The organism is Cupriavidus sp. USMAHM13 (assembly GCF_001854285.1).
In the GTDB taxonomy this organism is placed as follows: domain Bacteria; phylum Pseudomonadota; class Gammaproteobacteria; order Burkholderiales; family Burkholderiaceae; genus Cupriavidus; species Cupriavidus malaysiensis.
The window spans coordinates 1,752,038-1,809,708 of sequence record NZ_CP017752.1 but is presented as its reverse complement, the minus strand read 5'-3'; the positions used below and the strand labels follow the sequence as shown (position 1 = coordinate 1,809,708).

The 57,671-nt window shown below is 69.3% G+C and carries 43 protein-coding genes (2 of these 43 running past the window's edge); 16 read left to right on the top strand and 27 right to left on the bottom strand.

The window, feature by feature from the left end; genetic code table 11:
* The 12 genes from BKK81_RS26250 to BKK81_RS26195 all read right to left on the bottom strand — a co-directional run.
* Window positions 1-90, bottom strand: the 5' end (the start) of a protein-coding gene (locus tag BKK81_RS26250; protein WP_071022372.1) for a DUF2300 domain-containing protein. 1,632 nt of this gene lie to the left of the window's left edge; only the first 90 of its 1,722 coding nucleotides appear in the window; the start codon lies at window positions 88-90; its stop codon lies off the left edge, out of view.
* Window positions 91-124: 34 nt separating this feature from the next.
* Entirely contained in the window at window positions 125-4,840 is a 4,716-nt protein-coding gene (locus BKK81_RS26245) for an alpha-2-macroglobulin family protein (protein WP_071022369.1), read from the bottom strand.
* Window positions 4,841-4,960: 120 nt separating this feature from the next.
* Window positions 4,961-5,650: a DUF1175 domain-containing protein gene (locus BKK81_RS26240; RefSeq protein ID WP_071018990.1), complete on the bottom strand. Its 690-nt coding sequence runs from the start codon at window positions 5,648-5,650 to the stop codon at window positions 4,961-4,963.
* Window positions 5,647-7,455: a DUF2138 domain-containing protein gene (locus BKK81_RS26235; protein ID WP_071018988.1), complete on the bottom strand. Its 1,809-nt coding sequence runs from the start codon at window positions 7,453-7,455 to the stop codon at window positions 5,647-5,649. The genes BKK81_RS26240 and BKK81_RS26235 overlap by 4 nt, the downstream gene beginning before the upstream one ends.
* A gap of 320 nt (window positions 7,456-7,775) precedes the next feature.
* Entirely contained in the window at window positions 7,776-8,546 is a 771-nt protein-coding gene (locus BKK81_RS26230; RefSeq protein WP_071018986.1) for a class I SAM-dependent methyltransferase, read from the bottom strand.
* A gap of 182 nt (window positions 8,547-8,728) precedes the next feature.
* On the bottom strand, window positions 8,729-9,619 hold the full coding sequence (locus BKK81_RS26225) for an ABC transporter permease (RefSeq protein WP_071018984.1): 891 nt from the start codon (window positions 9,617-9,619) through the stop codon (window positions 8,729-8,731).
* A 78-nt stretch (window positions 9,620-9,697) separates the two neighbouring features.
* On the bottom strand, window positions 9,698-10,543 hold the full coding sequence (locus BKK81_RS26220; RefSeq protein ID WP_071018983.1) for an ABC transporter ATP-binding protein: 846 nt from the start codon (window positions 10,541-10,543) through the stop codon (window positions 9,698-9,700).
* 1 nt (window position 10,544) lies between these two features.
* Window positions 10,545-11,570 (bottom strand): ABC transporter substrate-binding protein, encoded by a 1,026-nt coding sequence (locus BKK81_RS26215; RefSeq protein ID WP_071018981.1) that lies wholly within the window; start codon window positions 11,568-11,570, stop codon window positions 10,545-10,547.
* A gap of 173 nt (window positions 11,571-11,743) precedes the next feature.
* Entirely contained in the window at window positions 11,744-12,688 is a 945-nt protein-coding gene (locus tag BKK81_RS26210) for a TauD/TfdA dioxygenase family protein (protein WP_071018979.1), read from the bottom strand.
* A gap of 127 nt (window positions 12,689-12,815) precedes the next feature.
* Window positions 12,816-14,045, bottom strand: a complete 1,230-nt coding sequence (locus BKK81_RS26205) for an aminotransferase-like domain-containing protein (protein ID WP_071018977.1) — start codon at window positions 14,043-14,045, stop codon at window positions 12,816-12,818.
* 50 nt (window positions 14,046-14,095) lie between these two features.
* Window positions 14,096-15,118: a DUF1338 domain-containing protein gene (locus BKK81_RS26200; RefSeq protein WP_071018976.1), complete on the bottom strand. Its 1,023-nt coding sequence runs from the start codon at window positions 15,116-15,118 to the stop codon at window positions 14,096-14,098.
* A gap of 1,030 nt (window positions 15,119-16,148) precedes the next feature.
* On the bottom strand, window positions 16,149-17,141 hold the full coding sequence (locus tag BKK81_RS26195) for a Bug family tripartite tricarboxylate transporter substrate binding protein (protein WP_071018974.1): 993 nt from the start codon (window positions 17,139-17,141) through the stop codon (window positions 16,149-16,151).
* 178 nt (window positions 17,142-17,319) lie between these two features.
* On the opposite strand from BKK81_RS26195, the gene BKK81_RS26190 reads away from it, so the two are divergent.
* Both BKK81_RS26190 and BKK81_RS26185 read left to right on the top strand, forming a co-directional pair.
* On the top strand, window positions 17,320-18,225 hold the full coding sequence (locus tag BKK81_RS26190) for a LysR substrate-binding domain-containing protein (RefSeq protein WP_071018972.1): 906 nt from the start codon (window positions 17,320-17,322) through the stop codon (window positions 18,223-18,225).
* A gap of 118 nt (window positions 18,226-18,343) precedes the next feature.
* Window positions 18,344-18,955, top strand: a complete 612-nt coding sequence (locus BKK81_RS26185; protein WP_071018970.1) for a DUF2239 family protein — start codon at window positions 18,344-18,346, stop codon at window positions 18,953-18,955.
* Between the two features lie 59 nt (window positions 18,956-19,014).
* Here the strand turns inward: BKK81_RS26185 and BKK81_RS26180 are convergent, their stop codons facing one another.
* Together BKK81_RS26180 and BKK81_RS26175 are read right to left on the bottom strand one after the other, a co-directional pair.
* Window positions 19,015-19,878 (bottom strand): N-acetylmuramoyl-L-alanine amidase family protein, encoded by an 864-nt coding sequence (locus BKK81_RS26180; RefSeq protein ID WP_071018969.1) that lies wholly within the window; start codon window positions 19,876-19,878, stop codon window positions 19,015-19,017.
* A gap of 20 nt (window positions 19,879-19,898) precedes the next feature.
* Window positions 19,899-20,288, bottom strand: coding sequence for a lysozyme inhibitor LprI family protein (locus BKK81_RS26175; RefSeq protein WP_071018967.1), 390 nt, complete (start codon window positions 20,286-20,288; stop codon window positions 19,899-19,901).
* Between the two features lie 268 nt (window positions 20,289-20,556).
* Here BKK81_RS26175 and BKK81_RS26170 point away from each other — a divergent pair, with 268 nt between their 5' ends.
* Window positions 20,557-21,795 carry a TetR/AcrR family transcriptional regulator gene (locus BKK81_RS26170; RefSeq protein ID WP_071018965.1) on the top strand — a complete coding sequence of 413 codons (1,239 nt, stop codon included), beginning with the start codon at window positions 20,557-20,559 and terminating at the stop codon, window positions 21,793-21,795.
* A gap of 37 nt (window positions 21,796-21,832) precedes the next feature.
* Here BKK81_RS26170 and BKK81_RS26165 read toward each other — a convergent pair whose 3' ends face one another.
* The 7 genes from BKK81_RS26165 to BKK81_RS26135 all read right to left on the bottom strand — a co-directional run bounded on the left by BKK81_RS26165 (window position 21,833) and on the right by BKK81_RS26135 (window position 30,520).
* Window positions 21,833-22,885, bottom strand: coding sequence for an ABC transporter ATP-binding protein (locus tag BKK81_RS26165; RefSeq protein WP_442873403.1), 1,053 nt, complete (start codon window positions 22,883-22,885; stop codon window positions 21,833-21,835).
* A complete protein-coding gene (locus BKK81_RS26160; protein WP_071018961.1) occupies window positions 22,872-23,849 on the bottom strand; it encodes an ABC transporter ATP-binding protein in 978 nt (325 codons plus the stop codon). Before BKK81_RS26160 ends, BKK81_RS26165 begins: the two co-directional genes overlap by 14 nt.
* 106 nt (window positions 23,850-23,955) lie before the next feature.
* Window positions 23,956-25,659, bottom strand: a complete 1,704-nt coding sequence (locus BKK81_RS26155; RefSeq protein WP_231908092.1) for an ABC transporter substrate-binding protein — start codon at window positions 25,657-25,659, stop codon at window positions 23,956-23,958.
* A 60-nt stretch (window positions 25,660-25,719) separates the two neighbouring features.
* Window positions 25,720-26,673, bottom strand: a complete 954-nt coding sequence (locus BKK81_RS26150) for an ABC transporter permease (RefSeq protein ID WP_231908091.1) — start codon at window positions 26,671-26,673, stop codon at window positions 25,720-25,722.
* A complete protein-coding gene (locus tag BKK81_RS26145; protein ID WP_231908090.1) occupies window positions 26,673-27,563 on the bottom strand; it encodes an ABC transporter permease in 891 nt (296 codons plus the stop codon). Before BKK81_RS26145 ends, BKK81_RS26150 begins: the two co-directional genes overlap by 1 nt.
* A gap of 580 nt (window positions 27,564-28,143) precedes the next feature.
* Window positions 28,144-29,283, bottom strand: a complete 1,140-nt coding sequence (locus BKK81_RS26140; RefSeq protein WP_071018959.1) for an acyl-CoA dehydrogenase family protein — start codon at window positions 29,281-29,283, stop codon at window positions 28,144-28,146.
* A gap of 52 nt (window positions 29,284-29,335) precedes the next feature.
* The gene (locus BKK81_RS26135) at window positions 29,336-30,520 is read right to left on the bottom strand and encodes an acyl-CoA dehydrogenase family protein (RefSeq protein WP_071018957.1); all 1,185 of its coding nucleotides are present in this window, start codon (window positions 30,518-30,520) and stop codon (window positions 29,336-29,338) included.
* 520 nt (window positions 30,521-31,040) lie between these two features.
* Between BKK81_RS26135 and BKK81_RS26130 the strand changes: the two genes are divergently transcribed.
* From BKK81_RS26130 to BKK81_RS37115, 7 genes are all read left to right on the top strand, one after another.
* Complete coding sequence (locus BKK81_RS26130) at window positions 31,041-32,027, top strand: alpha/beta fold hydrolase (RefSeq protein ID WP_083384453.1); 987 nt, start codon at window positions 31,041-31,043, stop codon at window positions 32,025-32,027.
* A 14-nt stretch (window positions 32,028-32,041) separates the two neighbouring features.
* Entirely contained in the window at window positions 32,042-32,830 is a 789-nt protein-coding gene (locus BKK81_RS26125) for an alpha/beta fold hydrolase (protein WP_071018955.1), read from the top strand.
* A complete protein-coding gene (locus BKK81_RS26120; RefSeq protein ID WP_071018954.1) occupies window positions 32,827-34,167 on the top strand; it encodes an MFS transporter in 1,341 nt (446 codons plus the stop codon). Before BKK81_RS26125 ends, BKK81_RS26120 begins: the two co-directional genes overlap by 4 nt.
* A gap of 72 nt (window positions 34,168-34,239) precedes the next feature.
* On the top strand, window positions 34,240-35,442 hold the full coding sequence (locus tag BKK81_RS26115; protein ID WP_071018952.1) for an acetyl-CoA C-acyltransferase: 1,203 nt from the start codon (window positions 34,240-34,242) through the stop codon (window positions 35,440-35,442).
* A gap of 55 nt (window positions 35,443-35,497) precedes the next feature.
* Entirely contained in the window at window positions 35,498-37,579 is a 2,082-nt protein-coding gene (locus BKK81_RS26110) for a 3-hydroxyacyl-CoA dehydrogenase NAD-binding domain-containing protein (RefSeq protein WP_071018950.1), read from the top strand.
* 435 nt (window positions 37,580-38,014) lie between these two features.
* Window positions 38,015-40,045 carry an alkaline phosphatase D family protein gene (locus tag BKK81_RS26105; RefSeq protein ID WP_071018948.1) on the top strand — a complete coding sequence of 677 codons (2,031 nt, stop codon included), beginning with the start codon at window positions 38,015-38,017 and terminating at the stop codon, window positions 40,043-40,045.
* 178 nt (window positions 40,046-40,223) lie between these two features.
* Window positions 40,224-40,427 carry a DUF2188 domain-containing protein gene (locus BKK81_RS37115; protein ID WP_083384452.1) on the top strand — a complete coding sequence of 68 codons (204 nt, stop codon included), beginning with the start codon at window positions 40,224-40,226 and terminating at the stop codon, window positions 40,425-40,427.
* A 167-nt stretch (window positions 40,428-40,594) separates the two neighbouring features.
* Here the strand turns inward: BKK81_RS37115 and BKK81_RS26100 are convergent, their stop codons facing one another.
* The 6 genes from BKK81_RS26100 to BKK81_RS26075 all read right to left on the bottom strand — a co-directional run bounded on the left by BKK81_RS26100 (window position 40,595) and on the right by BKK81_RS26075 (window position 44,121).
* On the bottom strand, window positions 40,595-40,909 hold the full coding sequence (locus tag BKK81_RS26100; RefSeq protein WP_156811449.1) for a hypothetical protein: 315 nt from the start codon (window positions 40,907-40,909) through the stop codon (window positions 40,595-40,597).
* A gap of 129 nt (window positions 40,910-41,038) precedes the next feature.
* Window positions 41,039-41,344 (bottom strand): hypothetical protein, encoded by a 306-nt coding sequence (locus BKK81_RS26095; RefSeq protein WP_231908088.1) that lies wholly within the window; start codon window positions 41,342-41,344, stop codon window positions 41,039-41,041.
* Window positions 41,345-41,555: 211 nt separating this feature from the next.
* Window positions 41,556-41,777, bottom strand: coding sequence for a DUF2188 domain-containing protein (locus BKK81_RS26090; protein ID WP_071018944.1), 222 nt, complete (start codon window positions 41,775-41,777; stop codon window positions 41,556-41,558).
* 437 nt (window positions 41,778-42,214) lie between these two features.
* Window positions 42,215-42,514 carry a hypothetical protein gene (locus BKK81_RS26085; RefSeq protein ID WP_231908086.1) on the bottom strand — a complete coding sequence of 100 codons (300 nt, stop codon included), beginning with the start codon at window positions 42,512-42,514 and terminating at the stop codon, window positions 42,215-42,217.
* Window positions 42,515-42,626: 112 nt separating this feature from the next.
* Window positions 42,627-43,370 (bottom strand): acetoacetyl-CoA reductase, encoded by a 744-nt coding sequence (gene phbB, locus BKK81_RS26080; RefSeq protein WP_071022357.1) that lies wholly within the window; start codon window positions 43,368-43,370, stop codon window positions 42,627-42,629.
* Window positions 43,371-43,548: 178 nt separating this feature from the next.
* Window positions 43,549-44,121 (bottom strand): phasin family protein, encoded by a 573-nt coding sequence (locus BKK81_RS26075; protein WP_197523984.1) that lies wholly within the window; start codon window positions 44,119-44,121, stop codon window positions 43,549-43,551.
* Between the two features lie 211 nt (window positions 44,122-44,332).
* On the opposite strand from BKK81_RS26075, the gene BKK81_RS35670 reads away from it, so the two are divergent.
* The 6 genes from BKK81_RS35670 to glgB form a co-directional block, all read left to right on the top strand.
* Window positions 44,333-44,623, top strand: coding sequence for a hypothetical protein (locus BKK81_RS35670; protein ID WP_156811448.1), 291 nt, complete (start codon window positions 44,333-44,335; stop codon window positions 44,621-44,623).
* Between the two features lie 326 nt (window positions 44,624-44,949).
* Complete coding sequence (locus tag BKK81_RS26065; protein ID WP_083384765.1) at window positions 44,950-45,630, top strand: recombinase family protein; 681 nt, start codon at window positions 44,950-44,952, stop codon at window positions 45,628-45,630.
* A 29-nt stretch (window positions 45,631-45,659) separates the two neighbouring features.
* The gene (locus BKK81_RS26060) at window positions 45,660-49,706 is read left to right on the top strand and encodes a CheR family methyltransferase (protein WP_071018938.1); all 4,047 of its coding nucleotides are present in this window, start codon (window positions 45,660-45,662) and stop codon (window positions 49,704-49,706) included.
* A 392-nt stretch (window positions 49,707-50,098) separates the two neighbouring features.
* Complete coding sequence (locus BKK81_RS26055; protein ID WP_442873402.1) at window positions 50,099-53,566, top strand: alpha-1,4-glucan--maltose-1-phosphate maltosyltransferase; 3,468 nt, start codon at window positions 50,099-50,101, stop codon at window positions 53,564-53,566.
* 117 nt (window positions 53,567-53,683) lie between these two features.
* The gene (gene treS / locus BKK81_RS26050) at window positions 53,684-57,055 is read left to right on the top strand and encodes a maltose alpha-D-glucosyltransferase (protein ID WP_071018935.1); all 3,372 of its coding nucleotides are present in this window, start codon (window positions 53,684-53,686) and stop codon (window positions 57,053-57,055) included.
* Window positions 57,052-57,671, top strand: the start of a protein-coding gene (gene glgB, locus BKK81_RS26045) for a 1,4-alpha-glucan branching protein GlgB (protein WP_071018933.1). The gene runs 1,645 nt beyond the window's last position; the window shows 620 of its 2,265 coding nt (coding positions 1-620); the start codon lies at window positions 57,052-57,054; its stop codon lies off the right edge, out of view. The genes treS and glgB overlap by 4 nt, the downstream gene beginning before the upstream one ends.

The following is a 57,671-nucleotide window of genomic DNA, read 5'->3' as shown; positions in this document are numbered from 1 at the left end:
CGCTGCCGCCGCCGTGCCGGCGCCGCCGGGTGCCAGCGCCGACACCATGACTGACGCCAGCACCAGCAGGACGCCGCCTGCGCGCCGCATCGCGCCGAGGGTGGCAGGCACACCCATCGCCGCCTCACTCCACCGTCAGCGGGTAGGCCGCGGTCTTGCCGTCGCCCTGGAGCGCCTTGGCCTCGGGCTGGTACATGCGGAAGAAACGCGCCGGCGGCAAGCGGAATCGGCCGGGCAACGAGAAGCGCACCAGTTGCCGCAGCACCGCCGGATGCTCAAGCGCAATCACGGGCTGGTGGTAGGAAAGCATGCCCATCTCATAGGTGGTCGCGCGCTGGAAGGCCTGCAGTCCGCTCGCCTTGTTTTCCGGATCGGGAAGCCCGTCGATACGCAGGCCCCAGGTGGTGCCTTCCACCTCGCCACCCGGCGGCAGCGGCACCTCGAGCAGGCCATAGCGGTACGCACCCTGGCGCGGCGTCAGCACGATCTCGTCGACGTAGAGCGTATTGCTGTCCAGCTTGTCACCGGCCTTGACCGGCCTGGCCACGAAATCCAGGCCGGCCGTGCCGGGTGCGCTCCCGCCCGCTTCCTTGTCGTCCTTGGTACCCGCCACCGGCACCAGGCGGTAGAGCCTGCGCTCGATGCCGATGGGCAGGCTCGCCGCCTCGGCCATACGGCTGCGATAAGAGACCACTGCATTGATGTCGGAGGACCGCGAGGCCGCCTCGGCACGCTGCGGCACGCCCAGGGACAGGGTCGCCGGAAGTTGGGCGCCGGTCCAGCGCCACTCCGGCAGGCCCAGCGCGCCGCGCCCGGCCCGCCAGCCGCCTTGCGGCGGCCGCGGCACCGCCTGGGCCTGCGCGGCCAGGCCGCGGCTCAGCCCGCCACCCAGCGCCTTGTCGAGCCAGATCAGGGCCACGGCACGGTCGATGGTGGGGCTCGCAGCACTGGCGCGCGCCAGCAGTGCCTGCACATCCGCCGCGGCGGCACCCTTGCCGTCCATCCGCAGCAGGCTCTGCACCAGCGGCGCCGGGTCGGCCGCCAACGCCTCGCGCGCGGCGTCGGCCGCGCTGGACAGGCCTTCGGGCAAGGGCTGGCCGATCTGCCGGTAGAGCTGGGCGGCCAGCACCGTCGCCACGCGCCGGCCCTGCGGCGAATCGGGGGCGGCGAACACCAGGCTCTCGCCCGCTGCCGCGACTGCGGCAGCGGCCCCGCCGGCGGGACGGCTTAGCTCGGCGGCCACGCCACCGAGCTGGGTCGCCACCGGCAGTTCCATCTCGTGAATGAACCACAGCGCCAGCATGCGATGCAGCAGCGGCTCATTGTGCGCCTGCCGATAGGCGTCCAAGGTACGCTTCCAGTGCTCGGGAGGCAGGCTGATGCCGACGGCGCGGCTGGCCAGCCAATCGGCATAGTAGGCATAGGCGGTCAGCAGCGCGCTGTCGCCCACCTGGTCGCCCCACCAGCCGAACTGCCCGTTGACACCGGCCAGCAAAGCCAGGCGCTGGCGCTGCGTGCGCAGCAGCGCGTCGAGCCCCTGCGTCGTGTTGCCGGTGTCGGCACCGGCGGCGGCCAGGCTGCGCCGGGCCAGGGCCAGCGGGATCAGCCGGCTCGCGGTCTGCTCGGCGCAGCCGTAGGGGTAGTCCAGCAGGTCGTCGGCGACACGGGCGAACTGGCTGGCGGCACTGTCGACCAGGCGCAGCCGCACGTCCTGGGCGTCGGCCGGCAGGTTCAGTGCCGCCTCCGCACCCGTCAGCGGCAGCACCAGTTCGCGCGGCGACAGCCAGCCGCTCGGCTCGACCCGCAGCGTGGTCTGCAGGCGGTCCACTGTACGGCCCTGCTGCTTCAGCTCGGCGCTGATCACGCCGCCCCGCAGGGCGCCGCCGGCCACCGGCAGGCGCAGGTAATTGGCACCGCGCTTGAGCGTGACACCCTGGCTGAGGTTGAGGCCCGCGCCCGTCACCACGAGATCGGCGACGGCGTCCCGGGCGCCCTGGTTGAACACGACCATGTCGATGCGGGGCGCATCCTCGCCGCGGTAGTGCCGCGGGCCGGTCCACTTGAGGTAGAGATCCTTGTCCGAGCGGATGCTCGCCGTGCGCTGGCCGACCATGCCATCGCCCGCCATCGCGCGCACGGTGATGCGCCAGCGCGTCAGCGAGTCCGGCATGGTGAAGGTCACGCGCGCGCGGCCGCTGGCATCGGTGCGCAGATCGGCCACCCAGGCCGCGGTGTCCTGTTCATCGCGGCGCGGGCGTTCCAGCACCTTGACGCCGCGTTCGTTGTAGCGGCCGCGCTCGGGACCTCCTGCCCCGGACAGGCCTGACGCGGCCAGATCGTAGCCGATGAAATTGAGGCTCGAGGTGGTGCGCACATTGTTGCGGCGCGGATGGTAGAAGAAGTCCACGATGCTGGGCGCGATCTCGGGCTGCAGCACATAGACCATCTCATCGACCACGCTGACGGTCAGGTTGGCCGGCACCGGCTTGCCGTCGAAGGCGCTGCCGAGGTCCAGCGTGACGGTCTCGCCCGGGGCGTAGACCGCCTTGTCGCTCTTGACGGTCAGCGCGATGGCGGGCTGAGCCACCGCGATGCCCGCATTCTGGAACACGTAGTCGCCGTCCTTCACGTACAGCACCGAGAAGGTCATGTTCGGGCTGAAGTCCCTGCCCACCTGGATGCGGGCGCGCCACTGCCGGTCCGTGACCTTCTGCAGCGAGAGCCAGTCGCCGCCCTTGGACAGCAGGCCGCGGCGCTCGACGCGGTCGCGCTCCAGCGTCAGCAGCGCATCCTCCACCGGCAACGGGAAGGTCACCAGCGCCTCGGCGGTATCGCCGACGTTGTAGCGGTCGCGGTCGAACACGATCTCGATATTCCCGGGCACGGTCTGCAGGCCGTCGCCGGCCACCCAGTGGCTGGCCGCGGCCAGCAGGTTGCCCGCGGCATCCTTGACGGAGAGCGTGTAGGAGCCCGGCTGTTCGAAGCGCACGGGGAAGGACAGCACGCCATTGGCAGCGGCCCCCAGCTTGCCCTCGGTGCGGCTGCGCGACTCCAGCCGCAGCAGTTCCCATTTGGCCGGCACCTGGGCCGGCACCTGGGCCGGCGCCTGGGCCGGTCCCTGCGCCGCCCCGGTCGAGGCTGCCAGGGCCGCCAGTTCGAAGGTCACGCTCTGTCCGGCATTGGTGAAGTTGGCCGGCGCAGTGAGCTTGTAAGGCGTGGCGCCGCGTGCGATCAGCAGTTCGCGCGTGACCTTGACGCGATAAGCCGCGCCGTCGTTGGCGAACACCGTCAAGACATAGCGGCTCGGGTCCTTGGCCGGCGGCAGGGTCAGCGCGGCGTTGCCGCTGCCGTCGGTGACCAGTTCCTGCTGTTCCAGCTTGAGCGGGAACATGCCGGCATAGCGCAGTTCGCCCTCGACCATGGTCACCTGCTGCGCGCGCAGCGTGACAGACAAGCGCGCCGCCTTGACGGGCTTGCCATCGGGATAGCGCAGCTGGATCTTGCCCCTGACCGTCTCGCCGGTGGCGTAGTCAGCCTTGTCCAGTGCCAGGTTGATGTCGAAATGCGGCTTGATGTACTCGGCCACGCGGAAGGCGCCGCCATAGGTATTGCCGCCGTAGTCGAAGCGCAGCGTATAGCCGCCGGCCAGCGCATTGTCGGGCAGGGCGAAGCGCACATCGGCACCGCCGTCGCCGGTCAGGCGGGCGCCGAGCGTGGCGATCGGGGCGCCGTTGGGATCTAGCACCGCCAGCTTGATGTCGCCGGCCGCGGCCGGCGCCGACTCGTTCGCGCTGCGGAAATCGCGCCCCATGAACTTGACACGCACCTCGTCGCCCGGGCGATACAGCGGCCGGTCGGTGAAGGCGTACAGCTTGGTGTTGTAGATCTCGCTGTCGTAGTAAAAACTCTCCGAGATGAAAACGCCGCCATCGGCGTCCTGGCCCAGCAGGTAGCTGCGTTCGGGACTGGCGTGCTTGAGCTCGGCGATGCCGTCGGCCCCCGTGCCGGCGCTCTGCAGTACGCCCAGGCCATCGGACCAGGCCACGCTGGCACCGGCCACCGGGCGTCCGCTGCGGCGATCGGCGGCCCACACCAGCATGCCGCCGGCCGTGCTCTTGATGACGGCCACGGTGTCGGAAATGAACAGCAGGGTATGCGCGCGGTAGCTGCCGATGATGCCCTCGACGATGTACAGTCCGGGCTTGAGCCTGCCCAGCGGCACCATCACATTGCCGGCGTCGCGCGGCAGGAACTCGCTGCTGCTGCCCTCCAGCCTGGCACCCTTGGGCGGCTCGATCTCCTTGGCATCCCAGATCGGATAGCGGAAGCGCGACACCAGCGGGTATCCCTTGAGCGGCGCGAACTGCGGGTTGCTCTCGAAGCGGGTCGGCTGGGCGATCTGGTCGCCCATGCTGAACTGCGGCGCGTCTTCCACCGCCTGGCTGCGCGTGGCGAAGGACAGCACGCGCTGCCAGGCGCGCCGCGCCTTCTTGTACCAGTTGTCCCACAGGTAGGACAGCGTGTTGGCCATGCCTTCGCCGCGGTAATCGGCCTTGACGTCGAGGCGGTGCAGGTTCTTCTGCGCCTTCAGGAAGGCGAGCGGATTCTCCACGCGGTAGACCAGGATGTCCGCGCCACCGTATTGCTGCAGCTCAGCCTTGTACTCGCGGCCCGGCGCCTCCAGGCGCACCTGCGCCACCTGGTCGCTGCCGAAGCTGGCATCGGACAACAGGAAGAAGGACTGACCGCGCAGCGCCGTGTAGTTGCTCGACGGCACGGTCTCCAGCGTGGCGCCGCCGGCGGCAAAGGCTGACGGGCCGCCCGCCGCCACCGACAGCATCAGCAGCAGGCAGGCGAATCGGGCCCAGGCACGGGCAGCCGTGGCAAAGGCACCCGTGCGGGCGGAATCGGTGCGCTCTAGCGGTGCACGCGTGCGGAGCTTCACGACTGGCATCGTCGCTTACCTCGACAAGAAGGCGAATCGGAATACGCCGATGAAGTTGGGATTGGCATCCTGGGGCTGCCAGCGCGAATCGCTCCACTCCATCAGGCGTGCAAGGGTGACGGCGCGCAGGCCATTGTCCGACGGCGTCACCGTGCCGGTGTGATAGGCCACGTACCGGCCCATCCAGATCATCAGGTGCTGCTCGTCGCCCTGGTCGAAGAAGAGCAGGTCGCCCGGCTGCGCCTGGTTGACGCTACGCGCCACGAAGCGGCTGTTGCCCTGCACCAGCGCGAGCGCCGAGGCATAGGCGCCGGTACTGCCGTCGGCGCGCGTCCAGCGCTGGCCGAGCGCGCGCTGCGCCGGGCTCAGGCTCAGTTCCGGCGGCAGGCGACGCGCCGCGGCACCATCCTGCATGCCGTTGGCGCGCAGCCAGCGCGCATCGTGCACCTTGAGCGCCTCGCCTACGGCGAAGCGCACCAGGCCCGCGCAATCGCGCTGGTACCAGCGCGGCGTCGGGCCCTGGCGCAATTGCTCATCGACGATGCGCACGAACCAGGCACGGAAGGCGGCCGACTGCGCCGGGTCCAGGTCGTCCACGCTGGCGGCATCCGCCACCGGCGCCGACAAGGCCAGGGCCGGTGCGGTGCCGGCCAGCGGGAGGCCCGCGGCCAGTGCCGCCAGCACGATGCGGCGCCGGCCGATCACTGCTCGCCTTCCTGACCCGGCGGCCCGCCCGGCGCGGCGGCCCCGGCCGGCGACGGGCCGGCCTGCCGCCACGCCACCGGCACCCAGCCGCGCTGCGCGGGCAGGCCGTCCGGCAGCACCAGCGATACGGCCGGATAGGCCGAAAGCATCTTGAGCTTGGGAAACAGGTGCGCGCGCGCCGCGTTCAGGAACACGGCCTCCTGCTCGGCGGGCAGCGCGTCGGTCGCCTCGCGGCGCGCCAGCGACGCCAGCGTCGATGGCGTGAATCCCAGCACGGTACGTGCCAGCAGTTCGCGCGGCATGCTGTCGGCGGCCGCCGGGAAGCGCTTGGCCGCCACCGCCAGCGCATCCTCGACCAGGGTTGCATCGGGAGAGAACAGCACGGTATCGCCGGCCAGTGCGAGCGTCACGGGAAAGTAGGCGCCGGCCGCGAGCTGGGTGGCAAAGGGGGATCCCTTGGTGCGTTGTGTGCCGTAGGGTGAGCTGACCGGGCGGGTCCACACGCTGGCGCCGGCCTCTTCGCGATGCTGCACCGGCAGCCGCCGGTAAGTGCCGTCGCCGCCGTCGGCCTTGGGTTCGTGGGCACCGATGACTTGCGCGAACAGCGCACCCAGCAACGGGCGCAGCGCGGCGGCCGCCTGCGGCGACTTCAGGCGTGCCGCGAACAGCGGCGCCGCAAGGCCCGACTTGCCGTACCAGCAGACCGCCGCCGGCCCCGAGAATGCCTCGCCTATCCGCGTAGCCAGCCCTTTTTCCTGGTTCTCCTCGCCGCGCTGCGCAGCCAGCCCCGCCTCACCGCCGATGGCCTGCAGCATCTTGCCTGCCGCCGGCCAATCGACCGGCAAGGTCGCACAGGCAGCGGGGTCGGCCGGCAGCGCCTGCCACAGCGCCGCCGTGTTCCAGCGCTCCGGCAGCCTGGCGCCATCGACCAGCGCCGCGCTATGCCAGTCGGCCCTGCCGCCCGGCTTGTTGTCCGCGCCGCCCGGGAAATCGAAGCGCAGGGCCTCGATGGCCGGAAAGAAGGTCTGGTAGCCGAAGGACAGGTAGTTCGTGCCGACCACCAGCCGGTGCCCGGAGAAGCGCGCCCCGGCTGGCTCCAGCGCGAAGGTGCGCGCGGGCGTCTCGCGCGCCCCGGCATCGTCGCCCAGCCAGGCTGCCACGGCGCCCGCGCGGGCGCCGATCGGCTGGCTTTCCGCGTCCAGCAGCATGCCGGCCTCGGACAGCACTACCAGGCGCTCGCCCTTGCCCGCCACCAGCAGGCTGCGCGCGGCATTCAGGCGCAGCGCATACAGCGGCGCGCCGCCCACCTCGCCGACGCGGCTGAGCTGGCTGTCGCCCGGCGCCACCGTCGCCAGCGCCTGCAGCACCTTGGCCAGGCCGTTGCGCTGCATGGCCAGCGCCCAGTAGCGCAGCGTGCCATCCGGCCCGCGCCACAGCATCACCCGCGCGGGTTCGTCGAACACGCGCTGGAGCAGCGCCTCGGTCCAGTCGAGATCATGTTCGAAGGCAATGCGCCGCAGCGCCCCGGCTACCGACAGCCGCCCCTCGTTGTCTTCGTAGTAGTTGACGAAGTCCTCGCTCAGCACGTCGCGCAGCAAGGGCACGCGCAACATGTCGCGCGGCAGGCGGGACAGGCTTTCGCTGTCGATCAGCGCGTCCGGCGCAGCGAAATCCAACGCCACCTGATGGGCCTGCCCCCTCCAGGGCCGCCCGCCGAATGGATGCCAGACCCATTGCACCACCGCCCCGGTGGCCACTACGAGGGCGGCCGCGCCAAGCACGACCTTCCTGCGCGTCAGTTTCATCGTTCCCGCCATCGAACATCTTCACAACGAAGCGACTGCCTCTCACCGGGACTTCATTCCTCCCTGTGGCGGCATGCCGGCCGCATGCATTTTGCGCATGCATCTTGCAAGAGGCGAGATGATCCACCGTTGCAGGCCCTCCGTTGCTCGGCCCCCACGCAATCCGCATGACGAATTGTCCGCAATTCTAGCCCAGGAAGAGAAGCGGACGACACACGACCACGCCCGGATCGTATCCCCGGCCATCCGCTGATCCGGCTGAATCTTGGGAACCCCCGCACAGGAACGGGCGGACGGGAATGCTGTCCGCCACGCCGGCCTCAGTCCAGCCGCGTGCAGCAGTAGGCCTCGGTCCGGTAGGGGAAGGCGACGGTCTCGCGCCCGGCCAGTTCGGGCGAGGTGGCGATCACCGCCTCGAGCTGCGCGCGCACCGCGTCCTGCCCGGCCGGCGGCAGCGAGGCGATGAAGCTCACCGACATCACGCGGTCGACGATGACCTGCTGCGGCGGCCCGACGTGCTCGTAGGGCAGGCTGGACAGTTCCAGCGGCCCGAAGCCCTCGGCCGGGAAGACGCGCTTCCAGTCGCCCTTGTAGAAGCGCGGCGCGTCCCCCTCGTGCGGGGTCATGATGGCGGTCAGGCGCGCCACCCAGTCGACCGCTTCGTCGCGCACGTTCCACACCAGGCCCAGCTTGCCGCCGGGGCGCAGCACGCGGCGGAACTCGGCCACCGCGGCCGGGTTGGCGAACCAGTGGAAGGCCTGGGCGCATACCACCGCGTCGACGCTGGCGTCGGCCAGCGGCAGCGCCTCGGCGGTGCCCTCGCGCGCCTCGGCCGACGGTACCGCCGCCACCAGCTGGGCGCGCATGGCGGCCACCGGCTCGACGGCGATCACATGGGCGCCGGTACGCGCCAGCAGGCGGCTGAACTTGCCGGTGCCCGCGCCGACGTCGGCGACGGTCTTGCCCGGCCCGAGGCCGAGCTGCGTGCGCAGCCAGCCGTCGAGCGCGGCGGGATAGTCGGGACGGCCCCGTGCATAGGTATCGGCCTGGCTGGCGAAGCCCTGGGCGGCGGCGTGGTGGATGCTGGACATGGCGGCAGGAGGAGAGGAAGTTGGCGGGTGGTTGGCTGGCAACGGCGCCGCGCGGCCAGCGGCCGGGACCGGCGCCGCGCTACCTTAGCCTGCCCGGCGGCGTCCCGCAAGCTGCCGCACGGCGGGTGCAGGCCAGCCCGGCTCTGCCCGCGGGACCGGCGCGCCGTCCCGCCGGCGGGTCCTCAGTGCTGCATGCCCCAGCGCCCGACCGTCAGGCGCTCCAGCGTGCGGAACACCAGGTTCTCGACCAGCAGGCCGATCAGGATCACCAGCGCAAGACCGGCGAACACGCGGTCCGTGTAAAGCTCGTTGCGGTTCTGGAAGATGAACCAGCCCAGCCCGCCCTGCCCCGACGAGGCGCCGAACACCAGTTCGGCGGCGATCAGCGTGCGCCAGGCGAAGGCCCAGCCGATCTTCAGCCCCGACAGGATGGCGGGCAGCGCCGCCGGCACCAGGATGTGCAGCACGTAGCGCAGGCCGCGCAGGCCATAGTTGCGGCCCGCCATGCGCAGGGTCTCCGGCACGCCGCGGAAGCCGGCGTAGGTATTGAGCGACAGCGGCCACAGCACCGAGTGGATCAGCACGAAGACCAGGCTCCTGGAGCCCAGCCCGAACCACAGCAGCGCCAGCGGCAGCAGCGCGATGGCCGGCAGCGGGTTGAACATCGCCGTCAGCGTTTCCAGCAGGTCGCGCCCGATCTCGGTGGACACCGCCAGCGTGGTCAGCGCGAAGGCCAGCAGGATGCCGGCCAGGTAGCCCTGCAGCAGCACCGCCAGCGATACCGCGGCCTTGGCCGGCAGCTCACCGCTGGCCATGCCGTCGAGGAAGGCGCGCGCGGTGGCGCTGAAGGTCGGCAACAGCAGCTCGTTGTCCTGCACGCGCGCCAGCACTTCCCACAGGCAGGCCAGCACCACCAGGATCAGCGTCTTGCGCAGCCAGCCCTGTTGCCACAGGCGGCGGTGCCAGGCGAGCGGGCGTGCCAGCGGCGCCGCGGTGAAAGGTGCGAGGGTCCGCTCGTACTCGGGGCGGACCGGGGGCGCGGCGGACACCGCGCCGGGGGATGGGAAAGACATGATGAGATCCTGTTGCGGCCGGTACCATCCCGGCCCTGCGCGGCGGTGCGCGACCCGCCGTGATGCCGCGCGCGGCGCTCAGCGCGCCTGCGCGGTCCTGGCGCTGGCGGTGGTGCCCTCGGCCCCGCCCGCCGTCCCGGTTTCGAACAGCAGCCGGTGGATGCGCTGCGCGGTCGCCTGGAACTCGGCGCCGCCCTGGCTGGCCAGGTCGAACTGGTGGCTGTTGAGCTCGGCGCGCACGCGCCCCGGATGCGGCGACAGCAGCAGGATGCGGTTACCCACCACCAGCGCCTCCTCGATGGAATGCGTGACGAACAGCAGCGTGAAGGCGGCATCCTCCCACAGCGCCAGCAACTCCTCCTGCATGCGGCGCCGGGTCAGTGCGTCGAGGGCGGCGAAGGGTTCGTCCATCAGCAGCACCTTGGGCCGCATCGCCAGCGCCCGCGCGATCGCCACGCGCTGCTTCATGCCGCCCGACAGGGTGTGCGGATAGGCATCGGCGAAGCCGGCCAGGCCGACCTTGTCGAGATAGTGCAGCGCGCATTCCGAGGCTTGCGCGCGCGACATGCCACGTGCCTGGCGCAGCGGGAACATGATGTTCTGCCGCACGGTCTTCCACGGCGGCAACTGGTCGAACTCCTGGAACACCACCACGCGGTCGGGGCCCGGCGCGGCCACGCGCCGGCCTTCGAGGCGGATCTCGCCCTCGCTGGGCGCGACGAAGCCGGCCACCGCCTTCAGCAGCGTCGACTTGCCGCAGCCCGAAGGGCCCAGCAGCACGAAGCGATCGGCCGCGTGCACGTCGAAGCTGACCTGGTGGGTGGCGCGCACCACGCGCTGCCGCGTGCGGTACTCCAGCGAGACGCCGTCGACCTGCAGCAGCGGCGCCGGCGCGACCACGCGCAACGATTGCGGCGCGCCCATCTCAGCTCCCCTGCGCGGTGGCGGGATCCGCGAAGAAGTAGTCCTGCCACGACTGCGGCCGGTTGCGGATGGCCCCCACGCGATGCATGAAGTCGGCCAGCACGAAGGTGTTCTGCGGCGCCACCTTGAACTGCACCTGCGGGTTCTTCAGCAGCTTGACCAGCAGCGCGCGGTCGGTCTTCGACTTGCTGGCGCGCAGGTAGATGTCGGCCGCGCCCTCCGGATTGGCGGTGGCGAACTTCGCCGCCTCGGCCAGCGCGTCGACGAAGGCCCGGTAGGTCTTGGGGTTGTCCTGGCGGAACTTCTCGGTGGCGTAGAGCACGGTGGCCGAGCTAGGGCCGCCGAGCACATCATAGGAATTCAGCACGATGCGCGCGTTCGGATTGCCGGCCAGCTCCTGCTCCTGGAACGGCGGGTTGCCGAAGTGCCCGGTGATCTCGGTACCGCCGGCAATGATGGCGGCGGCGGCGTCCGGGTGCGGCACCGCCACGGTCCACTTGTCGAGGCGGTTGTATTCCTTGTCGCCCCACTGCTTGGCTGCGGCCAGCTGCAGCACGCGCGACTGCACCGACACGGTCACCGCCGGCAGGGCGATGCGGTCCTTGTCGGTGAAGTCGGCGATGCTCTTGACCTTGGCATTGTTGCTGACCAGGTAATAGGGGAAGTTGCCCAGCGAAGCCACGCCCTTGACGTTCTGCCTGCCGTGGGTGCGGTCCCACAGTGTCAGCAGCGGCCCCACGCCCGCGCCGGCGATGTCGATGGCGCCCGACAGCAGCGCGTCGTTGACGGCGGCGCCACCCGACAGCTGGGTCCACTCGACCTTGATGTCGACGCCCTGCTGCTTGCCGTGCTTTTCGATCAATTGCTGGTCGCGCGCCACGTTGAGCAGCAGGTAGACCACGCCGAACTGCTCGGCGATGCGCAGGCGGCCCTCGGCCATGGCGGCACCGGGCAAGGCCAGCGCCGCGGCCAGGGTCATGGCGACGGCGCGGCGGCGGGACAGGAAACGGAAGGAAAAGGCAGGCATGGCGGCTCCGGAAGTCTCTGGGCGGAATCAGTCGGGGCGGCACCGGGCCGCGCCGCGCGGCAGGCGGCGTGGCAGGTGGCGCGACAGGCAGCGTGCGGCGACGCGCAGGCAGCAGTACATGGGGCCGGGGCACCCGGACCCCGGGCGCATCCCGTGCGGCGGACAGGCAGGCGTCAGGCCGGCAGGTCGCCTTCGATGGTGGTGCGGTACATCACCCGGCGCTGCGCGTCCGGACAGCCGGCGGCGAGGTGCAGCAGCGAACGGTTGTCCCAGAACAGCAGGTCGTGCGGCTGCCAGCGGTGGCGGTAGATATGCTCGGGCCGGGTGCTGTGCGCGAACAGCTGCTCCAGCAGGTCGCGGCTCTCGTCCTCGGGCAGGCCCTCGATGCGGGTGGTGAAGTGCTCGCTGACGAAGAGCGCCTTGCGGCCGGTCTCCGGATGGGTGCGCACCACCGGCTGCAGCACCGGGCGCACCTGCGCGATCTGTTCGGGGCTCAGATTGGGGCGCCACGGGCTGCGCCGCTGCAGCTCGGCGTACTTGGCCAGGTAGGTGTGCTCGGCCTTGCGGCCTTCCACCGCCTGGCGCAGGTGGGCGGGCAGCGTGTCCCAGGCCAGGTGCATGTTGGCGAACAGGGTGTCGCCGCCTTCGGCGGGCAGCTCCTGCGCGTGCAGCAGCGAACCCAGGCTGGGCTTTTCCTTGTACGAGAGGTCGGAGTGCCAGAAGTGTCCGGCGTCGCCCAGGCCGATCGGCCGGCCGTTCTCGATCACGTTCGAGACGACCAGGATCTCCTCGTGTCCCGGCAACTGGAACTGGTGCAGCACGTGGATCTGCAGCGGACCGAAGCGGCGGCTGAAGGCCACCTGCTGCGCGGGCGTGATGCGCTGGTCACGAAACACCACCACATGATGGTCGAGGTGGGCACGGTGGATGCGCGCGAACTCCGCGTCGCCGAGCGGCGCGGACAGGTCCAGGCCGATCACCTCGGCGCCCAGCGGCGCGTCGAAGGGACGGATCTCGACGGGGACGGCAGCCCCGGTGGTGGCGGTGGCGGTGGCAGTCGCGGCGGGGGCCGGCTCAGGCCGGGCGGCGCGCGGCGCGGTCTGGAATGCAGTCGTCATGGCAGGCTCGGAAACGGGGGGAGGCGTGCGCGCCGGGACATGTCCCACGCGCACGACCGTTCAAGCCTTGCACTCTAAAGACGGGGCGATGCTCCGACAACGAATGAAATCGCTCGCCCTTATCCGTTCAGCGCATATGGGGTGGCGCAGCCTGCGCCACCGCGCGCGCCAGCCGCGCCACGCCCTCGCCGATCTGCGCCGGGTCGGCACCGGCGAACGACAAGCGGAAGGCCGCGCGCGGGCGCCGCTCGGCATAGAAGCCCGCGCCGGGCACGAACAGCACCTTCTCGGCGATGGCGTGCGGCAGCAGCGCCGCCGCGTCCTCGATGCCGTCGACCGCCGCCCACAGGAACATGCCGCCGGCCGGCAGCGCGAAGCGGATGCGCGCGCCGAAGGCCTGGCGCAGCGCGTCCGCCAGGCGGTCGCGCTTGTCGCGGTAGGCCGCCACCTCGCGCGCCACCTGCGCCGGCAGGCGGCCGTCGTCCAGGTACTGCGCCGCCGTCAGCTGCAGCCAGGGCGGCGTGCACAGGTCCGACACCTGCTTGGCTATCACGGCGCGCCGCACGATCTCCGCCGGCCCCGCCAGCCAGCCCAGCCGCAGCCCGGGCGCCAGCGTCTTCGACAGGCTGGCCAGGTGCACCACCCACGGCCGCGCGGCCGGCACCTGCGCGCACAGCGACAGCAGCGACGGCGGCGGCGCGCCGTCGAAACTCAGCGCGCCGTAGGGATCGTCCTCGACCAGCACCACCTGGTGGCGCGCCACCAGCTCCAGCAGGCGCAGGCGGCGCGGCAGCGACAGCGTGGCGCCGGTCGGGTTGGCGAAGGTCGGCACCACATACAGCAGGCGCGGCCGCTCGCCGGCTGCCGCGGCGGCCTCCAGCACCGCCTCCAGCGCCTCCACGTCGATGCCCTCGTGGTCGGCCGGGATGCCGCGCAGCGCGGCGCCGGCCAGCCGCAGCGCCTGCAGCGTCGCCGAGTAGGTCGGCTCCTCCACCAGCACTAGGCTGCCCGGCTCGACCAGGGCCTTGACCAGGAAGTCGAAGCCCTGCTGCGAGCCGGTCGTCACCAGCAGTTCCTCCGGCGCCACCGTGGCGCCACGCTCGGCCATCAAGGCCGTCAGCGCGCGCCGCAGCGCCGGCGCGCCTTCGGTGGCGCCGTACTGCAGGCACTCGGCCGGCCGCTGCGCCAGCACCTGCGCCGACGCCGCGCCGATGCCCGGCGCATCGAACAACGCCGCCGACGGGTAGCCGCCGGCGAAGGAGATCATCTGCGGATCCGACAGGTACTTGAACAGCTCGCGGATCGGCGAACCCTCCGGTTCACGCAGCGCGGGGACGAAGGGATAGGCAGTGTTCATGGCGCTTTCTCGCAGTTTCGGGGCGATCGGGGGCAATCGGGAAGGCGCGCTCAGCAGGCCGCGGCGGTCATCTTGAAGATGCCTTGCGCATTGCCGGCATCGAAGCCGAGGTCGGTACGGGTCACCGCCTGCGCCTCGTCGACGAAGGTGTCGCGCGTGATGAACTCGTAGAACGAGCCCGGCACCTCGCGCCGCACCTCGGCGCCATCGGCGCCGACGAAGGCACGCTGCACCGGATCGGCGCGGAAGGCGGTCTGCTTGACACGGCCGCTGCGCGACACCTCGACCTTCTCCTTCATCGGGCGGCCGATCGCCTTCTGCTGCTCCGACAGCGCGAACACGTCCTCGACGCGGTCGGTGGCATGGTTGAAGGCATTGCCTTCGGTGGCGATCCACGCCATCTCGGCCGACTCCTGCAACAGGCGCTCGTAGTCCTCCAGGCGCGGGGCGCCATGCTGGCGCTCGAAGCAGCGCGCCAGCACGCCGATCAGGTCGGCCGCCTCCGCCTGCGGCAGCGCGCCGTCGCGCTCCAGCTCCCACAACAGCGACTGCGCGCGCGGCGTCAGCGGATCGGCCGAAGCACCGACGACGCGGCTCACCGCCTGCTGGAAGCCCTCGCTGAAGCGCTCCGGATGGAACTCGCTGACGAAGAACTGTGCGATCTCCTCGGGCGCATCCTCATGCGCGTACGAACGGCCGGTCATGCCGATGCGGTCGAGCGGATAGGTGCCGTTCAGGCGGTAGCCGAGCGGACGCAGGATGCGCGTGAAGGCTGCCTCGCCGCCGGGCAGCGCGCCGTTGTCGGCCCAGCGCACGGTGCGGATCGCGCCATGGTCGAACACCACCTTGCCGCCGGCGGCGGCGACGTCCTCGGTGTAGGCCTTGCCGGTCGGCACGCGCTCCAGGATGCCGGAGAACAGCACCAGGTTCAGCGCGTGGGCGATCTCGGCGCGGGCCGGGCGGCCGGGTTCGCCTGCCGGCAGGCCGGCGGGGGTGGCGACCAGCGCGGCCAGGCGTTCGGCGGTGGCGGGGCCGAGGTTGAGGGAGACTAGGGAGAGGATGTTGGTGTTCATGGCGATTTATTGGGTGTTGCTGGGAAAGATCTGGGGGTGCTTGCCGGGGGGCGGTGGCTGGCAGGCGGTATTGGGGGATCGAGGTGAATTGGTGTTTGGTGTTTGGTGTTTGGTGCTTGGTGTTTGGTGCTTGTCTTCGGGCGGTGTCGGTGTGCGAGACAACGGCCTGTTTCGACTCCCCCTGCGGGGAGCCGGCCAACCGTCGTAACTTGACGCTTGTCGTGTGGGTTCTGGCGTTGTCGGTTTGCGAGGCAACAGCCTGTTTCGACTCCCCTGCGGGGAGCCGACCTACTTTCTTGTCTTGCCAAGAAAGTAGGCAAAGAAGGCGCGCCGGGTGCGGCTCAAAGACTCCTCGCGTGCTGAGGCAAAGAGCGGCCGGGCCCCAACTCGGATCGCCTTAAGGCGATCCTCAGACAGGGGGCCCTCTTTTCCGCTCTTTGCCTCAGCACGCGAGGCGCCGCACACGGCAGGGAACAGACGCCACGCCTCGCTTCGCTTCGGGTGACAGGTGTTCGGCCAGCTTGCTGGCCGAACACAAAGGCTCAGCCAAGCAGGCCGGCACGCAAGAGCAAGCCCGCTCGTAGACCAACGGTTTGGCCTTTCCCTCCCGTGTGCGGCGCCTCGCGAATCGGCCCCGGCCGCCGATGAAGCCCGTCCGCTGTCTGAGCGGCCGCAGGCCGCGAGTTCGGACGGGCGCGGCGGCCGGGGCCGATTCGCGAGGGGGGGTCGCCGCACCCGGGTCGCCTTTCTTTGCCTACTTTCTTTGGCGAGACAAAGAAAGTAGGTCGGCTCCCCGCAGGGGAGTCGAAACAGGCCGTTGTCTCGCACACCAACACCGCCCGAAGACAAGCACCAAGACACGAGAGCCGAAACAGGCTGTTGCCTCACAGACCAACACCCCCCGAATCCAAGCATCAGAGCATCGCGTCTCCGGCGCCAAAACAAACCGCAGCCACGACCTGCCGACATCGTCCGAAATACCGCTGGAACCCCGAACACTCCGACACTCGAATCCACCATCCAACCATCGTCAATCGACGGACGCCCCCGACATCTTCACAATCTCCCCCCACTTCACCCGATCCTGCTTCAACACCTCGGCAAACGCCTCCGGCGTGGTCGGCGCAGGCTCTGCCCCCAGTTCGCGCATCTTGGCCTGCACGCCCGGCTCCCCGAGCACCTTCGCCAGGTCCTGGCTGATCTTCTGCGCCACCGCCGACGGCGTGCCGCGCGGTGCCAGCAGGCCGAACCAGGGGCTGGCGTCGAAACCGGGCACCGGGCCGCCGGCGGCTACCGTCGGCACATTGGGCAGCGCGGACGAGCGTGCCGGCGTGGTCACCGCCAGGGCCTTGAGCTTGCCCGAGCGGATGAAAGGCAGCGAGGCCGGCAGGTTGTCGAACATCACGTCGACGCTGCCGCCCATCAGGTCGGAGATGGCCGGGCTGCTGCCCTTGTAGGCCACGTGGCTCATCTCCGTGCCGGTCATGCGCTGGAACAGCTCACCGGCCAGGTGGGTCGAGGTGCCGTTGCCGGCCGAGGCCATGTTGACCTGCTTCGGATGCGACTTGGCGTAGGCGATGAACTCGGCCAGCGTCTGCACGCGGGCGCGCTCGGCGAAGGCCGGCGACAGCACCACCACGTTGGGCACGCGCGCCACCAGGGAGACCGGCGCGAAGTCGGCCGCCGCATCGTACGGCAGCTTCTTGTACAGCGTCGGATTGATGCCGAACTCGCCGACCGAGCCCATCAGCAGCGTGTAGCCGTCCGCCGGCGACTTGGCCGCGGCGCCGGTGCCGACGATGCCGCCCGCGCCGGGGCGGTTGTCGACCAGCACCGGCTGCTTCCACAGCGCGGTGAGCTGGTCGCCTACCAGGCGCGCCACCATGTCGGTGGTGCCGCCCGGCGGGTACGGCACGATGATGCGGACCGGCTTGCCGGGAAAGTCGGCGGCGATGGCCAGGCCGGATACGGCCATGCCGACCGCCAGGCCGGTGCTGGCGAGGACGCTGGTGAAACCCTTCATCTTGTCTCCCTGTCTTTGTGTCTGAGTATCGTGGATGTGACGAGAAATCTGTTTCTTGCGGCGGGGCAGCCGCGTGAGACCGAATGATTTCTCATCAAGTCCAGGGTTTCAAGCGAGATTTCGGTATAGGATGATGATCTTTAGTCATCAAGTCGCCCACCGGTGACATCCTCCCCCGATGCGGCAACGCCTCCCCAGCCTGAGCAGCCTGCGCGCCTTCGAGGCCGCCGCGCTGCACCTGAACCTGCGCCGCGCCGCGGCCGACCTGTTCATCACCGAAAGCGCCGTCTCGCGGCAGATCGCCGCACTCGAAAGCCTGCTCGGCGTGCAGCTGTTCCACCGCGCCAACCAGCGCATCACGCTGACCGCGGCCGGCGCGCTGTACAGCCGCCAGGTACGCGAGCTGCTGCGCCAGCTCCAGCGCGACACGCTCGACATCATGGCGCACGAGGGTGCCGGCGGCAGCGTGGAACTGGCCTGCGTGCCCACGCTGGCGGTCGAGTGGCTGATCCCGCGGCTGCCGGCGTTCTACGCGCGCCATCCGCAGGTGGTGGTCAATATCAGCGCGCAATCCGATGTGTTCCTGTTCGACGGCACGCCCTACGACGCCGCCATCCACTTCGGGGAGGCCGCCTACCCCGGCGCGCGCGCCGAGCGCATGTTCGGCGAGGAATCGGTCGCGGTCTGCCACCCCGGCTTCTTCGGCGGCAAGCGGCGCATCACCGCGCTGGACGTGGCCCAGGCCCCGCGCCTGCACCTGGCCACGCGCCGCTTCGACTGGCAGCACTGGCTCGAATCGGCCGGCCTCGACGAGGTCAACGCCATGCGCGGGGCGCGCTTCGAGCATCACAGCATGGTGATCAGCGCGGCGCGCGCGGGACTGGGGGTGGGACTGGTGCCGCGCTTCCTGGTCGAGGAATACCTGGCGCGCGACCTGCTGGTGATCCCGGTCGCCCATTCGCTGCGCTCGACCAGCGCCTACTACCTGGTTTCGCCGGATTCGCGGCCGATGAGCGACGCCATGCTGCGGCTGCGGGAGTGGCTGCTGGAGGCGGCGGGGGCATTCGCGGACGGCCAGGGGTGAGGTGCGCGCCGGCAGGGCCGTCATCGCCCTGTGCCAGCGCCTGCCCTCCCCCCGGCAACCTTGAAAATCAATTTTTACCCGGGTATTATCCAGCACCCCGAATCGCACCGACACCACCGTGGCATACCCCCCCTCCTACACCGCCTTCGCCGGCCACCGCCTGCTCGCCTCGGGCTCGCTGGCCAGCGTCGCCCTGGCAGTCAGGCAAGCCCCTGAAGGCGACCCCGTCCTGATCTTCGATGACGGCACCGGCCGCCCGATCGACATCGACATCCGCGGCAGCGAGGCCGAGGTACGCGCGCGCTTCGCGCCGGCAACGGATGCCGAAGCGCCAGCCGACGCCGGCGACGACAGCGCCTCGTCCCGGCCCAAGGGCCGCGGCCGCCCCAAGCTGGGCGTGGTGGCCCGCGAGGTGACGCTGTTGCCGCGGCACTGGGAATGGCTGGCGTCGCAGCCCGGCGGCGCCTCGGTCGCGCTGCGCAAGCTGGTCGACGAAGCGCGCCGCGCCCACGGCGAGCGCGACCGCCTGCGGCGCGCGCAGGAGCGCGCCTACCACTTCATGTCGGCACTCGCCGGCGACCTGCCCGGCTTCGAAGAAGCCGCGCGCGCCCTGTTCGCCCACGACGCGGCGCGCTTCGCCGCGCAGATCGCCGGCTGGCCGGCCGACGTGCGCGACCATGCCGCGCGCCTCGCCAGCGGCGAGCTGCCGGCCGCCGGGCCGGAGGACTGAACGCTGCACGCTGCGCGCTGCCTGGCGGCAGCGAGTCCGCCGCTATGCCGTGCCCCGGACTAGGGTCGGGAAGCCGGCACGGCGGCGGACGCCGCCGAGGCCGCTGAGGCGGCGGACGCCGATGATGCGCAAGCCCGGGCCGGGCGCGCAGGTCCGGCCGCTGGCAGCGCGACCGCATCCGCGGCATACGCCCGCACCGCCGCCACGATGGCGGCCACCATGCGCCGCTGGTTGGCCTCGTCGCTGACATAGGCTTCGTCGCCGGCATCGACGATCACGCCGGCCTCCAGCAATACCGCCGGCATCTCCGTCTTGCGCAACACCACCAGGTCGTCGAAGCGATAGATGCCGCGCGCGCGGTCCAGCAGTTCGCGGTTCTCGCCCGGGATCGGCTCGGCATGATGCAGGGCCGGAGGGCGGCCGAGCCGGCCCAAGGCGTCGCCCAGGCGCTCGGCAAGGGCGTAACTGCGCGCGAAACGCGCATTGCGCCCGGAGACGAAGAGCGAATAGCCGGCGATCGGCTGGCGCGTACGATAGGCTTCCAGCGTGCCGGCCTGGATCCTCTCCAGGTACTGCGGCTGGGCGGAATCGTGATGGATGGCGAGGAACAGGTCGGCATGCCAGGCGTTGGCCAGCGCGGCGCGTTCGTCCAGGCCGATTTCCTGGTCCGGCGCGCGCGTCAGCCGCGCGCGGAAGCCGGCGGCCTCCAGCGCCGCGCAGAGCCTGGCGGCGAGCGCATCGTTGTAGCGCACCTCGCGCAGTCCGCGGATGCCCAGCGCGCCGCCCTGCGCGGGCGTGTGGCCGGGATCGATGACGATGCGCAGCGGCGGCATAGCGCCGGCCTCGCCGGCCTCGCCGGCGTGGGCCGCCACCAGTCCGCCCAGGGCCCCAAGGCTGCCCAGGCCCGCCAGGCAGCGCAGCATGCGCCGCCGGCCATGTCCGCTCAGTTCCACGACTTGCCGGCGATCATGTCGTCGCGGCAGGTACCGGCCTTGCATTCGCGCAGGCGGTCGCGCAGGTACTCGGTGCGCGCGCGGTTGACGCGGTAGTTGCAATCCACGTTGATCGAGCCGGACGACTCGCAGGAGGCATCGCGGTACTTGATCCAATCGAGCTGCGTGTCCTTCAGCTTCTGCTTCGGCCCCTCCTTGATGACGCCGCGCAGTTCGCCGTAGACCGCGTTCAGCTCCTTGTCGGACTCCACGAACAGCTTGGCGAAGCAATAGGTCTTGTCGTAGCTGGTGCGGTACTTGTCGCACTCCCCTTCGGCATGCGCCGCGGCGGAGGCCAGTCCGAGCAATGCCAGGGTCAGGGCGGGGAGGATGGCTTTCATGGGATTCCTGTCTGCGATGAATGTCGGGAAAGATAGCGCCGGCACGCGAGGGCGCGGCGGCGCCGCTATTCTAGTCGGCGCAATGACGAATTCGTCGACGGACTCCGCTGATGCGCCAAGCGACGCGCCGACCCAGGGCACCGGACCTGCGGCGCCGCGCCAGGCAGCCAGCATGGCGCATGGGCCGAAGCACCCCGCTATAATCGCGCCCAGCGCCATCCTGCCCGCGCCCCGCCCGATACCACCTATCTTCATCCGCGCCCAACGCATGCTCAAGGACCAGACGGAAATCCGGCCGACGCGCCGCTACGTCGAGAAGCAGGAAGCGGTGCTGGCCGCCGCATCCCGGCTCTTCAACCACAAGGGCGTGCGCGGCACCACGCTGTCCGACGTGGCACAGGAAGTGGGGCTCAGCACCAACAGCATCACCTACTACTACCGCAAGAAGGAAGACCTGGTCGTCGCCTGCCTGCTGCGCGCGATCGGCGAGATGGTGGAGATGGCCGGGCTCGCCGCGCGCGAAGCCACGCCACCCGAGCGGGTGCGCGCCTTCGTCGCCCGCTACTTCGAGCGCCTGGCCCGCACGGCCAGCGGCGAGCGCCCCGAGATGATGAGTTTCCGCGAGATCCGCGCGCTGCCCGACAGCCATGCGGCGACCGCGTTCGATGCCTACAACGACATGTTCCGCGGCATCCGCCGCCTGCTGCGCGACGGCGAGGCGGCCCCGCGCGGTGCCGCGGAGCGTGCCGCCCTCGGCGCCGCCGCCCACTTGCTGCTGTCGCTGACCACCGGCGCCGCGGCCTGGGTGGACCGCTATGAGCCGCAGGACTACCCCAGGGCGGCCGACACCATGGTCGACCTGCTGCTCAACGGCTTCGCCGCCCCCGGCACGCGCTGGCATGCGCCCGGCGCGCTGGCGCTGCCCGCGCTCGACATGCCGGACGGGACCCAGGAAGCCTTCCTGCGCGCCGCCACCGAGCTGCTCAATGAACAGGGCTACCGCGGCGCCTCGGCCGACCGCATCTCGGCGCGGCTGAACCTGACCAAGGGCGCCTTCTACCACCACCACGAGAACAAGGACGACCTGATCTCCGCCTGCTTCGAGCGCATGTTCACGGTGATCCGCACCACGCAGTCGCGCGTGGAGGCCGGCCCGGGCAGCGGCTGGGACAAGCTGTGCGCGGTCTCGCGCGCCCTGGTGGACTACCAGTTCTCCAGCCGGGGGCCGCTGCTGCGCCTGTCCATCTACGGCGCGCTGCCGGAGGACATGCGCCAGTCCCGCATGCAGACCATGGCGCGGCTGTCGGCGCGCTTCGCGCGCTTCCTGGTGCAGGGCATGCAGGACGGCTCGATCCGCCCGCTCGACCAGTCCGTCGGCGCCTCGCTGGTCAACGGCATGATCAATGCCGCGGTGGAACTGCGGCGCTGGGTCGAGGATGCCTCGGCCGACAACGCGCCCGAGCTGTTCATCCGTCCCTTGCTGCTCGGCCTGTTCGCGCACGACTGAGCGCCCCCGAGCGCCGCAGCGCAGCGGCACCTGCCGCCTAGGCGGACACCGTCTCCTGCAAGTGGCAGGCCACCATGCGTCCGCTGCCACCGCGCGGCAGCAGGGCCGGGTCCTCGCTGCGGCAGCGCGCCATGGCCGCCGGACAGCGCGGATGGAAGCGGCAGCCCGTGGGCGGGTTGAGCGGACTCGGCACCTCGCCCTGCAACACGATGCGCGTGCGCTGGCGCTCGGCCTCGACGCTGGCCACCGGCACCGCCGACAGCAGCGCCCGCGTGTAGGGGTGCTGCGGATCGTCGTACAGCTCGTCGCGGCCGGCGATCTCGACGATGCGGCCGAGGTACATCACGGCGATGCGGTCGCTGATATGGCGCACCACCGCCAGGTCGTGCGCGATGAAGACATAGGTCAGGCCGAGGCGGCGCTGCAGCGCCATGAAGATGTTCACCACCTGGGCCTGGATCGACACGTCCAGCGCCGACACGGGTTCGTCGCAGACGATCAGGCTGGGCCCCGCCGCCAGCGCCCGCGCGATGCCGACGCGCTGCCGCTGGCCGCCGGAGAACTCGTGCGGGTAGCGCTCCGCCATATAGGGCAGCAGCCCCACCATCTCCAGCAATTCCGCCACGCGCGCACGGTAGGCCGCCTTGTCGCGCGCCTGCCCGTGCACCTCGAGCGGCTCGCCGACGATGTCGCGCACCCGCATGCGCGGGTTCAGCGAGCCGAAGGGGTCCTGGTAGACCATCTGCACGCTGCGCCGGAAGCGGCGCTCGTCGGCCTTGCCGAAGCTGGCGAAGTCGGTGCCGTCGAAGACGATGCGCCCGGAAGTGGCGGCCAGCATCTTGATCAGGGCCAGCCCGGTGGTCGACTTGCCGCAGCCGCTCTCGCCGACCAGCCCGAGCGTCTCGCCGCGGCGCAGCGAGAAGGACACGCCATCGACCGCCTTGACCGAGCCGGCCTGGCGCCGCCACAGCGCGCCGCGGCTGACGGGAAAATGCACCTTGAGGTCTTCGACGCGCAGGATCTCGTCGCCACCGGAAGCCATGGCAGCGGGCGCCTGCCGCTGGGAGGAAGCACTGTCAACGTAGGTCATCGCGGATGCATGCCTTGAAATGTTGCTCGCCGACGGCGCGCAGCATCGGCCGCGCCGCCCCGCAGTCTGCCACCGCGCTGCGGCAGCGCGGCTGGAACGCGCAACCCGGCGGCAGCGCGGTCAGGTCCGGCGGCTGGCCGTCGATCGGTACCAGCGGCTGGCCGGCATCGCCGTCCAGCCGCGGCACCGAGGCCATCAGCCCGCGCGTGTACGGATGGGCGGGCCGGCCATAGAGCGCCGACGCGCTCGCCGTCTCGACCATGCGCCCGCCGTACATCACGCCCACCCGGTCGGCGTAGCGCGCCACCACGCCGAGATCGTGCGTGATCAGGATCAGCGCCGTGCCGGCGGTCTCGGCCAGCGACTTGAGCAGGTCGAGGATCTGCGCCTGCACGGTCACGTCCAGCGCCGTGGTCGGCTCGTCGGCGATGATCAAGCGCGGCTGGCAGGCCAGCGCCATGGCGATCATGGCGCGCTGGCGCATGCCGCCCGAGAACTGGTGCGGATAGGAGCCGAGGCGGCTGGCCGGCTCGGGGATCTGCACCTTGCCCAGCAGTTCCCCGGCGATGCCCAGCGCCTGCTTCCACGGCAGCCCCTGGTGCAGGTGGATCGGCTCGGCGATCTGCTTGCCCACCGTCAGCGCCGGATTCAGCGAGGACATCGGCTCCTGGAAGATCATGGCGATGCGGTTGCCGCGGATGGCCCGCATCTGTGCCGGCTTGAGGCGCAGCAGGTCCTGTCCCTCGAACAGGATCTCGCCCCCCTCGATGCGGCCGGCCGGCGCCGGGATCAGCCCGAGCACGGAAAGCGCGGTGACGCTCTTGCCCGAGCCCGACTCGCCGACGATGGCCAGCGTCTCGCCGGGCTCGACCGCGAACGACACGCCGTCCACCGCCGTCACCACGCCACGGTCGGTGCGGAAGCGCGTGGTCAGATTGTTCACCTGCAGGATGGGCTGCGCCATGCGGAGCTCCTCTCGCCACCATCACCATCATCATCGCCATCGGCAGGCGGGCCGCCGCGGCGGCCCGCCCTCGCTTGCTCCGCCCCTGCGGAGCGGTCATCCCGGCTCAGAATCCCATCTTCTTCTTCATCTCCTGGTCGATCCACAGCCGCGCGTAGATCGGTCCGGGCCGCACCGCGCCGGCGCGCAGCTCGCCCTCGTAGTTCTTCACCCAGGGCCACCAGGCGGTGTACTGGTACGGCGTCGGCAGCCAGATGTACGGCGCGTCCTCCAGCACCTCGCGCGTCAGCGCGCGCAGCGCTTCCTGGCGGCGTCCGACGTCGCGCAGGCGGAAGGCATCGTTGACACGCTGCTCGAACTTCGGGTTGCCCCACTGCGAGGCGTTCCACACCTGGCCGACCACGAAGCTCTTGCGGATCGTGGTGGTCGGATTGGTGTGGCCGTTGCTCATCAGGTAGCCCGGGGCATTGGTGCGCGTGGTCATCGCCGACAGGAAGGCACCGTACTCCATGGGCTGGATCTCGATGCGCACGCCCACCTGCTCCAGGTAGGCGCCGATCAGCGGCAGCAGCTCCATGTGGTTCGGATCGCAGGCGCAGACCTGCACCTTGAACGAGAAGCCCTTCGGGTAGCCGGCCTCGGCCAGCAGCTTGCGCGCCTTGTCGGGGTTGTAGGTGAACAGCTCCTTGACAGGCTCCGGCATGGCGCTGAGCGGCTCGAAGTAGCCGACGTAGTCCGGGTGCTGCGGGTAGGCGAACAGCTCCGCGTTGCCGCCGTAGAACTGCTTGACGATCTCCTGCTTGTTGACCGCCATATTGAGCGCGCGGCGCACGCGCAGGTCATTGAAGGGCTTGGCGTCGACGCGCATCGCCAGGTACTGGCCGTTGGTCGACAGCCAGCGCGACCACTTCAGCGCCGGCGCGCTCTTCTTCAGTTCCTCCACCGCGGTCCAGCGCACGTTCTCGGCGATGTCCAGCTTGCCGGTGCGCAGCATGGTGTTGCGCGTGGCCTCGTCCTTCACCGTGCGGATCACCAGCTTGTCGACAAAGGGCAGCTTGTAGTCCTTGCCGCCGATGCGCTCGCTGTCCCAGTACAGCGTGTTCTTCGTGTAGGTGCCGGCATTGCCCTGCACGAAGTTGCTCAGCACGAAGGGGCCGCTGCCGTTGACGTTCTTCCAGTTGCCGGCGCCGGCGGTCGCCACCTCCTTGGGCATGATGCCGGAGTAGTAGCCCCAGCCGAAGCGGTAGTCCCACTCGGCATTGAACTCCTTGAAGCGGAACAGCACCGTGTGCTTGTCGAGCGCCTCGACCTTGGCCACGTGGTCGAAGTAGGTGGGGATGCGCTTGGCGCTGCCGTTCTGGCGCTCGTAGCTGAACACCACATCCTCGGCCACCAGCTCACGCTCCGGCATCACCCCGGGCTTGGCGGGGAAGCGCACGCCCTTGCGCAGCTTGACTTCCAGCGTGAGCGGATCCAGCCATTTCCAGCTCTCGGCCAGTTCGCCGCGGATGGCGTCCTCGGGCAGCCAGGCGTCGGCCACGAAGGGGTACTTGCCGCCGTTGCGCCGGGCCTTGGACAGGTCGGCGACGAACAGCTGCTCGTAGACCTGGCCGGTATCGTAGTTCTGCTTCCAGTTCCAGTCCGCCAGGTCCCAGGAGAGCGCGGACACGGTCGGGTACATCGACCCCACCTCCACGCTGCCGCCGTACTTCGGCGCCTCGGCCTGCGCGCAGGCCGGGCCCGCCGCCCCTGCCAGCGCCAGCCCCGCCAGCGCCACCGATGCGATCCTCGCTGATGTGATCCAGTTCAAGCCGCGTCCCTCCTTCGTTGTCATGACTTCAAGGCGCCCGGCGCCGCGCATGCCGCGGGACTAGCGCGAACCGCGCATGCGCGGATCGATCAGGTCGCGCAGGGCATCGCCGAACACATTGATGGCGTACACGACCACGGTCAGGCAGATGCCCGGCGCCAGCGCCAGCCACGGCCCCTCGAACATGAAGGTGCGGCCGTTGCCGGACAGCATGCCGCCCCAGGTCGGTGCCGGCGGCGGCACGCCCAGGCCGAGGAAGGACAGCCCGGACTCGGCCAGGATGGCAGTGCCGACGCGCGTGGTGAACAGCACGATGACCGGCGGCATCACGTTGGGCAGCACGTGGCGCCACAGGATGCGGGGGGTCGACGCGCCCATCGACTGCGCCGCGTGCACGTACATGTTCTCGCGCACCGACACCACCGCGCTGCGGATGATGCGCGAGCCGCCGATGCCCAGCAGCAGCCCCATGGTCAGGATGATCTGCCAGCTCCCCGGCCCCAGCACCGAGACCACCACGATCAGGATCACCAGGTCCGGGAAACTCATCCACGCATCGACCATGCGCTGCACCACCAGGTCGAAGCGGCCGCCCAGGTAGCCGCTCAGGATGCCCAGCAGCACCGACACGGCGGTGGCCAGCGTGGCGGCCGACAGGCCGATCACCACCGACAGCCGCGCGCCGTACAGGCAGCGCGACAGCATGTCGCGGCCGAGGTTGTCGGTGCCGAAGGGATGGGCCCAGGAGGGTGGCTGCAGGCGCTGCATCATGTTGATCTGGTTGACGCCGTAGGGCGCCAGCCAGTCGGCGAAGACGCCGCAGAACAGGAACACGGCGCAGATCAGCGCGCCGGCGGCGCCCAGCGGCTTCTCGCGGCAGAGCCGGTGCAGCGGCGCGAAGGCCGCCACGGCTCGGTCGAAGGCGGCGGGCGCGTGGCGCGCGGCCGCCGGCATGGTGGCGTGGTTGGCTGCATGGGTGGCGGCCTGGGGAGCGGTATTGGCGGAACGGTCCATCAGCGGTGCCTCACTTTCGGATCGAACAGCCCGTAGCTCAGGTCCACGAGCAGGTTGATGAGCATCACGGCCGCGCCGACCACCAGGAACACGCCGGTGATGACGGGATAGTCGCGCTGGTTGACCGCCTCCAGCAGCAGCAGGCCCATGCCCGGCAGCGCGAAGATCTGCTCGATCACCACCGCGCCGCCGATCAGCAGCGGCGCCTGCAGGCCGACCAGCGTCACCACGGGAATCAAGGCATTGCGCAGCGCGTGGCGCAGGATCACCAGGCGCTCGTCCAGGCCCTTGGCCCAGGCGGTGCGGATATAGTCCTGGCGCAGCACCTCCAGCATCATGGTGCGTGTCATGCGCATGGTGATGGCCGACAGCGCCATGCCCAGGATGACGGCCGGCACCAGCATGTTCAGCACGTGGCGCAGCGGATCCTCCGAGAACGGCACGTAGCGGACCTCGGGCGACCAGCCCCACCACACCGACGGGAACACCATCACCATGGTGCCCATCCAGAAGCTGGGCACGGCCAGCATCAGCAGCGAGAAGGAACGCGCCGCATAGTCGGCCGCGGTGTCCTGCCGGATCGCCGACAGCACGCCGATCGGCAGCGCCACGCTGAGCGCGACCACCAGCGCCATCAGTCCCAGCGAGAAGGTGGCCGGCATGCGCGCCAGCACCATGCGCGCTACCGGCTCGCCTTGCCACAGCGAGTCGCCGAGGTCCCCGTGCAGCACGATATTGCCGATCCAGTGCAGGTACTGCCGCCACATCGGCTGGTCCAGGCCCAGCGCGCGGACCAGGTCGTCGCGGCTCTTGCTGTCGGCGCTGATGTCGTTCTGGCTCAGCATCAGGTCGACCACATCGCCCGGCACCATGCGCACGATGGCGAACACGATGACGCTGGCGAACAGCAGCGTCGGAACCAGCGCCAGCAGGCGGCGCAGCGCCTAGGCACCCATCGCGCTCACCCTGCCGACGCCCGGCGCGGCGCCCGGTCGTTCGATACCGAAAACACGATTACGGAAAATCCCCGACTCATGCTGCGCCTCCTGTCCCGTGCATCCACGCCAGGCCATGTTCTCCCTGCTTGCGCACAGGAGCATGAAATCAAGGCGAAATTCTCTGGAATCGAGCCGGCATGCAGGCGCATCGCGAGCGGCGCCAGCTGCCTCGAACAGCTTGCCGGGCCAGCATACCAACCTCACGAATTCAAGACAATCAGGAGGCGCCCCGAATGTCCTAGTGGTTTACCTTGGAAGCAGCGCGGCAACGCAGCGCATGCATGCGCTGCGCGTCGTCGGCATGGCGGGCGCACCGCACGCACCGATGCGGTGGTGCGCCAAGGACGAAGGATGCGGGCAGGAAAGGCATGCCGGGACACGGCGGCCCCGGCACGATGCAGCGCGGCAACGCGCCGCGCTGCAGCCGATCGGCTGCCGATCGATTGCCGATCGGTTGCCGATCGGAAGGAGCTCAGTAGCCGCGCAACGCCGCCCAGCGATCGGCATGGTAGTTGGCGTCGCCCAGCAGCACCTGCAGCGTGCGTGCGCGTTTCATGAAGAAGCCGATCTCGAAGGCGTCGGTCATGCCGATGCCGCCATGCATCTGCACGCCCTCCTGCACCGCCAGCGTGGCCGTGGTGCCGGCGCGCGCCTTGGCCGCGGCCACCAGCGCGCGCGGCGGCTCGGCATCCTCGTCCAGGCGCTGCTGGGTACGCAGCACCAGCGCGCGCGTGATCTCCAGGTCGGTGAACAGCTGCGCGGCGCGGTGCTGCAGCGCCTGGAACTCGCCGATCAGCTTGCCGAACTGGGGGCGCTCCTTCAGGTACTGCAAGGTCCGCGCGAAGGCCTCGTCGCCGACACCGAGCAGCTCCGAGGCCAGCGCCGCGCGCGCCAGGTCGAGCACCTCGCCGAGCGGCGCCGCGCCCTGGTCCACGCCGCCCAGCACGGCCTCCGCCGGCACCCGCACCCCGGCGAAGCGGATGCGCGCCGCATTGGTGGCGTCGGCCATCACGGTGCGCTCGACCTCCACGCCGGCGGCATCGCGCGGCACCAGGAACAGCGTGATGCCCTGCGCGTCGTCATCCGCGCCGGCCGTGCGCGCCACCACGATCAGGGTGTCGGCCACATGCCCGTCGACCACGAAGACCTTGCAGCCGTCGAGCACATAGCCGCCTTCGCCGGCGCTGGCGCGCAGCGACTGGCGCTCCGGCCGGTGGCTGCCGTGCTCGTCGATGGCGAGCGCGGTCAGGTGCCGCCCCTGCGCGATCGCCGGCAGCAGCCGCTCTTTCTGTGCCGCGCTGCCGAGGCGCGCCAGCAAGGCGGCGCCGACCAGCGCGGTGGAAAAGAAAGGCGATGGCGCCAGCGTGCGCCCGATCGCTTCCATGATGACGCCGGCCTCGACCGCGCCGAGGCCGCTGCCGCCGTACTGCTCGGGGACCAGCACGCCGGCGAAGCCGAGCTCGGCGAAGCCCGCCCACAGCTCGCGCGAGAAGCCCGTGGCGTCGCGCGCGTCGCGCAGCTTGCGCAGCGCGGCGATCGGCGCGCGCTCCTTCAGGAAGGCCAGCGCGCTGTCGCGCAGCATCTCCTGCGTTTCATTCAAGACGATTGCCATATGCGTTCCGATGTGCGTTCCGATGTGCGTTCCGATGCGGAGAGCCGGCGCTTCAGGCGCCGGGCAGGCCGAGCAGCCGCTTGGCGACGATATTGAGCTGGACCTCGCTGGTACCGCCCTCGATGGAGTTGGCCTTGCTGCGCAGCCAGGCCCGCGCGGCGGCACCCTCCTGGCTGCGCTCGCTTTCCCATTCCAGCGCGTCGCTGCCGCCGACGGCCATCAGCAGCTCGTGGCGGCGCTTGTTGAGTTCCGCGCCGTAGTACTTGAGCACCGACGAGAAGGCGGCGATGCCCTCGCCCTGGCGGGCCAGGTCCACCGCCCGCTCGCCGGCGCAGGCGAAGGCCGCCTCGTCGATCTCGAAGGCAGCGAGCTGGGCGCGCAGCACCGGCGCATCGAGCGCGCCGCGCGCGTCCACGCCGAGCGTCTCGGCGGCCAGCTGACCGAGCGGCTTGCGCGCGCCACGCCCGCCGATCGCGCTGATCATCTCGCGCTCGTGGGTCAGCAGGTACTTGGCGATCTCCCAGCCGCCGTTGGCTTCGCCGAGCAGATTGGCGCGCGGCACCTTGACGTCGTCGAAGAAGGTCTCGCAGAACGGCGACTTGCCCGAGATCAGCACGATCGGGCGGGTCGAGACCCCGGGCGTCTCCATGTCGAACAGCAGGAAGCTGATGCCGGTGTGCTTCTGCGCGGCGGCATCGGTACGCACCAGGCAGAAGATCCAGTCGGCCTTGTCGGCGTACGAGGTCCAGACCTTCTGGCCGTTGACCACGAAGTGGTCGTCGCGCTCCTCGGCGCGCGTCTGCAGCGCGGCCAGGTCGGAACCGGCATTGGGCTCCGAGTAGCCCTGGCACCAGCGGATCTCGCCGCGCGCGATGCGCGGCAGGTGCTCGCGCTTCTGCGCCTCGGTGCCGTACTTGAGCAGCGCCGGGCCCAGCATCGAGATGCCGAAGCTCTGCAGCGGCACGCGGCAGCCCAGCTCGGCCATCTGCTGGCGCAGCACCTTGGCCTGGGCGCGCGACAGGCCGCCGCCGCCGTAGGCCTGCGGCCACTCCGGCACGGTCCAGCCGCGCTCGGCCATGCGCGCCAGCCACTGGCGCTGTGCCTCGGACTGGAAGCGGAAGCGGCGCCCGCCCCAGCAGATGTCCTCTTCGCTGCGCATCGGTTGCCGCATCTCGGGCGGGCAATTGGCTTCCAGCCAGGCGCGCGTCGCCTGGCGGAAGGAATCGAGGTCTTCCACGCTTGTCTCCTGTCTTGTCCTGCGCTGCCTTGGCCGGCAGCCGGCGGCCACGCTCCGGCCCCGGATCCTTCTTTTTCGAAAACTCGGTATCGAGGGCACCGGCCTGTCGCGTTATACAAGCCGGCACTCGGCAGCGTCAATACCGCGCCGGCGCCCGGCTTGACGGCCCCAAAGCCCTTGGCGGCAGCCGGCGGCGCCCAGCCGATGCCAAGCAGGGAAAGGCGCATGACGAGAATTCATGAAGGCCAGAGGCAGGCGGCATGGCCGGCCGCCGGCCGCGCCATGCGCCGCCGGCGCGGAGCCGCGCCGCCTGCGCAGGACGAGCCGGCAAGCGGCCCTGCAGGCACCGCAGGTGCACAGCGGCCGCGCCGCCCGGCCCGCGCGATGCAGTGCAATGTGATAGCATCGCCCGACAACATACCCGGTTTCCTAAGATGGCAGCCCAGGGCCGCCCGCGCGGCGGTTTTGCACTGCAGTACGACAGAGAAGACAGGGAAGCCGGACAAGAGGAGGAGAGACAGTGAAGGCCGAAGCCACCAGCACGGCTTGCAGCGCCGGGAACGCCGGCGGCGCGGAGCACGCGACCGCGCCGGCGCGCCCGGCCGACCGCCCCACCTATCCCGGCGCGCGGGCGCCGGACCGCCGCCGCAGCGTGGATGCCGGTGGCATCGGCCTCGCCGTCTACGAATGGGGCGCGCCTGACGCCACGCCCATCCTGCTGGTCCATGGCGCCCTCGACTTCGCCCGCACCTTCGACGGCTTCGCGCCGCTGCTGGCCGATGCCGGCTACCGCGTGGTCTCCTACGACCACCGCGGCCACGGCGATTCCGAGCATGCCGACCTGTACAGCTGGCTGGCCGACGAGCGCGACATGCTGGCGGTGGCCGATTCGATCACGCCCGAGCCCTGCATCGCCATCGGCCACAGCAAGGGCGGCTCGCTGCTGGTGCATGCCATCCAGGCCCTGCCGCACCGCTTCAGCCGTTTCGTCGCCATCGACGGCCTGCCCTTCCGCCGCCCCCAGACGGACAGCAGCACGCGCGAGAAGAAGACCATGAACGCCGAGTTCATCGTGCGCTGGCTGGATGCGCGCCGCACCTGCGGCGAGCGCGAGCGCAAGCCCGGCACGCTGGACGACCTGGCACGGCGGCGCGCGCGCATGAATCCGCGCCTGTCGCACGACTGGCTGCGCTACATCGCCTCGCACGGCGCGCGCCAGGATGCCGACGGCTGGCGCTGGAAGCTGGACCCCGCCATCGGCATGTCGGGCTTCGGCCCGATGCGCGCGCGCTGGGTGCTGGAGCGCCTGCCCGGCTTCCCGGTGCCGATGCTCGCCATCTTCGGCACGGAAAAGGAGCCGATGGGATGGGACGCCGGCGCGGACGACCTCGCGCCCTATTTCCCGCCATCGGCGCAGGTCCACGTGCTGCCCGACACCGGCCACTTCATCCACGTCGAGCGGCCGCGCGAAACCGCCGAGCGGATCCTGCCGTTCCTGCAACCGTGACGTCCAGCCCAGCGATGACCGCCCTGCCCCCACGCGCCGCCACGCCTCCCCTGCTGCTGCGCCACCACCGCCTGCACCTCGCCCTGCATACGCTCAAGCCCGGCCCCGGTCCGGCCCTGCTGCTGCTGCACGGCCTCGGCGAGGCCTCGCCCGGCGCGCTGCCGCCCGGGTACGCCGCCTGGCCCGGCGCCGTCCACGCACTGGACTTCACCGGACACGGAAAGTCCGACCTGCCGCGCGGCGGCGGCTACAGCTGCGAACACCTGATGGCCGACGCCGACATCGCACTGGCCCACCTGGGCAGCGCCACCCTGGCCGGGCGCGGCCTCGGCGGCTACGTCGGCCTGATGCTGGCCGGCGCGCGGCCGGCCCTGGTGCGCGGCGTCCTGGTACTCGACGGTCCCGGCCTGGCCGGCGGCGTGGCCGTCGACAGCAACCCGCACATCCCCGTGGTCGACACGGCGCGGCGCGGCGCCCCCGACCCCTACGCCATCGCCGACCTCGCCACCGAGATGCGCCCGCCGCGCTATGCCGTCAACTACGCCCGGCTGGCGGCACAACATGCGGCCCAGCAATCCGCACAGCAAGCCGCACCGGTACCGCCGCTGGCGGTCTGCTGCCGCGAGCATCCCGAATGGCTGCTTGCCGTGATGGCCGAACTCGGGCTGGCACCGACACCGCTGACCGAGGCGCTCGCCACCTATGCCGCCCACGCTGCGCAGGCCGTGCCGCCGACAGCGCCGGGTAGCGCTGGCGGCGCTGGCGGCGCTGGCGGCGCGGGCGGTGCGGGAGCGCGCGCATGAGCGCCAAGCTGGATGCCAGCGCCCTGCCCGGCACCGCCGCCCACGCGGAACAGGCCGAGCACGGCTTCCTGGCCCATGTGCAGCAGCACCTGCCGCGCAACGCACGCGCCTTCCTGGTCCACGGCATGCTGGGCATGACCGGCTTCCGCCTGGTCACCGCCCCCACCTTCGTGCCGGCCTACATCTACCTGCTGTCCGGCTCCAAGCTGGTGGTCGGCTGCGTGCTGTCGGCCCAGTATGCCGGCATGGCGCTGTCCTCGATCTGGGGCGCGACGCAGATCGAGCACCGGCAGCGCGTGATGCCGCTGATCTACCTGGTCGGCTGGATGGTACGCCTGCAGATCCTCGGGCTGGCGCTGTCGGCCTTCCTGCTGTCGGGCTTCCCGGCGCTGGCGGCGGCGGCCGCCTTCCTGCTGCTGTTCGGCCTGTTCAACGGCGTGCAGAACGTCACCTTCAACTACCTGACCTCGAAGATCATCCCGCTGGCCCGGCGTGGCGCGCTGACCGCGCGCCGCAACTTCCTCGGCGGCCTGACCGCCGCCGCGGTGGCCTGGCTCGGCGGCGAACTGCTGGTCGGCCGCAATGTGTTCGGCAACGGCTACGCCACCACCTTCCTGTGCGCGTTCATCCTGACCAGCCTGGGCATTTCGGCGCTGACGCGCATGCGCGAACCCGCGCTGCATGACGTGCATGCTCCCTCCGGCTTCGGCAAGCGGCTGCGCGAGCTGCCCGCCCTGCTGCGCCAGGACCCGGACTACGTGCGCTTCTTCCTGGCGCGCGCGCTGGTGGCCCTCAGCATGATGGCGGTGCCCTTCTACGCCATCTACGTCGGCACCCATATCCCGCTTTCGGGCGCCACCCTGGGCTACCTCAGCCTGGCCTACCTGATGGCCCAGACCACCAGCAACCTGGCCTGGGGCTGGCTGGCCGACCGGCGCGGCTACCGCGTGGTGTTCCTCGCCAGCATCGGCCTGTGGGCCGCCGCCACCGCCGCGCTGCTGCTGTGCGAGGCGCGCTGGGCCTTCCTGCTGGTGTTCTGCGGGCTGGGCGCCGGCTTCGGCGGCTACTTCCTCGCCTCGGACAATTTCGCGCTGGAATTCGGCCGGCGCAAGGACCGCCCGATGCTGCTCGCGGTGTCGGATACCGCGACCTACTCGATGATGGCGCTCGGCCCTGTGCTGGGCGGCCTGCTGGCGCAGCGCGCCGGGCTGCCGGCGGTGTTCCTGCTCGCCATCACCGTGCTGGGCGCGGCCTTCATGCTGGCGCGCCGGGTACGCGATCCGCGCCGGCGCGGGCAACCGCCCGGCGGCGACGGCGGCCTGCCGCGCGCGGCCTGACCTTCCCTCAGCTTCCCCCCAGAATCCCTGCACGCAGGCGCGGCAGGGCCGACCTCAGCAAGGAGACCACCCATGCGTGAAGCCGTCATCGTTTCGACCGCGCGCACCCCGATCGGCAAGGCGCACCGCGGCGCCTTCAACAACACGCAGGCGCAGGAGCTGGGCGCGCACGCCATCGCCCATGCGGTGCAGCGCGCCGGCATCGACCCTGCCCTGATCGAGGATGTGATCCTCGGCTGTGCCGTGCAGCAAGGCACCACCGGCGGCAACGTGGCGCGCCAGGCGCTGCTGCGCGCCGGCCTGCCGCAGACCATCGCCGGCATGTCGCTCGACCGCCAGTGCGCCTCCGGCCTGATGGCCATCGCCACCGCCGCCAAGCAGATCATCGTCGACGGCATGCAGGTGGCCGTGGGCGGCGGCCTCGAATCGATCTCCCTGGTGCAGAACGACAAGATCAACCGCTACCGCAGCCAGGATCCGCGGCTGGTGGAACAATTGCCCCAGATCTACATGACCATGCTGGAGACCGCCGAGATCGTGGCGCAACGCTACGGCGTCAGCCGCGAGGCGCAGGACGCCTACGCGCTGCAGTCGCAGCAGCGCACCGCCGCGGCCCAGCAAGCCGGGCGCCTCGACGCGGAGATCGTGCCGATCAGCACCACCATGCTGGTCACCGACAAGGCCACCGGCGCCGTCAGCGAGCAGCCGGTCACGCTGTCGCGCGACGAAGGCAACCGCCCGTCCACCACGCTGGCCGACCTGCAGGGCCTGAAGCCGGTCTTCAAGAACGGCCAGCGCGTGGCCGAGGGTGCCTACATCACCGCCGGCAATGCCTCGCAGCTCTCCGACGGCGCCTCGGCCATGGTGCTGATGGAGGCCAAGGAGGCCGAGCGCCGCGGCCTGCAGCCGCTCGGCGCCTACCGCGGCATGGCGGTGGCCGGCTGCGATCCGGACGAGATGGGCATCGGCCCGGTGTTCGCCATTCCCAAGCTGCTCAAGCAGCACGGCCTGAGCATCGGCGACATCGGCCTGTGGGAGCTGAACGAAGCCTTCGCCAGCCAGGTACTGCATTGCCGCGATACGCTCGGCATTCCCGACGAGCGCCTCAACGTCTCGGGCGGCGCGATCTCCATCGGCCATCCCTACGGCATGTCGGGCGCCCGCATGGCGGGCCACGTGCTGCTCGAAGGCAAGCGCCGCGGCGCCAGGTTCGGCGTGGTGACGATGTGCGTCGGCGGCGGCATGGGTGCCGCCGGCCTGTTCGAGATCTTCTGATCCCCGCCACATCCGTCCGCCAAGGCATCCGGCCACGACATCCAGGAGACAACGCATGACCGCCATCAACCCCGTCACCACCCTCGAGATCGAAGACGGCATCGCCGTGCTCACGCTCGATTCCCCGCCCGTCAACGCCCTCTCGGCCACGGTCCGCGCCGGCATCCGCGACGGCGTCGCGCAAGCCAGCGCCGACCCCGCCGTGCAGGGCATCGTGCTGATCTGCGCCGGCAAGACCTTCATCGCCGGCGCCGACATCACCGAGTTCGGCAAGCCCCCGGTCGGCCCGGCCCTGCAGGAAGTGCAGGCGCTGATCGAAGACGCGCCCAAGCCCGTGGTCGCCGCCATCCACGGCACCGCGCTGGGCGGCGGCCTGGAAGTGGCGCTGGTGTGCCACTACCGCGTGGCCACGCGCTCGGCCAAGTGCGGCCTGCCCGAGGTCAAGCTCGGCCTGCTGCCGGGCGCGGGCGGCACGCAGCGCCTGCCCCGCATCGTCGGTGCGGCGCGCGCGCAGGAGATGGTCACCTCGGGTGAGCACGTGCCGGCAGCGGCCGCCGCCGAAATGGGCCTGGTCGACGCCCTCACCGACGACGCCTCGCTGCGCGCCGACGCCATCGCCTTCACGCGCAAGGTGATCGCCGAAGGCCGCCCGCTGCGCAAGGTGCGCGACCTCAACGAGAAGGTGGAAGCCGCGCGCGGCCAGCCCGAACTGTTCGCCGAGTTCCGCCGCGCCAACGCGCGCCGCTTCCGCGGCTTCGACGCGCCCGAGTACAACATCCGCTGCATCGAGGCAGCGGTCAACCTGCCCTTCGACCAGGGCCTGGCCACCGAGCGCAAGCTGTTCCTGGAACTGATGCAGGGCACCCAGTCGGCCGCCCAGCGCTACTACTTCTTCGCCTCGCGCCAGGTGTGGAACCTGCCCGACGTGCCGGCCGACACGCCGCTGATCCCGGTCAAGCGCGTCGGCATCATCGGCGCCGGCACCATGGGCGGCGGCATCGCCATGAACTTCCTCAACGCGGGCATCCCGGTCACCATCGTCGAGACCGCGCAGCCCGCGCTCGAACGCGGCGTGCGCACCATCCGCGCCAACTACGACAACACCGCCAGGAAGGGCCGCCTGAGCGCCGCCGCCGTCGAGCAGCGCATGGCCCTGCTCACGCCCACGCTGGACCTGGCGCAGCTCGCCGACGCCGACCTGGTGATCGAGGCTGTGTTCGAAGACATGGCGGTCAAGAAGGAAGTGTTCGGCAAGCTCGACAAGATCGCCAAGCCGGGCGCCATCCTCGCCACCAACACCTCCGCGCTCGACGTCAATGAGATCGCCGCCTCCACCTCGCGCCCGGAGTCGGTGATCGGCCTGCACTTCTTCTCGCCGGCCAACGTGATGAAGCTGCTGGAAGTGGTGCGCGGCGACCAGACCTCCAAGCCGGTGATCCGCACCTCGATGGAACTGGCGCGCAAGATCGGCAAGATCGCCGCGCTGGTAGGCGTGTGCCCCGGCTTCGTCGGCAACCGCATGCTGGCCCAGCGCCAGCGCGAGGCGCAGAAGCTGGTGCTGGAAGGCGCCCTGCCCTGGGACGTGGACCGCGTGCTGTACCAGTTCGGCTTCCCCATGGGCCCGTTCGCCATGAGCGACCTGGCCGGCCTGGACCTGGGCTGGACGCGCGAGAAATCCAGCAGCTCCACGCTGCGCGAGATCCTGTGCGAGATGGATCGCCGCGGCCAGAAGACCGGCGCCGGCTACTACGACTACGACGAAAAGCGCAACGCCAAGCCCTCGCCGGTGGTGGAACAGATCATCCGCGACTTCGCCGCCCGGCAGGGCAAGAGCAGCCGCACCGTATCGGACCAGGAAATCCTGGAGCGCTGCATCTACCCGATGATCAATGAAGGCGCCAGGATCCTGCAGGAAGGCAAGGCCATCCGCGCCTCCGACATCGACGTGGTGTGGGTCAACGGCTACGGCTGGCCGGTCTACCGCGGCGGCCCGATGTGCTACGCCGACACCATCGGCCTGGACAAGGTGCTGGCCACGATGAAGCGCTTCGAGGCAGAGCTGGGCGCGGACTTCAAGCCGGCCGGATTGCTGGAGGACCTGGTGGCGCAGGGCAAGCGGTTTGCGGACTTGAAGTAAGGCGGCACACTCCCTCGCGCCTCCCCAAGGCGCGAGGGAAGGCCCGTCGCGCCTTGCCTCGTGCCGTTCGGCACGGTAGAGCAGGCCGCGTCCTGATGATCCGCAGGACCCGATCCCCGCATCCATCTGCCAGCCACACAGGCGGCTTCGCCCGACATTGCGCCGCGATCGGTACGCCGCGATCAGCGCGGCCCGATCCATGCGCCTGGGTTCTCCACGGCGTATCGGGTAGCAGGGCTTCCCTCTGTCCTCCTCCTTCCCCGCTCGATCCGGAAGACCGCCATCCTGCATGCCGCACCGGCTTTCAGCCATGTCCCGGCGACCGGACAGGCAGACATCTATGCGTCATGAAGCGCACAGACAATCCATGCGGCACCGCCGCGTCCGGGTGACGCGGCGGCCTGCGCCACCCGATCACGACAGAAGGGAAACACCATGGATCGCCGCCGGTTCCTCCAGTGGGGAAGCTTCCTCACGGTCTCCGTCGCCACCACCGGCCTTGCCGGCTGCGGTAGCGATGACGCGCCAGCCACGCCGGGCAGCCCGGCCGCGCCCGATGCCACGACGGACGGCACCGCCCCTTTCGCCTTCGCGCAGGGCGTGGCATCCGGCGATCCGAAGCCGGACAGCATCGTGCTGTGGACCCGGGTCGGCGGCGCCGACGGCAAGCAGGCCGTGCCCGTGACCTTGCAGGTGTCCGCCACCGCCGACTTCGCCGCCCTGCTGGTCAATACGAAGCTGAGCGCCCTGCCCGACTGGGACTACACGGTGCGCAACAAGGTCACCGGGCTGGCCGCGGCCACCACCTACTATTACCGCTTCGTCGCCGGCAACGTCGCCAGCCCGGTCGGCCGCACGCGCACCGCACCCGCACCCGGCACGCCGCTGGCGCAGCTCAAGTTCGCCTTCATCACCTGCCAGGACTGGAGCGTCAACCACTGGGCCGGCATGGAGGAACTGGCGGCGCAGGACCTGGACTTCGTCATCCACCTGGGCGACTACATCTACGAAACGGTGGGCGCCGCCTTCCAGACCGGCAAGGTTGAGTCGCGCCACGGCCAGCTCAAGCTGCCCGACGGCACCGCGCGCGCGGACGGCGCGCGCTATGCGACCACGGTCGGCGACTACCGCTACCTCTACCGCTCCTACCGCAGCGACGCACGCCTGCAGGCACTGCATGCGCGCTTCCCGGTGATCGCGATCTGGGACGACCACGAGTTCTCCGACGACTGCTGGCAGGACCACCAGGTCTACAGCGCGGACGACGACCAGACCCCGCGCACCGCGCGCCGGCGCGGCGCCAGCCAGGCCTGGTTCGAGTACATGCCGGCAGACGTCAGCATCGACCTCGCCAACCCGTCCTTCCGCAATATCCAGATCTATCGCGCCTTCACCTTCGGCCAGCTGGCCACGCTGGTGATGACCGACGAGCGCCTCTACCGCGCCGACCACGTGATCCCGGAGCAGGCCGCCGGCAGCGAGATCGGCAGCCGCTACTTCGTGCCCAAGGCCACGCTGTCCGCCCTGGAGGCCCGCAAGATCAACGCCGCGGGCAACGCGCTGACGCCGGTGTCGCTGCTTGGCGACACGCAGCGCGCCTGGTGGCAGGAGCAGATGCGCGCTGCCGCCACCACCTGGAAGCTGTGGGGTAACGAGGTGTCGCTGCTGCGCATGCAGCTCGATGGCGTGCAGGCCGTGGCCGGCATGGTGGCCGCTGCGCTGGCCGGCGCCAACGCCGCGCTGGCGCCGCTGCAGCCGGCCATGACAGCGGCGCTGGCCGCCGACCTCGCGGCGGCCAAGGCGGACGGCAGCTATCCGCATCCCGCCTACGCCGCGCTCAAGGCCGTGCTGGCCGGCGCCGGCATCGACGGCGCCACCTTCGACGCGGCCCTGCGGGGACAGATCGACGCGCAGTTGCCGAACGCGGCGCTGCTCGACCAGTACCTCCTCAACGCCGACCAGTGGGATGGCTACAACGCCGAGCGCAAGTCGCTGATGGCCTTCCTGAAGGCGCAGGGCATCGCCAACGTGGTGGCGCTGACCGGCGACATCCACGCCATCTTCGCCGGCCCGGTGATGGACGACTACGATGCCGCCACGCCGGCACCGGTCATGGTCGACCTGGTCACCGCGGGGCTGTCGAGCAACTCCTTCCACAGCTACTTCAAGAGCGTGGTCGACAGCGACCCTGCCTTCTCCGCCGCCAGGGCCCTGGTCTACACCATGCAGAACGGCGCCATGGTCAACACCTTCAACAGCACCTTGAAGGCCTTCAACCCCTGGCTCAAGCTGGTCGATACCGATGCCCAGGGCTACGCCGTGGTCACCCTCACCACCACCAGGTTGAGCTGCACCTTCCACAAGCTCAAGCCACTGGTGGCGGGCAGCGCGCCGGCGCTGCCCGCCACCGCCAGCACATTGACGGTGGAGGTGCAAGCCGGCACAGCGGGGGTCAATGTCGTCTGACGAGCGGGGCAGCCGCTACGCTTGCCTGCACGCCCGCTCACGCTGCCGTTATTGCCTTGCCATCGGCATCCGATGGCAAGGATCCTCCATGAGTCCTAGAATGGAAAAACGACTCCACGAATTGCAGAGGAAGGAGTATTGCCAAGACAACATGGCCGACTGATGTTTCAACGAATCTATGAGTATCTCAAACAGCAATTTTCACGTCGTTTACGACGGCACACGTTGGGCGGTTGCCATTGAAGGCGAAGGCCGGGTGAGAGTGGGAGTCACTTATGCCCGCGCATTGGCCATTGCTACGTCACTGGCGACGCTAAGAGGTGCACTGCTCTATATACACAATGAAGACGGCACGGTGGCACAGAGGGTCAGCTTCTGCTGAACGCACCTGAAGGCACCTGAAGGCGCGACATCAGCGACCTGTCGCATCGCGCACGCGTGACTTGCCTTCACCCGCCGGCCGCAAGCCTCGTCACCGACTCCGGCACTGAGAAGAAAAGCCGCTCGCTGGCGGCCTTTCCGCTTTGAACGCGATGAGGATCTCGACCGCTATGCGGTTCTCGACACATCCCTCATGACGAGAGCGTTAACGAGGATCCTCAGCGCGTCGATATCCAATTCGCCGGATTGCATTGGCAGGCGGAAAAGCCGCAATCTCGGAAAGATGGTAGCCGCCACTTCATCGCACCGATCGAAAGTCTCGAACGGACCGAATTCCCACTTGACCGTGCCGAAGACTTCCACCAGGCGATTGCCACCAGTCAGCAGTGGATACGTTGCAATGAAATGCTCATGGAATTGTCTCATCGCTCCTCCTGATGCCTCGCATTCAAATTGCCCCCGTAGTTCATCTGCCGATTTCATCTTCAATCTTCATATTCCACCATAGCGATACCATCATCCGGAACCATTGAGCTTTACACCCTGTTGCACAGCCTGAAACTCGACTCGTTTCAATACTGCGCAAGAAAAAGAGTGCGCGATGCCCCGGCGCTATGGCCGGGCGCTCAACGCCGCAATGTCATCGCGGGCTTTCTTTTCGCCGTAACCCAGCGCCGCATCAGCGCTTCCGAAATAGTCGACGCCATCGATAAGATCGTATGAATGCACCTTAAGGAAATCCGCCCTGACCGGGTTGCCGTCGGTACGTGCGATGGAGTAGCGGACCACATAGCCCGATCGAAGGGGATCGTCGCCGTGGTCAGCCTCGATCGATACCTCATAGTCGCCAATCGTGATATGTCTCTGCATGTTCGCCTCCGCGTTGCGCGGCCTGGCACCTCGATCGCCAGCGAGCATTGCTTTCTCCGCCCGCGCGCAGGACGATGGCGCCGGGGACGATGAAAAGGATGGCGCGGTGCGATGTACCGCGGCTGCCCGCCTGGCAGTTGCAGAAAGCGAGCGGATTCCGCCACGGGCGCCCCGCGGGCTCCAAGGCGGGCCCGCCCGCGTCGGGTTCGGGGAAGGACGATCGGTAAAGCACGCGTGCCACCGGCGGGAACGGGAAGCGCTAGCCGGCGATGACGGCACGCCTCGCCAGTTCAAGCTCGGTCCGTTGATCGCCGACGCCGTAGATCACCAGAAGACCGGCTTGCTCCAAGGCCTTCTGCACACCGGCAGCTATCGCTTCCGCGCGTGACAGAAAGTAGAAGCGCTCACGTTCGAAGCTGTCGGATTGCACGGTCCATCGTCCGTCTTCAGCGAGCGTTACTCGAATAGTCGCGGTTGTCATGATCGCCTTCGATTTGGTGCCTGCGTATGTAATCTTTGTAGGCGAGCACGAATCGAAGCAGTATCAGACAATCTCCTACAGTGTTGCGTATGACCGCACAAGAGAAAAGACGGCAGGTCCGGTTGCCGTCTCGCTGACAGATGAGCCGATTCTCCGCACTTTTCGGTGCGTCCGCGTCCGGACCGGACCGGCTGGATCAGCGACCCGCGGAAATGCGGGCCGAGCGAAAAAATAACGAGCCCCCGGTCAGAGTTGGCCGGGGAACTCGATTCCCTGCCAAGTCCCCGTTCTTTCTCCCTCGTTACGCTCGGATTTTAGCCAATCCACCGAAGAAATGCGGGTTGTTCCCCTCGGCAAGGCTGTCCGGAATCCGCCCATTCCTTGCGGTCAGGGCCGGCAAGGAATGGCGGGTCGCCCGGCACCGCGGCACCGGATCATCAGGCAGCAAACGGCGTGATCGGCACGACCGGTACCGTCTCCAATCCTGCGGCACATGCTGGCGGCCGAAGTCCCGCAGAGGCGCAGGCCCGGCGCCGGTCGCTCACGCTTTCCACCCCGCTCTCCTGCACGGTGTCCAGGAAAGCCACCAGGTCTCGGTAGTAGTCGGCCTGCATGCGGGCATGCAAGAGGTGCTGCTCGGCTTGCAGCAACATCCGCCGCGCCTCCTGCAACTCCCTGGCCGCGGTCCTTTGCGGGCTCCTCGGCTTGAACCAGCTCGTCACCGAATCCATCGACATCCCCTCCTCGTTCCGCTTGCCCATGCAGCATCCCCGCGGACCGCACCCGGCGCGCGGCGTATGCCGCAGGCACGGCACAGCCTGCTTCAGGCCCTCACGTGCCCGCGGCTGGTCACTGCATGTGCTGGCCGCCGTTGATGGCGATGTTGGCACCGGTGACAAAGCCCGCTTCGCGTGAGCACAGGTACTGGACCAGTGCCGCGATCTCCTCCGGCTGCCCCAGCCGGCCGACCGGGATCTGGGGGATGATCCTGGTCTCCAGGATCTCCGCCGGTACCGCCGTGACCATCCTGGTAGCGATATAGCCCGGGGAAACCGTGTTGACGGTGACCCCGCGCTTGGCCACTTCGAGTGCCAGCGCCTTGGTGAAGCCGTGCATGCCCGCCTTGGCGGCCGCATAGTTGGCCTGGCCGAAGCCCCCCTTCGATCCGATGATGGAGGCGATATTGATGATGCGCCCCCAGCCACGCTCGACCATGCCGTCGCATACCTGCTTGGTCATATTGAAGAGCGAGTCGAGATCGGTACGCAGCACGGCATCCCAATCGATCTTGTTCAGCTTCTTGAAGCTGCTGTCGCGTGTGATACCGGCATTGTTGATCAGGATATCCACGCCCCCCACTTCGGCCCGGATCCTTGCCACGCACGCTTCGCAAGAAGCGTAATCGGCCACGTCCACGCCGTACGCGATGAAGTGCCGGCCGTCCTCGGCCATTCTCGCCAGCCAGGCACCCGCACCATCATTGCCTGGCGAGTGCGTGACCACCACGATGTAACCGGCATCCAGCAGCCTGACGCTGATGGCTTCGCCGATGCCTCCCATGCCACCTGTTACCAAGGCGATCTGCTTGCTCATGATCGGTTCTCTCTTGATCTGTTCCGATGGTTGCTGCGCTTGCGCTGCTTCTCCCGCAGACAGCGCGGCGGGCGCCAGGTCGAGCACCGGCGCCCGCAAGGCCGGCGTCGCCGCCGCGACGGCAACGGAGGCCCTTCCTGTCGGCCTCCCGTGGCGACCGCGCCTGTCGCAAGCCGTGTCAGCGCTTTGCCTCAGAACGCGCGGATTCTGCATTGGCCTTGCGCGCGGCGCTCGAGGCTGTCGCGGCCGCGTCGATCACCTGGTGCTCGGCCAACTCGATGGCGTGCTGGGTGGCCTGCTGCATGGAGTCATAGAAGGCAGCCGTGGAGGCCAAGGTGGATTGCCAGGCGTTCCAAGTGCCATCGGTTCCGCTCGGCGCACCTTGGCTGGCCTTCTCCAGGGCCTGCTGCATGTTGCGCAGATTGGAATCGAACTGGGCTTGCGCGACCTTCTGGTATTCCGCACGGGTACCGGCGGCGATCTCGCACACACGTTGCACGTAGTTCCGCATTCTTTCCGTCGTGGGCTCGACCAGGCTCAGTTGCAGCGCGAAGAGTTCCGGCGCGTCCTTGACGGCGGAGGCCCTGAGCACATGCTTCTGGCTTTCCGACAGGCTTTCCCGGAACGTCTGCACGCCAAGCGCCGTGAGTTGCTGGCAGGCGTCCAGGGTCTTTGTGGTCAGGCCGAAGGCGATATCGAAGCTGGCGGCTTGCATGGCCTTCAGCGGTTCCAGATTCAATGCTTGCATCATGCGCTCCTGTGTATGCTCCCGACGTACGGATGTGGCAGGGCCTCCTGCCGCTCTCGTGCCGGGATGCGTGGGGTGATTCGGGAAACTGCAGGGATGCCAGGTCATTCGCACGCGCCGCGCGCGGCTCCCGGCCAGGCCGGTCTGGCGCCGCCTTCTAGCCCGTTCTCGTGCCGGCTTCGTGCGGCTGCCTGGACGCCGGCGCTGACGCGCCTTGCCAGACCGGCTCGACGGTCGCCATCATCGGCAACGTCGATCGATTCAGCTCCGCGGCGACACCGAGCACCTGATCCTGGCAGACGTCGACGACGTCGATGACCAGGCTTTCCGCTCCGCGCACGGCATCCACATGAGCCGAAACGCCACCTATCTTGTCGGCTTAGCGCGCCAGGCCCTGCCAGATGGCCACGACGTGCAGGGCGCCGCCCTTCGATTGCACGGTCAATCGTTGCGTGATGTTCATAAGGGCTCTGTGGAAGGATTGGGAGGGAGATTCAGCGTGTGATCCGCGCCCTCTCCACGGGAAGAACCAGCCTAATGAACTTTCGTGCAAAGAAACACCACGACCGCCTGTTCTGAATCGGCACCTTGCGGACACCCTTGGCTTGCTTGAGTCAGCGGCCGCGAATCGCCAGACACAGACGAATAGCGAGCGCGACAGCCGCACCGGGGTGCTTCGCTGGTGACGTTCAGAGCCGCAACGGCCCCGCCGAAGTGGCGCCAGATCCGCACTGCAAGTCCTTCGGCGAGCGACCCGGCGCGGCTCGACTACTGCAGAGCTGTCCTAAAGTGTAGAATTTCGGACACTGAAGCGGATTCCGGATGGCACTCATGCGGTCGACGTTCATCTATTCGAATAGCGCACCGGACATGGATGCCATCGAGCACCAGTTGTCGGCAGCCGACCGCGCAGGCTATACCGTCGACCTGAGGCGTGCCTTCTGGGAGTGCGTGCCGCCCTTGGTAAGCGCGCTCGAACGCCCCCAGCTGCGCGCTCTCATGCAGCGCCTCGCCAACGGGGACGTGGTCGTGGTCATGCAGTTGTCCTGCCTCGGGCGCAGCGTCCAGGATGTGCTCGCGACCATCATGAGATTCCGCAAGCTCGGCGTCGGGCTGTACTGCGTGGAGCTGGGCCGCGCGGATCTGGCCCGCAGATCGCCCCCGATGGCCGTCACGCTGCTGCGCGCCATTGCCGCGATCGACGAGGCGACGCGCAGCGAGCGCATGCGCGCGAGCGCCGCCGAGGCCAAGGCCAACGGCAAGCAGCTGGGGCGGCGGCCCTCGCTCGGGAAGGCGGAGCGCAATGGGATCCTGCAGTCGCTGTCGGATGGAGCTTCGGTCAGCGAGGTGGCCCGGTTCTTCGGCACATCCCGGCAGACAGTGCTGCGCATCCGGACCGCCCATGCCGAACAGAACGGCCCGCTCAGCCCGTTGAAGCCGGCTGGCGGTGCGCCGCCCGACAACCTGGAAACCGAATCCCCGCCGCTCGCAGACAGGCCTGGGCGGGCATGACCGTCAACACTCTCCTTCCTCACGTCCCCATGGCTCCGTCCATTGCATCAGGGCTGTTCAGCAAGCTCAAGTTTCCGATCATCGGCCTCGGCGCTTCGGCGGGAGGCACTGAAGCCTTGCTCAGCTTCTTTGAAGAGATGCCTGCCGACAATGGCATGGCCTTTGTCATTGTCCTGCACCTCGCACCGGAGCAGTCCAGCCATCTTGCCGGCATCCTCCAGAACGTCACCGCGATGCCGGTGCAGCAGGTCACCACCACGACCGCGATCGAGAAGAACCACGTCTACGTCATCGCGCCGTCGTCCGACCTGCAGATGGTCGACGACTACCTGCAGGTCCGCAAGGCCGCGGCGCACGCCGGCCCGCAAGTCGCGATCGACCTGTTCTTCCGCACGCTCGCCGAATCGCAACGCGAGCGCGCCATCGGCATCATCCTGTCCGGCGTTGGCAGCGACGGCTCGGTGGGCCTGGCGCACGTCAAGGAAATGGGAGGCGTGACCCTAGCGCAGAGTCCGGACGATGCAAAGTTCGACGGCATGCCCAATAGTGCCATCGCGACAGGCAAGGTCGATATCGTGCTGCCCGCGGCGGAAATGCCGCAGCGCCTGATCGAGTTGCGCGACAACGCGCGCCTGATCCGGCTGCCGTCGGCGACCGAACTCGACCAGGAGAGCCAGTCGAGCGACACCCCTCTCGACCAGCAGGATGGAGAAAAAGCGCTGCAGGAAATCATGCTCATGCTGCGCACGCGCACCTCTCACGATTTCCGGCGCTACAAGCGGGCCACAGTCCTCAGGCGGCTCGAGCGGCGCCTGCAGGTCAACGGCATCCGCGACCTGGGCGCCTATCGCGAATTCCTGCAGCTGCATCCCGAGGAAACGCGCCTGCTGCTGGATGACATGCTGATCAGCGTCACGCACTTCTTCCGCGACAAAGACGCTTTCGAAGCCTTGCAGCGCGAGGTGATGCCGGCCCTGTTCGCCAATCGGGACGAAGACGGGGAGCGCGTGCGCGTGTGGGCGCCCGGGGTTGCCACCGGGGAAGAGGCCTACTCGCTGGCCACGCTTCTGGAAGAGGCTTCCGGCTCGAGCCATGTCGTACCGCCGTTCCAGTTGTTTGCCACCGACATCGATGAAAAGGCGATCACCGCGGCACGGGCCGGGGTCTATCCGGAAACCATCGTCAGCGATGTCTCAGCGGAGCGGCTCCGGCAGTTCTTCACCAAGGACCAGTCGCACTTCCGCGTCAAGAAGAAGCTGCGCGAGCGCGTGCTGTTCGCCCTGCACAATGTGCCGAGCGATCCGCCATTCTCCCGGCTGGACCTGGTGTGCTGCCGCAACCTGATGATCTACCTCGACAGGGAGGCGCAGACGGAAGTCCTGCGCACTTTCCACTTTTCGCTGCGTCCCGGCGGCTACCTGTTCCTCGGCAGTTCGGAGTCGGCCGATATCGCCTCCAAGTACTTCAGCTTGGTCGACAAGAAGCATCGAATCTACCGGGCCAGCACCGCGGCCCGCGTGGGCGGGGTATCGCCGGCGCTCGCGAGCGACATGCCCGGCCCGCGGCCGATTGCCGCTACCGTCGAGACCCCGGGCAAGCGCAAATCCTCGTATGGCGACCTGCATCAGCGCCTGCTCGAGCAGTTTGCGCCGCCCAGCGTGCTGATCAACCGCGATTCGGAGATCGTGCACCTGTCGGACCGGGCGGGCCGATTCCTGCACTATGCCGGCGACGAACCATCGCACAATGTCATCTCGGTGGTGCATCCGGCGCTGCGGCTTGAAATACGTACGGCGATATTCCAGGCCCTGCAGGGCAACAGCAGCGTGGAATCGCGGCGCGTCCGCCTGGTGCGCGACGATCGCCCCTATTTCGTCAAGATGACGGTGCGCCCGGTGCATGACCCCGATGCATCCGATGACTTCCTGCTGGTGCTCTTCGACGAGGTCGAGGACACCATGGATGCGGAGAACAGCGCCCAGGGCGAAGGCAGCCGGGATCCCCTGGTGGCACAGCTCGAGCGCGAATTGCAGCGCACGCGCGACCAGCTGCAGGTGACCATCGAACAGTCGGAAACGTCCACGGAGGAGTTGACCGCATCGAACGAGGAGCTGCAGGCGATCAACGAAGAGTTGCGCTCGGCCACGGAAGAGCTCGAGACCAGCAAGGAGGAACTGCAGTCGATCAATGAGGAGCTGGTCACCGTCAATGCCGAACTGAAATCCAAGGTGGACGAGACCGCGAAGATCAACGACGACCTGCAGAACCTGATCACGGCCAACGACATCGGCACCATCTTCGTCGACCGGACCATGCGCATCAAGCGCTTCACCCCGCGCGCTGCCGACGTGTTCAGCATCATCCCGTCCGACGTCGGCCGCCCCCTCTTCGACATCACCCATCGGCTCGAATACGACGGACTCGCCGCCGATACGGCGAAGGCATTCGGTTCCCTGCGCCTGATCGAGCGCGAAGTGCGAAGCACGCATGGGCACTGGTATATCGCGCGCTTCATGCCATATCGGACCACGGAGGACCGCATCGACGGTGCAGTGCTGACCTTCATCGATATCACTGCGCGACGCGAAGCCGAGGAACGCCTGCACGAGGGCGAGCGGCGCATGCGCATCGTGGCGGAGAGCACGAAGGAGTACGCCATCATCACCATTGACGAGAGCGGGCTGGTGATGACCTGGAACACCGGCGCAGTGCGCATGTTCGGCTTCGAGGAAAGCGAGATCGTCGGGCAGCCGTTCGAACTGCTCTACCCGCCCGACGAGCGCGAGCACGGTGTGGCGGGCGAAGAACTGCGCAGGGCACGCGAGGAAGGACGTGTGGAGGAAGATCGATGGCACATACGGAAGGACGGCTCGCGCGTGTATTGCACCGGCGTCCTGATGCGTCTGAACGAGGATGGCCTGCGCGGCTTCGCCAAGATCGCCCGCGAGGTCAATGTCGACGAAGCCGAGCGCAAGCGCGACGAGTTCCTCGCGGCGGTATCGCACAAGCTCAAGAGCCCGCTCAACCTGATCTATGCCAACGCGGAATTGCTGGCACGCTCCCCCGAGGCACACCGGAGCCTGCAAGTGTCCCGTGCCGCCGACACGATCCGGCGCAGCGCCATCAGCCAGGCACGGCTGATCGATGACTTGCTGGATGTGTCGCGCCTGCGCACGGGGGAGTTGACCATCCACTACGCGGCGGTGGACTGGCGCGAGATCGTCGAGCGCATCTGCCTGGCCTTGGACGAGGAAGCGCGCAGCAAGGGCATCAAGCTCTCGCCGCACCTGCCGGAGAATCCGGTGATCATCCAGGCCGACCTGCCCCGCATGGAGCAAGTGGTATGGAACCTGGTCGCCAACGCGCTGCAGTCGCCGGGTGCCGGCCGGGTGAACGTTACGCTGGCGGACGATGGCGAAGCGGCGACGCTGCAGATCGAAGACGATGGCAGCGGCATCGAAGCGGAGCTGTTGCCGCACGTGTTCGACATGGTCGAACGCGGCCGCCCGTCGCTGGGCCGCGACGACAGGCTTGGGATCGGGCTCTACCTGGTCAAGGAACTGGTCGGCCTGCACGGCGGCTCGATCACGGTCGAATCCACCGGCATGGCATCCGGCGCCCGCTTTACGGTCGCCTTGCCATTGCGCCGCGACAATGCCAGGGAGACCGACGAGGGACGGTTCGAGGCCAAGCCATTGAAGGCAGTGCACGTCCTCATGGTGGATGAGGACACGTCGACCAACGATGCGTTCCAGGCGCTGCTCAGCACCGAAGGCGCACAGGTGACCTGCACGGACAGCAGCGAAGAGGCCATCCGGATAGTGGAAGACCAGGCCATCGATGTCGTGCTGTCCGGCTTGAACCTGGGCGGGCCGGAGCGCCTCGCTTTCCTTGCGGCCCTGCGCGCCAAGCCTGAGAACGCCCACCTGCCTGTCATCGCGCTCAGCGCCGTGGTGCAGCGCGGCGGCATGCAAGGCGCCATGCAGAATGGCTACTCCGCCTACCTGACCAAGCCGATCGTACTCGATGAACTGATGGCGGCAATCGCACGCGTACGCTCTCCCAGGGACGAATAGCCCTCCTTGATCGGGCCAAGGCGCGGTGGCAGCCGGGATGGCGGCCGCCGCGCCGGAAGCCCCGCATGCCCGACACGGACCGCAGCAAGCCGCTCCCGCGGCCGGTCACCACGCCGCGGGATCGATCCATCGATCCGTCGAGGCGCATAGCCCCCCTCCCCGCCGAGGCGCCCACCCGCAGCCGCACGGTGCCGCATGGCGTTCTTCTCCCATGCGGATCCGCGAAAGTAGGACGCGCCCCGACGGCGCGATGCCTGCCGACCCGCTACAACTCAACAAGGAACCATAGCGAAATCCTCCTGCCTGGATTCCACGCCATCCCATTGGAGATCACCCGGCACGCCGCCACAGGATCGCGAGGATCGCGGACCGCGAGCAGGCCGACCCGCAGGATGTGCATGGCTCGCACAGCCTCCGGCCCCCGCGTGTGGCACGGCCGCGGGCCGCCCCGGCCGATAAGGAAGGCGCGAAGGACGAATCCAGTGCGGATCTGCAAACTCGACCTCACCTCTGCCACGGAGCCGGATGCCTTGAGCAACGAGCTCCGGCGCATCGCCGCGCTCGGCTTCAGCCATGTGCTGTGCAGCGGCTGGCCGGCCCCGCTCGCGGATGACCGCGATGCGCTGGGCGCCACGGCCGCGCTCTGCGCCGCCTGCGAGCGCACCCGCCTGTCCCTCTTGCTGGACCTTTCGCTGGACCGCTGTCCGGTGCAGCAGACGCGTATCGATCCCGACTGGATCGATCGTGCTGCAACGGCCTCCGCCCCGCATGAAACCGACAGCCATCTCCCCGGCGCCCGCCTGCGCTGGCACGATGCAGGCGTCGCCGAAGCGTTGAGCGGCTGGTGGGCCGCGCAGCTCGGCGCGGCCTTCGCCGCCGGCGTGGCCGGGTTTTGCTTGCGCGCGCCGCATCGGGTGGCCGGCCGCCACTGGAAAAGCCTGACCGCTATGCTGCACGCCGCGGCCGGCGCGGCGCCGGATGGCCGGCATCCGCGCCTTCTGGTATGGACGCCCGGCCTTTCGCCCGCGCAGCTTGAAGATCTCGCGCAAGGGAGATTCGATGGCGCCTTCTGCTCCCTGCCGTGGTGGGACTTCCGCAGCAGCTGGCTGAGCGAGGAGATCGGGCGGCTGCGCCGCTTCGGACGGGTGCTTGCCGCGACGTCGCTGACAGCCGCCGTCCAGGATGCACTGACGGCGCGTCGTGCGTTGTGGAGCGCGGCGGCCCTGTGCGACGGCATCCTGGTACCCGCCGGCTTCGAGACCGGTGGCAGGCAAGGCGGCGATCTGGCCGACGCCGTCCCATCTTTGAGCGCGGAATCCGGCCCGTGCCGTGCCGCCGGCTACGACATCACCGATGAACTGCTGCAAGCCAACACCTGGCTGGAGGCGCGCGGCAGCGAGCCGGCCTTGTCGGTACGGCAGCTGACGGGCAGCCATGCACCGCTCACGGCACTCTTGCGCCTGCCCCTGGCGGATGCGGACCGCGGCAGCGATGCGCTGCCCGGCCAGGACGTGCTCGCCGTGGTGATCAACCCGAGCGCGCGCGAACCGGGCAGTCTGGGCGCCGATCGCATCCTTGGCAGCTCACCCGATCCGGCCGCCCGCCTGGAGCCATCCCCGGGCAGTCCTGCGGGCGCGCGCGATGGCGCCGCCATGGATGCGCTGGATGCGCTGGCAGTCATCTCGCTGGCGGCAGGAGACATCCGCCTGTATCGCGCCGTACCCGTGCCCGCACGGCCGCCCGTCACCCGCGCGGCGCGCCAGGGCGAAGCCATCAGCGCGTCCGGCCTGGGCAGCGTGGTGGCCGCACTGGAGGCGCCGCGCATCGTCATCGAGCAGGTGGCTCCCTGCTGCGACGCCGGGCGCTTTGCCGTGCGCCGCGTGGTGGGCGAGCGCGTCGAGGTCAGCGCCGATATCTGGATGGACGGACACGCCCAGCTGGCGGCGTGCGTGCTGTGGCGCGCGCCCGGCGAGCAGGACTGGCACGAGGCACCGATGCGGCATGTGGTCAATGACCGCTGGCGCGGCGCCTTTCCCCTGGCGGCGCTCGGACGGCACGAGTTCACGGTGGAGGCCTGGCACGATACCTTTGCGAGCTGGCTCGACGAGATCGCGAAGAAGCTCGCCGCCGGCGTCGACATCACGCTGGAAATCGAGGAAGGCGCGCGGCTGGTGGCGGACGCCCTGCTGCCGCCCGGCGGCGAGCCGCCGCCGCCCGATGGCGCGCTGGCCGGCATCGTCGATGCGCTGGCCGCCAGTGCCGGCGACGACACCCGCCGGCTGGAGATCCTCCTCGCCGCAGGCACCGCCGCGGCCATGCGCGCGGCCATGCAGCATCCTTCGGGGCGGCCTTTCGCCACGCGCCACCCGGTGCCGATGCCGGTCGAGGCCGAGCGGCTGGCCACCCGCTTCGCCAGCTGGTATGAGCTCTTCCCGCGCTCGCAGAGCGGCAGTGCCCGGCGGCACGGCACCTTCGACGATGTGATCGCCCGCCTGCCCGCCATTCGCGCCATGGGCTTCGACGTGCTCTACTTCCCACCCATCCATCCGATCGGCAGGACGCACCGCAAGGGACGCAACAACAGCCTGCGCTGCGAGCCGGGTGACCCTGGCAGCCCCTACGCGATCGGGGCGGAAGAAGGCGGGCACGATGCCCTGCACCCGGAACTCGGTACGTTCGAGGACTTTCACCGCCTGCGCGATGCCGCCGCGGCGGCCGGGCTGGAGCTGGCGCTGGACTTTGCCGTCCAGTGCTCGCTCGATCATCCCTGGCTGAAGGCGCACCCGGAGTGGTTCGCGCGTCGGCCCGATGGCTCACTGCGCTACGCGGAGAACCCGCCGAAGAAGTACGAGGACATCGTCAACCCGGACTTCTACGCCCCGGCTCCGGCGGCCACGGCGCTCTGGCAGGCCTTGCGCGACGTGGTCATGTTCTGGCTGGAACAGGGCGTGCGCATCTTCCGCGTCGACAACCCCCACACCAAGCCGCTGCCGTTCTGGGAGTGGATGATCGAGGACGTCCGCGCACACTATCCGGACGCCATCTTCCTGTCCGAGGCCTTTACGCGGCCCAAGATGATGGCGCGGCTCGCCAAGGTGGGCTTCAGCCAGTCCTATACCTACTTCACCTGGCGCAACACCAAGGCCGAGCTCATGGAGTACCTGACCGAGCTGACGCAAGGCCCGCTGCGTGAATACTTCCGCCCGCACTTCTTCGTCAATACGCCAGACATCAACCCCCCCTTCCTGCATGAAGGCGGGCGCCCTGCGTTCCTGATCCGCGCGGCGCTGGCCGCGTTGTTATCCGGCTTGTGGGGCATGTACAGCGGCTTCGAGCTGTGCGAGTCCGAGCCCCTCGTCGTGGACGGGAAGGTGCGGGAGGAGTATCTCGACTCGGAGAAGTATCAACTGCGCCCGCGCAACTGGCAGCAGCCCGGCAACATCGTCGCGGAGATCACGCGCCTGAACCTGCTCCGCCTGCAGCATCCCGCCCTGCAGAGCCATCTGGGGCTGCGCTTCTACCATGCCGGCAACGATGCCATCCTGTATTTCGCGCGCTTCGTGCTGGGCGAGGAAACATTGTTCGGGGATGACGTCCTGCTCGTCGCCATCAACCTCGATCCGCGCCACGCGCAGGAGGCCTCCATCGAGATTCCACTATGGGAATGGGGCCTGCCTGACCAGGCAGGCGTGTCCGTGCAGGACCTGATGAGCGGCCACCACTTCAAGCTGAACGGCAAGCAGCAGCACATCCGGCTGGATCCGGCCCATGTGCCGTTCGCGCTCTGGCAGGTCACCCCCATCGGCGGCGCCCGCCGCGCCGCAGCCGCCCCGGCTGAGGGCGGCGGGGCCGGTGCCTGACGGCTGCTCGGCCGGGCGCATGCGGACCGGCACGAGGGGACATGGGGGACATGGGGGACATGGGGGGGCATTGAGGAGACATTGAGGAGACATTGAGGAGACTCTAAGGAGACATGGATGAAGCGCCTCAGCGAACGTGCACATAGCGCCCTGCTGAACGCCGACCCGCTTTGGTACAAGGACGCCGTGATCTATCAGTTGCACATCAAGTCCTTCTTCGATGGCAACGGCGACGGCGTGGGCGATTTCTCGGGCCTGCTGGCCAAGCTGGACTACCTGGTCGACCTCGGCGTCGACACCGTCTGGCTGCTGCCGTTCTACCCTTCGCCCCGCCTCGACGACGGCTACGACATCGCGGACTACCGCAATGTGCATCCGGAGTACGGCACGCTGTCCGAAGCGCGGCGCTTCATCCATGCCGCGCACGCGCACGGCATCCGCGTCATCACCGAACTGGTCATCAACCACACCTCCGACCAGCACCCCTGGTTCCAGCGCTCGCGCAGGGCCAAACCCGGCTCGGCGGCCCGCAACTACTATGTCTGGTCCGACGACGACCAGGCCTACGCCGGCACGCGCATCATCTTCTGCGACACCGAGAAGTCCAACTGGAGCTGGGACCCGGTGGCCGGCGCCTACTTCTGGCACCGCTTCTATGCGCACCAGCCCGACCTGAACTTCGACAATCCGCACGTGCTCAGCGAGGTGCTGTCCGTCATGCGCTTCTGGCTCGACATCGGCGTGGACGGGCTGCGGCTGGACGCGGTGCCCTACCTGGTGGAACGCGAAGGCACCAGCAACGAGAACCTGCCGGAGACCCACGCCATCATCCGCAAGATCCGCGCCCACCTCGACGCGCGCTATCCGGGCCGCATGCTGCTGGCCGAAGCCAATATGTGGCCGGAAGACGCGCAGCAGTACTTCGGCATCGACGGCGCGGCCGCGGACGGCAGGGGCGAGGAATGCCACATGGCCTTCCACTTCCCGCTGATGCCGCGCATGTACATGGCCATCGCGCGCGAAGACCGCTTCCCGATCACCGACATCATGCGCCAGACCCCGGAAGTCCCGGTCGACTGCCAGTGGGCCATCTTCCTGCGCAACCACGATGAGCTGACGCTCGAGATGGTCACCAGCAGCGAGCGCGACTACCTGTGGGAGGTCTACGCGTCCGAGCGGCGCGCCCGCATCAATCTCGGCATCCGCCGGCGGCTGGCGCCGCTGATGGAACGCGACCGTCGCCGCATCGAGCTGATGAACAGCCTGCTGTTCTCCATGCCGGGCACCCCGGTCATCTACTACGGTGACGAGATCGGCATGGGCGACAACATCCACCTGGGCGACCGGGACGGCGTGCGCACGCCGATGCAGTGGTCGCCCGACCGCAACGGCGGCTTCTCGCGCGCCGACCCGGAACGGCTGGTACTGCCGCCGCTGCAGGGGCCGCTGTACGGCTATGAAGCGGTCAACGTGGAAGCGCAGGAACGCGACCCGCATTCGCTGCTGAACTGGATGCGGCGGATGCTGGCGCTGCGCCGCAAGCACCGCGCCTTCGGCCGGGGCACGCTGCGCTTCCTGTTCCCGGGCAACCGCAAGATCCTGGCCTACCTGCGTGAGTACGACGACGTGCACATCCTGTGCGTGGCCAATCTCTCGCGCGCCCCGCAGGCGGTGGAGCTGGACCTGTCCGCCTTCAATGGCCGGGTTCCCGTGGAGATGATGGGCGCCACGCCCTTCCCCGCCATCGGCACGCTGACTTACCTGCTCACCTTGCCTCCCTATGGCTTCTACTGGTTCGTGCTGAGCGATGAGGCACAGCCGCCGCCCTGGCACATGGAGACTCCCGAACAGATGCCCGACCAGGTCACGCTCGTGCTGCAGAACAGGGGGCGCCCGGAGTTGACCGAAGCGTCCCGGCGCCTGCTCGACGAGGAAGTACTGCCCCCCTACCTTCGCCGCCGCCGCTGGTTCGGCGCGAAGGGCGAGACCATCCGCCGCGCATCGCTGGCCTATATGCTGCCTTTCGCGCGCGGCGACGGTGGCGAGGAGACCTGGCTCGGTGAAGTGGAGGTGGTCCTGGCCGGCGGGCGCACCGAGCGCTACCAGCTCCCGGTGGGCCTGCTGTGGGACCGCGACAACCCCGACGGGATACCGCCGCTCGCCCACGGCCTGTCGATGGCGCGCGTGCGGCAGGGCAGCCGGGTCGGGCTGGCCACCGACGGCTTCACCTCGGAACTGTTCGCGCGCGAGATCGTGCAGGCCCTGCGTGCCGGCAGCGAACTGCGCGGCCCGCAGGAAACCATCCGCTTCATGGCCGAGCCTGGATTGGCGGCCATGCACCCCGAGCGGGAAGAGATCCAGTGGATGTCGGCCGAGCAATCCAACAGCTCGCTCGCCTACGGCAACACGGCGGTGCTGAAGCTGGTCCGCCGGCTGTCCGGCGGGTGCCACCCCGAGGTCGAAGTGACACGCTACCTGACCAGCCAGGGCTACCCGCATTGCGCCCCGCTGCTGGGCGAAGCGGTGCGCATCGGCGCCGATGGCGAGCCACACACGCTGATGCTGCTGCAAGGCTACATCCCCAACCAGGGCAACGGCTGGGACTGGACCCTGGACTACCTGGCCCGCGCGATCGACGATGCCTTGCCGGCGAAGGAAAGCGAGGACGAATTCATCGAGGCCATGTCCGGCTATGCCGCCATGGCCACCACCCTGGGCCGCAGGCTGGCCGAACTGCACGAGGTGCTGGCACGCTCCAGCGAGGATCCCGCCTTTGCCCCCGAGCCCGCCGGCGCGGCCGAGAGCGAGCAGTGGGCACGGCAGGCCCTGGCCCGGCTCACGCACGCCCTGGACCTGCTGGAGATCTGCCCCATCGATACCTCGCAGCCCGCGCAGGAGCGGCTCGGCGAGGATGTGCAGTTGCTGCTGCAGGCACGCCAGGCCTTGCCCGCGCTGGTCGAGCGGCTCGCCGCCGCGGCGCCCGGCGGCCTGCAGACCCGTATCCACGGGGATTTTCACCTGGGCCAGGTGCTGATCGCGCAGAACGACGCCTACCTGGTGGACTTCGAGGGCGAGCCCGGCCAGCCGCTGGCCTGGCGCCGGCGCAAGACCTCGCCGCTGCGGGATGTCGCCGGCCTGCTGCGCTCGCTCGACTATGCCGCAGCCACCGTCGGCACCGACCGGCAGGAGCGCACCCATGCCGAACTGCCCCCCGCGCTGGCGCAACGCCGCGGAGAACTGCTGGAGCGCTTCCGCGCCACCGCCACGGAGGCCGTCCTCGGCGGCTATCGCGAGCACCTCGAAGCCTGCGCTACGCCATGGGTGCAGGCCGGGCAGCTCCAGCCGCTGCTGGACCTGTTCCTGCTGGAAAGGGCCGCCTACGAAGTCGAGTACGAGGCGGCCAATCGCGTGGCATGGATCGACCTGCCCGCCAGCGGCCTGGCAAGGCTGGTGGGCCAGCTGCTGGCGGACGACACGGAGGCCCGATGAACCACACCGAAGACAGCACCGGCACGCGCCATGACAGCGCGCTCCCGGCGCAGGAGCTGCAGGCCCTGCTGTCCGCCCGCCATCGCGATCCCTTCTCGGTGCTCGGCCCCCACGCCGTCGGCGCGGACGGCGCGGACGGCGTGGTGATCCGGGCCTGCCTGCCGGGCGCCGGCTCGGTGGGACTTGTCGACGCCGGGGGCAAGGAACTGGCCCCGATGGAAGTGCTGCACGCGGGCGGGATCTTCGCCGCCCGCCTCGGCGCGCGCGCGCCGGGCTACCGCTTGCGCATCCGCTGGCGGGACGGCAGCGAACAATGCAGCGCCGACCCCTACGCCTTCGGCCTGCTGCTGGGCGAGATGGACCTGTACCTGATCGCGGAAGGCCGCCATCTCGAACTGGGCAGCTGCCTCGGCGCGCAATGGCGGCGGGTGGACGGCGTGCAGGGCGTACGCTTCGCGGTGTGGGCGCCCAATGCCCAGCGCGTTGCGGTGATCGGCGACTTCAACGGCTGGCTGGCGGCACGCCACCCCATGCGCCTGCGCCACCCGAGCGGCGTCTGGGAACTCTTCGTGCCGGCCGAGATGGGCGCGCGGCCGGGTTGCCGCTACAAGTTCGA

Bases quoted from the DNA above. Each gene is read 5' to 3' on its own strand.
- BKK81_RS26210 (WP_071018979.1), bottom strand. From the start codon at position 12,688: ATGACGACTGCATTCCAGACCGCGCCGCGCGCCGCCCGGCCTGAGCCG.
- BKK81_RS26075 (WP_197523984.1), bottom strand. From the start codon at position 44,121: ATGATGCAAGCATTGAATCTGGAACCGCTGAAGGCCATGCAAGCCGCC.
- BKK81_RS26165 (WP_442873403.1), bottom strand. From the start codon at position 22,885: ATGACCTACGTTGACAGTGCTTCCTCCCAGCGGCAGGCGCCCGCTGCC.
- treS (WP_071018935.1), top strand. From the start codon at position 53,684: ATGAAGCGCCTCAGCGAACGTGCACATAGCGCCCTGCTGAACGCCGAC.
- BKK81_RS26115 (WP_071018952.1), top strand. From the start codon at position 34,240: ATGCGTGAAGCCGTCATCGTTTCGACCGCGCGCACCCCGATCGGCAAG.
- BKK81_RS37115 (WP_083384452.1), top strand. From the start codon at position 40,224: ATGAGTATCTCAAACAGCAATTTTCACGTCGTTTACGACGGCACACGT.
- BKK81_RS26200 (WP_071018976.1), bottom strand. From the start codon at position 15,118: ATGAACACCAACATCCTCTCCCTAGTCTCCCTCAACCTCGGCCCCGCC.
- BKK81_RS26110 (WP_071018950.1), top strand. From the start codon at position 35,498: ATGACCGCCATCAACCCCGTCACCACCCTCGAGATCGAAGACGGCATC.
- BKK81_RS26085 (WP_231908086.1), bottom strand. From the start codon at position 42,514: ATGTCGATGGATTCGGTGACGAGCTGGTTCAAGCCGAGGAGCCCGCAA.
- BKK81_RS26215 (WP_071018981.1), bottom strand. From the start codon at position 11,570: ATGCCTGCCTTTTCCTTCCGTTTCCTGTCCCGCCGCCGCGCCGTCGCC.
- BKK81_RS26170 (WP_071018965.1), top strand. From the start codon at position 20,557: ATGCTCAAGGACCAGACGGAAATCCGGCCGACGCGCCGCTACGTCGAG.
- BKK81_RS26180 (WP_071018969.1), bottom strand. From the start codon at position 19,878: ATGCTGCGCTGCCTGGCGGGCCTGGGCAGCCTTGGGGCCCTGGGCGGA.
- BKK81_RS26100 (WP_156811449.1), bottom strand. From the start codon at position 40,909: ATGAAATCGGCAGATGAACTACGGGGGCAATTTGAATGCGAGGCATCA.
- BKK81_RS26105 (WP_071018948.1), top strand. From the start codon at position 38,015: ATGGATCGCCGCCGGTTCCTCCAGTGGGGAAGCTTCCTCACGGTCTCC.
- BKK81_RS26225 (WP_071018984.1), bottom strand. From the start codon at position 9,619: ATGTCTTTCCCATCCCCCGGCGCGGTGTCCGCCGCGCCCCCGGTCCGC.
- BKK81_RS26160 (WP_071018961.1), bottom strand. From the start codon at position 23,849: ATGGCGCAGCCCATCCTGCAGGTGAACAATCTGACCACGCGCTTCCGC.
- BKK81_RS26120 (WP_071018954.1), top strand. From the start codon at position 32,827: ATGAGCGCCAAGCTGGATGCCAGCGCCCTGCCCGGCACCGCCGCCCAC.
- BKK81_RS26220 (WP_071018983.1), bottom strand. From the start codon at position 10,543: ATGGGCGCGCCGCAATCGTTGCGCGTGGTCGCGCCGGCGCCGCTGCTG.
- BKK81_RS26065 (WP_083384765.1), top strand. From the start codon at position 44,950: ATGCGGTCGACGTTCATCTATTCGAATAGCGCACCGGACATGGATGCC.
- BKK81_RS26235 (WP_071018988.1), bottom strand. From the start codon at position 7,455: ATGAAACTGACGCGCAGGAAGGTCGTGCTTGGCGCGGCCGCCCTCGTA.
- BKK81_RS26140 (WP_071018959.1), bottom strand. From the start codon at position 29,283: ATGGCAATCGTCTTGAATGAAACGCAGGAGATGCTGCGCGACAGCGCG.
- BKK81_RS26175 (WP_071018967.1), bottom strand. From the start codon at position 20,288: ATGAAAGCCATCCTCCCCGCCCTGACCCTGGCATTGCTCGGACTGGCC.
- BKK81_RS26090 (WP_071018944.1), bottom strand. From the start codon at position 41,777: ATGACAACCGCGACTATTCGAGTAACGCTCGCTGAAGACGGACGATGG.
- phbB (WP_071022357.1), bottom strand. From the start codon at position 43,370: ATGAGCAAGCAGATCGCCTTGGTAACAGGTGGCATGGGAGGCATCGGC.
- BKK81_RS26205 (WP_071018977.1), bottom strand. From the start codon at position 14,045: ATGAACACTGCCTATCCCTTCGTCCCCGCGCTGCGTGAACCGGAGGGT.
- BKK81_RS26190 (WP_071018972.1), top strand. From the start codon at position 17,320: ATGCGGCAACGCCTCCCCAGCCTGAGCAGCCTGCGCGCCTTCGAGGCC.
- BKK81_RS26230 (WP_071018986.1), bottom strand. From the start codon at position 8,546: ATGTCCAGCATCCACCACGCCGCCGCCCAGGGCTTCGCCAGCCAGGCC.
- BKK81_RS26095 (WP_231908088.1), bottom strand. From the start codon at position 41,344: ATGCTCGCTGGCGATCGAGGTGCCAGGCCGCGCAACGCGGAGGCGAAC.
- BKK81_RS26245 (WP_071022369.1), bottom strand. From the start codon at position 4,840: ATGCTGTCGGTGGCGGCGGGCGGCCCGTCAGCCTTTGCCGCCGGCGGC.
- BKK81_RS26055 (WP_442873402.1), top strand. From the start codon at position 50,099: ATGTGCATGGCTCGCACAGCCTCCGGCCCCCGCGTGTGGCACGGCCGC.
- BKK81_RS26195 (WP_071018974.1), bottom strand. From the start codon at position 17,141: ATGAAGGGTTTCACCAGCGTCCTCGCCAGCACCGGCCTGGCGGTCGGC.
- BKK81_RS26060 (WP_071018938.1), top strand. From the start codon at position 45,660: ATGGCTCCGTCCATTGCATCAGGGCTGTTCAGCAAGCTCAAGTTTCCG.
- BKK81_RS26125 (WP_071018955.1), top strand. From the start codon at position 32,042: ATGACCGCCCTGCCCCCACGCGCCGCCACGCCTCCCCTGCTGCTGCGC.
- BKK81_RS26150 (WP_231908091.1), bottom strand. From the start codon at position 26,673: ATGGACCGTTCCGCCAATACCGCTCCCCAGGCCGCCACCCATGCAGCC.